The sequence below is a fragment of the Nocardioides jensenii JCM 1364 = NBRC 14755 genome (genome assembly GCF_001552535.1).
In the GTDB taxonomy this organism is placed as follows: domain Bacteria; phylum Actinomycetota; class Actinomycetes; order Propionibacteriales; family Nocardioidaceae; genus Nocardioides; species Nocardioides jensenii.
Genome location: NZ_BCRJ01000066.1, coordinates 1 through 54270, shown reverse-complemented (window position 1 = coordinate 54270; position 54270 = coordinate 1). Strand labels below are relative to the sequence as shown.

At 69.9% G+C, this 54270-nt stretch carries 61 protein-coding genes and 1 pseudogene (1 of these 62 only partly in view); 35 read left to right on the top strand and 27 right to left on the bottom strand.

What is annotated here, in order from left to right; all coding sequences use genetic code 11:
• Positions 1–345: the 3' portion of a GNAT family N-acetyltransferase gene (locus NJ4_RS14810; RefSeq protein ID WP_067436676.1), read on the top strand. 231 nt of this gene lie to the left of the window's left edge; only the last 345 of its 576 coding nucleotides appear in the window; the start codon falls outside the window, past its left edge; it ends in the stop codon at positions 343–345.
• 46 nt (positions 346–391) lie between these two features.
• Here NJ4_RS14810 and NJ4_RS14805 read toward each other — a convergent pair whose 3' ends face one another.
• Positions 392–793: a VOC family protein gene (locus tag NJ4_RS14805; protein WP_067436626.1), complete on the bottom strand. Its 402-nt coding sequence runs from the start codon at positions 791–793 to the stop codon at positions 392–394.
• Positions 794–876: 83 nt separating this feature from the next.
• Here NJ4_RS14805 and NJ4_RS14800 point away from each other — a divergent pair, with 83 nt between their 5' ends.
• Positions 877–1644, top strand: a complete 768-nt coding sequence (locus NJ4_RS14800) for a TetR/AcrR family transcriptional regulator (protein ID WP_067436623.1) — start codon at positions 877–879, stop codon at positions 1642–1644.
• A 10-nt stretch (positions 1645–1654) separates the two neighbouring features.
• Here NJ4_RS14800 and NJ4_RS14795 read toward each other — a convergent pair whose 3' ends face one another.
• Positions 1655–2272, bottom strand: a complete 618-nt coding sequence (locus tag NJ4_RS14795; protein WP_067436620.1) for a class I SAM-dependent methyltransferase — start codon at positions 2270–2272, stop codon at positions 1655–1657.
• Between the two features lie 204 nt (positions 2273–2476).
• Between NJ4_RS14795 and NJ4_RS14790 the strand changes: the two genes are divergently transcribed.
• A complete protein-coding gene (locus NJ4_RS14790) occupies positions 2477–3175 on the top strand; it encodes a nucleoside/nucleotide kinase family protein (RefSeq protein WP_245644580.1) in 699 nt (232 codons plus the stop codon).
• A 30-nt stretch (positions 3176–3205) separates the two neighbouring features.
• Positions 3206–3883 carry an HAD family hydrolase gene (locus NJ4_RS14785; RefSeq protein ID WP_067436617.1) on the top strand — a complete coding sequence of 226 codons (678 nt, stop codon included), beginning with the start codon at positions 3206–3208 and terminating at the stop codon, positions 3881–3883.
• A 15-nt stretch (positions 3884–3898) separates the two neighbouring features.
• On the opposite strand, the gene NJ4_RS14780 is transcribed toward NJ4_RS14785, so the two are convergent.
• The gene (locus NJ4_RS14780) at positions 3899–5353 is read right to left on the bottom strand and encodes an MFS transporter (protein ID WP_067436614.1); all 1455 of its coding nucleotides are present in this window, start codon (positions 5351–5353) and stop codon (positions 3899–3901) included.
• Between the two features lie 95 nt (positions 5354–5448).
• Here NJ4_RS14780 and NJ4_RS14775 point away from each other — a divergent pair, with 95 nt between their 5' ends.
• Positions 5449–6150 carry a TetR/AcrR family transcriptional regulator gene (locus NJ4_RS14775; protein ID WP_217996880.1) on the top strand — a complete coding sequence of 234 codons (702 nt, stop codon included), beginning with the start codon at positions 5449–5451 and terminating at the stop codon, positions 6148–6150.
• On the opposite strand, the gene NJ4_RS14770 is transcribed toward NJ4_RS14775, so the two are convergent.
• Both NJ4_RS14770 and NJ4_RS14765 read right to left on the bottom strand, forming a co-directional pair.
• Entirely contained in the window at positions 6113–6694 is a 582-nt protein-coding gene (locus tag NJ4_RS14770) for a VanZ family protein (RefSeq protein ID WP_217996879.1), read from the bottom strand. The two genes, NJ4_RS14775 and NJ4_RS14770, sit on opposite strands and share 38 nt — an antisense overlap.
• Entirely contained in the window at positions 6691–7359 is a 669-nt protein-coding gene (locus NJ4_RS14765) for a M15 family metallopeptidase (protein ID WP_067436608.1), read from the bottom strand. Before NJ4_RS14765 ends, NJ4_RS14770 begins: the two co-directional genes overlap by 4 nt.
• An 87-nt stretch (positions 7360–7446) precedes the next feature.
• Here NJ4_RS14765 and NJ4_RS14760 point away from each other — a divergent pair, with 87 nt between their 5' ends.
• The 5 genes from NJ4_RS14760 (at position 7447) to NJ4_RS14740 (ending at position 11803) form a co-directional block, all read left to right on the top strand.
• A complete protein-coding gene (locus NJ4_RS14760) occupies positions 7447–8145 on the top strand; it encodes a response regulator transcription factor (RefSeq protein ID WP_067436605.1) in 699 nt (232 codons plus the stop codon).
• Positions 8142–9245: a sensor histidine kinase gene (locus NJ4_RS14755; RefSeq protein ID WP_067436602.1), complete on the top strand. Its 1104-nt coding sequence runs from the start codon at positions 8142–8144 to the stop codon at positions 9243–9245. Before NJ4_RS14760 ends, NJ4_RS14755 begins: the two co-directional genes overlap by 4 nt.
• Before the next feature lie 143 nt (positions 9246–9388).
• Positions 9389–10177, top strand: coding sequence for a transporter substrate-binding domain-containing protein (locus tag NJ4_RS14750; RefSeq protein ID WP_067436662.1), 789 nt, complete (start codon positions 9389–9391; stop codon positions 10175–10177).
• A gap of 55 nt (positions 10178–10232) precedes the next feature.
• Complete coding sequence (locus NJ4_RS14745) at positions 10233–11027, top strand: amino acid ABC transporter permease (RefSeq protein ID WP_067436599.1); 795 nt, start codon at positions 10233–10235, stop codon at positions 11025–11027.
• Positions 11027–11803, top strand: coding sequence for an amino acid ABC transporter ATP-binding protein (locus NJ4_RS14740; protein ID WP_067436595.1), 777 nt, complete (start codon positions 11027–11029; stop codon positions 11801–11803). The genes NJ4_RS14745 and NJ4_RS14740 overlap by 1 nt, the downstream gene beginning before the upstream one ends.
• Positions 11804–11815: 12 nt before the next feature.
• Here NJ4_RS14740 and NJ4_RS14735 read toward each other — a convergent pair whose 3' ends face one another.
• The 4 genes from NJ4_RS14735 to NJ4_RS14720 all read right to left on the bottom strand — a co-directional run bounded on the left by NJ4_RS14735 (position 11816) and on the right by NJ4_RS14720 (position 16454).
• A complete protein-coding gene (locus NJ4_RS14735) occupies positions 11816–12292 on the bottom strand; it encodes a (2Fe-2S)-binding protein (protein ID WP_067436592.1) in 477 nt (158 codons plus the stop codon).
• A 10-nt stretch (positions 12293–12302) separates the two neighbouring features.
• The gene (locus tag NJ4_RS14730) at positions 12303–14627 is read right to left on the bottom strand and encodes a molybdopterin cofactor-binding domain-containing protein (RefSeq protein ID WP_245644579.1); all 2325 of its coding nucleotides are present in this window, start codon (positions 14625–14627) and stop codon (positions 12303–12305) included.
• Between the two features lie 236 nt (positions 14628–14863).
• Complete coding sequence (locus tag NJ4_RS14725) at positions 14864–16078, bottom strand: RNA polymerase sigma factor (protein ID WP_067436589.1); 1215 nt, start codon at positions 16076–16078, stop codon at positions 14864–14866.
• A 13-nt stretch (positions 16079–16091) separates the two neighbouring features.
• Positions 16092–16454, bottom strand: coding sequence for a YciI family protein (locus NJ4_RS14720; RefSeq protein WP_067436586.1), 363 nt, complete (start codon positions 16452–16454; stop codon positions 16092–16094).
• 211 nt (positions 16455–16665) lie between these two features.
• Here NJ4_RS14720 and NJ4_RS14715 point away from each other — a divergent pair, with 211 nt between their 5' ends.
• Positions 16666–17115: a DUF6069 family protein gene (locus NJ4_RS14715; RefSeq protein ID WP_217996878.1), complete on the top strand. Its 450-nt coding sequence runs from the start codon at positions 16666–16668 to the stop codon at positions 17113–17115.
• A 106-nt stretch (positions 17116–17221) separates the two neighbouring features.
• On the opposite strand, the gene NJ4_RS14710 is transcribed toward NJ4_RS14715, so the two are convergent.
• On the bottom strand, positions 17222–17716 hold the full coding sequence (locus NJ4_RS14710) for a GNAT family N-acetyltransferase (protein ID WP_067436652.1): 495 nt from the start codon (positions 17714–17716) through the stop codon (positions 17222–17224).
• Between the two features lie 98 nt (positions 17717–17814).
• Between NJ4_RS14710 and NJ4_RS14705 the strand changes: the two genes are divergently transcribed.
• Complete coding sequence (locus tag NJ4_RS14705; RefSeq protein ID WP_067436583.1) at positions 17815–18495, top strand: Type 1 glutamine amidotransferase-like domain-containing protein; 681 nt, start codon at positions 17815–17817, stop codon at positions 18493–18495.
• An 18-nt stretch (positions 18496–18513) separates the two neighbouring features.
• Here the strand turns inward: NJ4_RS14705 and NJ4_RS14700 are convergent, their stop codons facing one another.
• The 3 genes from NJ4_RS14700 to NJ4_RS14690 form a co-directional block, all read right to left on the bottom strand.
• Positions 18514–19134, bottom strand: a complete 621-nt coding sequence (locus tag NJ4_RS14700; protein ID WP_067436580.1) for a CG0192-related protein — start codon at positions 19132–19134, stop codon at positions 18514–18516.
• 30 nt (positions 19135–19164) lie between these two features.
• Positions 19165–19524, bottom strand: coding sequence for a DUF1330 domain-containing protein (locus tag NJ4_RS14695; protein ID WP_067436577.1), 360 nt, complete (start codon positions 19522–19524; stop codon positions 19165–19167).
• Between the two features lie 85 nt (positions 19525–19609).
• Entirely contained in the window at positions 19610–20971 is a 1362-nt protein-coding gene (locus NJ4_RS14690; protein WP_067436574.1) for an FAD-binding oxidoreductase, read from the bottom strand.
• 196 nt (positions 20972–21167) lie between these two features.
• Here NJ4_RS14690 and NJ4_RS14685 point away from each other — a divergent pair, with 196 nt between their 5' ends.
• The 3 genes from NJ4_RS14685 to NJ4_RS14675 all read left to right on the top strand — a co-directional run bounded on the left by NJ4_RS14685 (position 21168) and on the right by NJ4_RS14675 (position 23292).
• Entirely contained in the window at positions 21168–21932 is a 765-nt protein-coding gene (locus tag NJ4_RS14685; RefSeq protein ID WP_067436571.1) for a sensor histidine kinase, read from the top strand.
• Positions 21929–22591 carry a response regulator gene (locus NJ4_RS14680; RefSeq protein ID WP_067436568.1) on the top strand — a complete coding sequence of 221 codons (663 nt, stop codon included), beginning with the start codon at positions 21929–21931 and terminating at the stop codon, positions 22589–22591. The genes NJ4_RS14685 and NJ4_RS14680 overlap by 4 nt, the downstream gene beginning before the upstream one ends.
• 98 nt (positions 22592–22689) lie before the next feature.
• Positions 22690–23292 carry a hypothetical protein gene (locus NJ4_RS14675; protein WP_067436564.1) on the top strand — a complete coding sequence of 201 codons (603 nt, stop codon included), beginning with the start codon at positions 22690–22692 and terminating at the stop codon, positions 23290–23292.
• Positions 23293–23382: 90 nt separating this feature from the next.
• Here NJ4_RS14675 and NJ4_RS14670 read toward each other — a convergent pair whose 3' ends face one another.
• The 3 genes from NJ4_RS14670 to NJ4_RS14660 form a co-directional block, all read right to left on the bottom strand.
• Positions 23383–24057, bottom strand: a complete 675-nt coding sequence (locus NJ4_RS14670) for a 2'-5' RNA ligase family protein (RefSeq protein ID WP_067436561.1) — start codon at positions 24055–24057, stop codon at positions 23383–23385.
• A 70-nt stretch (positions 24058–24127) separates the two neighbouring features.
• On the bottom strand, positions 24128–24958 hold the full coding sequence (locus NJ4_RS14665; RefSeq protein ID WP_067436558.1) for an SMP-30/gluconolactonase/LRE family protein: 831 nt from the start codon (positions 24956–24958) through the stop codon (positions 24128–24130).
• 67 nt (positions 24959–25025) lie between these two features.
• Positions 25026–25433, bottom strand: coding sequence for a MerR family transcriptional regulator (locus NJ4_RS14660; RefSeq protein ID WP_217996877.1), 408 nt, complete (start codon positions 25431–25433; stop codon positions 25026–25028).
• A 91-nt stretch (positions 25434–25524) separates the two neighbouring features.
• Here NJ4_RS14660 and NJ4_RS14655 point away from each other — a divergent pair, with 91 nt between their 5' ends.
• Positions 25525–27018 (top strand): SulP family inorganic anion transporter, encoded by a 1494-nt coding sequence (locus tag NJ4_RS14655; RefSeq protein ID WP_067436555.1) that lies wholly within the window; start codon positions 25525–25527, stop codon positions 27016–27018.
• Between the two features lie 36 nt (positions 27019–27054).
• Here NJ4_RS14655 and NJ4_RS14650 read toward each other — a convergent pair whose 3' ends face one another.
• Together NJ4_RS14650 and NJ4_RS14645 are read right to left on the bottom strand one after the other, a co-directional pair.
• Positions 27055–27711, bottom strand: coding sequence for an aspartate/glutamate racemase family protein (locus tag NJ4_RS14650; protein WP_157551146.1), 657 nt, complete (start codon positions 27709–27711; stop codon positions 27055–27057).
• Complete coding sequence (locus NJ4_RS14645; protein ID WP_169799272.1) at positions 27708–28310, bottom strand: TetR/AcrR family transcriptional regulator; 603 nt, start codon at positions 28308–28310, stop codon at positions 27708–27710. The genes NJ4_RS14650 and NJ4_RS14645 overlap by 4 nt, the downstream gene beginning before the upstream one ends.
• 20 nt (positions 28311–28330) lie before the next feature.
• Here NJ4_RS14645 and NJ4_RS14640 point away from each other — a divergent pair, with 20 nt between their 5' ends.
• Positions 28331–29008 (top strand): nitroreductase/quinone reductase family protein, encoded by a 678-nt coding sequence (locus NJ4_RS14640; protein WP_217996876.1) that lies wholly within the window; start codon positions 28331–28333, stop codon positions 29006–29008.
• On the opposite strand, the gene NJ4_RS14635 is transcribed toward NJ4_RS14640, so the two are convergent.
• Together NJ4_RS14635 and NJ4_RS14630 are read right to left on the bottom strand one after the other, a co-directional pair.
• The gene (locus tag NJ4_RS14635; RefSeq protein ID WP_067436548.1) at positions 28983–29342 is read right to left on the bottom strand and encodes an MmcQ/YjbR family DNA-binding protein; all 360 of its coding nucleotides are present in this window, start codon (positions 29340–29342) and stop codon (positions 28983–28985) included. The genes NJ4_RS14640 and NJ4_RS14635 overlap by 26 nt on opposite strands.
• 14 nt (positions 29343–29356) lie before the next feature.
• Entirely contained in the window at positions 29357–30172 is an 816-nt protein-coding gene (locus NJ4_RS14630) for an SRPBCC family protein (RefSeq protein WP_082748661.1), read from the bottom strand.
• Positions 30173–30237: 65 nt separating this feature from the next.
• Here NJ4_RS14630 and NJ4_RS14625 point away from each other — a divergent pair, with 65 nt between their 5' ends.
• The gene (locus tag NJ4_RS14625; RefSeq protein ID WP_067436542.1) at positions 30238–30714 is read left to right on the top strand and encodes a GNAT family N-acetyltransferase; all 477 of its coding nucleotides are present in this window, start codon (positions 30238–30240) and stop codon (positions 30712–30714) included.
• A gap of 35 nt (positions 30715–30749) precedes the next feature.
• Here the strand turns inward: NJ4_RS14625 and NJ4_RS14620 are convergent, their stop codons facing one another.
• Positions 30750–31829, bottom strand: coding sequence for a WD40/YVTN/BNR-like repeat-containing protein (locus NJ4_RS14620; RefSeq protein WP_082748659.1), 1080 nt, complete (start codon positions 31827–31829; stop codon positions 30750–30752).
• A 96-nt stretch (positions 31830–31925) separates the two neighbouring features.
• Between NJ4_RS14620 and NJ4_RS14615 the strand changes: the two genes are divergently transcribed.
• From NJ4_RS14615 to NJ4_RS14600, 4 genes are all read left to right on the top strand, one after another.
• Positions 31926–32546: a dihydrofolate reductase family protein gene (locus NJ4_RS14615; RefSeq protein WP_217996875.1), complete on the top strand. Its 621-nt coding sequence runs from the start codon at positions 31926–31928 to the stop codon at positions 32544–32546.
• A 30-nt stretch (positions 32547–32576) separates the two neighbouring features.
• Positions 32577–33599: an AraC family transcriptional regulator gene (locus tag NJ4_RS14610; RefSeq protein ID WP_067436539.1), complete on the top strand. Its 1023-nt coding sequence runs from the start codon at positions 32577–32579 to the stop codon at positions 33597–33599.
• Between the two features lie 88 nt (positions 33600–33687).
• A complete protein-coding gene (locus NJ4_RS14605; RefSeq protein WP_067436536.1) occupies positions 33688–34824 on the top strand; it encodes a hypothetical protein in 1137 nt (378 codons plus the stop codon).
• Positions 34821–35648, top strand: a complete 828-nt coding sequence (locus tag NJ4_RS14600; protein WP_067436533.1) for an SDR family oxidoreductase — start codon at positions 34821–34823, stop codon at positions 35646–35648. Before NJ4_RS14605 ends, NJ4_RS14600 begins: the two co-directional genes overlap by 4 nt.
• Positions 35649–35661: 13 nt before the next feature.
• Here the strand turns inward: NJ4_RS14600 and NJ4_RS14595 are convergent, their stop codons facing one another.
• Positions 35662–36456: an alpha/beta fold hydrolase gene (locus NJ4_RS14595; protein WP_082748657.1), complete on the bottom strand. Its 795-nt coding sequence runs from the start codon at positions 36454–36456 to the stop codon at positions 35662–35664.
• A gap of 114 nt (positions 36457–36570) precedes the next feature.
• Between NJ4_RS14595 and NJ4_RS14590 the strand changes: the two genes are divergently transcribed.
• Together NJ4_RS14590 and NJ4_RS14585 are read left to right on the top strand one after the other, a co-directional pair.
• Positions 36571–36972 carry a nuclear transport factor 2 family protein gene (locus NJ4_RS14590; RefSeq protein ID WP_067436530.1) on the top strand — a complete coding sequence of 134 codons (402 nt, stop codon included), beginning with the start codon at positions 36571–36573 and terminating at the stop codon, positions 36970–36972.
• 7 nt (positions 36973–36979) lie between these two features.
• On the top strand, positions 36980–37711 hold the full coding sequence (locus NJ4_RS14585; protein ID WP_067436527.1) for a sulfite exporter TauE/SafE family protein: 732 nt from the start codon (positions 36980–36982) through the stop codon (positions 37709–37711).
• A gap of 176 nt (positions 37712–37887) precedes the next feature.
• Here NJ4_RS14585 and NJ4_RS14580 read toward each other — a convergent pair whose 3' ends face one another.
• A complete protein-coding gene (locus NJ4_RS14580; RefSeq protein WP_067436525.1) occupies positions 37888–39105 on the bottom strand; it encodes a MalY/PatB family protein in 1218 nt (405 codons plus the stop codon).
• A 17-nt stretch (positions 39106–39122) separates the two neighbouring features.
• Complete coding sequence (locus tag NJ4_RS14575) at positions 39123–40871, bottom strand: pyruvate dehydrogenase (RefSeq protein WP_067436522.1); 1749 nt, start codon at positions 40869–40871, stop codon at positions 39123–39125.
• 91 nt (positions 40872–40962) lie between these two features.
• Here NJ4_RS14575 and NJ4_RS27195 point away from each other — a divergent pair.
• The 4 genes and pseudogenes from NJ4_RS27195 to NJ4_RS14560 all read left to right on the top strand — a co-directional run.
• A pseudogene (locus NJ4_RS27195) lies at positions 40963–41079 on the top strand (NAD(P)-binding protein); the annotation flags it as partial.
• Between the two features lie 11 nt (positions 41080–41090).
• The gene (locus tag NJ4_RS14570; protein WP_217996874.1) at positions 41091–42413 is read left to right on the top strand and encodes a flavin-containing monooxygenase; all 1323 of its coding nucleotides are present in this window, start codon (positions 41091–41093) and stop codon (positions 42411–42413) included.
• A gap of 83 nt (positions 42414–42496) precedes the next feature.
• Positions 42497–43090, top strand: a complete 594-nt coding sequence (locus tag NJ4_RS14565; RefSeq protein WP_067436518.1) for a carboxymuconolactone decarboxylase family protein — start codon at positions 42497–42499, stop codon at positions 43088–43090.
• 10 nt (positions 43091–43100) lie between these two features.
• Positions 43101–43976, top strand: a complete 876-nt coding sequence (locus NJ4_RS14560; protein ID WP_067436515.1) for an RNA polymerase sigma-70 factor — start codon at positions 43101–43103, stop codon at positions 43974–43976.
• 21 nt (positions 43977–43997) lie between these two features.
• Here the strand turns inward: NJ4_RS14560 and NJ4_RS14555 are convergent, their stop codons facing one another.
• Entirely contained in the window at positions 43998–44510 is a 513-nt protein-coding gene (locus NJ4_RS14555; RefSeq protein WP_067436512.1) for a cupin domain-containing protein, read from the bottom strand.
• A 122-nt stretch (positions 44511–44632) separates the two neighbouring features.
• Here NJ4_RS14555 and NJ4_RS14550 point away from each other — a divergent pair, with 122 nt between their 5' ends.
• From NJ4_RS14550 to NJ4_RS14535, 4 genes are all read left to right on the top strand, one after another.
• Positions 44633–46288, top strand: coding sequence for an FAD-dependent oxidoreductase (locus NJ4_RS14550; RefSeq protein ID WP_067436509.1), 1656 nt, complete (start codon positions 44633–44635; stop codon positions 46286–46288).
• Positions 46285–47703, top strand: coding sequence for an ATP-binding protein (locus NJ4_RS14545; RefSeq protein WP_067436506.1), 1419 nt, complete (start codon positions 46285–46287; stop codon positions 47701–47703). The genes NJ4_RS14550 and NJ4_RS14545 overlap by 4 nt, the downstream gene beginning before the upstream one ends.
• A 77-nt stretch (positions 47704–47780) precedes the next feature.
• Positions 47781–49433 (top strand): long-chain fatty acid--CoA ligase, encoded by a 1653-nt coding sequence (locus NJ4_RS14540; protein WP_067436503.1) that lies wholly within the window; start codon positions 47781–47783, stop codon positions 49431–49433.
• A 50-nt stretch (positions 49434–49483) separates the two neighbouring features.
• Entirely contained in the window at positions 49484–50338 is an 855-nt protein-coding gene (locus tag NJ4_RS14535) for an alpha/beta fold hydrolase (RefSeq protein ID WP_067436500.1), read from the top strand.
• Between the two features lie 65 nt (positions 50339–50403).
• Here NJ4_RS14535 and NJ4_RS14530 read toward each other — a convergent pair whose 3' ends face one another.
• A complete protein-coding gene (locus tag NJ4_RS14530; RefSeq protein ID WP_067436497.1) occupies positions 50404–51051 on the bottom strand; it encodes a VOC family protein in 648 nt (215 codons plus the stop codon).
• A 170-nt stretch (positions 51052–51221) separates the two neighbouring features.
• Positions 51222–51917, bottom strand: a complete 696-nt coding sequence (locus NJ4_RS14525) for a GntR family transcriptional regulator (protein ID WP_067436494.1) — start codon at positions 51915–51917, stop codon at positions 51222–51224.
• Between the two features lie 134 nt (positions 51918–52051).
• Here NJ4_RS14525 and NJ4_RS14520 point away from each other — a divergent pair, with 134 nt between their 5' ends.
• The 3 genes from NJ4_RS14520 to NJ4_RS14510 all read left to right on the top strand — a co-directional run.
• On the top strand, positions 52052–53281 hold the full coding sequence (locus tag NJ4_RS14520) for an NRAMP family divalent metal transporter (RefSeq protein WP_067436491.1): 1230 nt from the start codon (positions 52052–52054) through the stop codon (positions 53279–53281).
• A 5-nt stretch (positions 53282–53286) separates the two neighbouring features.
• Positions 53287–54072 carry a LamB/YcsF family protein gene (locus tag NJ4_RS14515; RefSeq protein WP_067436635.1) on the top strand — a complete coding sequence of 262 codons (786 nt, stop codon included), beginning with the start codon at positions 53287–53289 and terminating at the stop codon, positions 54070–54072.
• The coding region (locus NJ4_RS14510) for a carboxyltransferase domain-containing protein (protein WP_157551145.1) at positions 54069–54270 on the top strand (202 nt) is incomplete at its 3' end. The genes NJ4_RS14515 and NJ4_RS14510, both read left to right, overlap by 4 nt.

The following is a 54270-nucleotide window of genomic DNA, read 5'->3' as shown; positions in this document are numbered from 1 at the left end:
AGCTTCGTCGGCTGGTGCAGCCTGAGCCGCTGGAACCCCGACCATCGCACCGCGTCGCTCGGCTACTGCCTCGATGCACCCGGGTGGGGCCACGGGTATGCGACCGAGGCAGCGCGTGCGGTGCTGAGCTGGGCCTTCGACACCCTGGACCTGAACCGCGTCCAGGCCGAGACCGACACCCGCAACGTGGCCTCGGCTCGCGTCCTGGAGAAGCTCGGCTTCGTGCGTGAAGGAACCTTGCGTGAGGACTGCGTCGTGAACGGAGACGTGTCCGACTCGTGGGTGTTCGGGTTGCTCAGCCGCGAGTGGCAGCCCTCAGTGGACGGGCCGAGGCCCGCCCACTGAGGCTCGCCCGGCGTACGACGACCGCGAGTGTCGCCGCACGGCGGGATCAGCCGGCGTACTGCGGGTCGGTGGGCTCGACCCACTGCACCAGCTGGTAGACCACCCCGTTGGGGTCGGTCATCTGGAAGTAGCGCTCGCCCCAGGGTTCGGTCTCGATCGGGGTGACGATCTCGACGCCCTGCTCCTGCAGCAGCGCGTAGTCGGCGTCGATGTCCTCGACGGTGAAGACCACGAGCAGGCCGTCGGCGCTGCCGGCGGCGGACGCCGGCTTGAACGTCGGCAGGCCGGTGCGCAGGTAGATCAGGCTGAAGCCTGCCTCGGGGTGGGCCAGTGCGCAGAACCCGTCGGCGGCCATCGCCTCCGTGAAGCCCAGGAACTTCTGGGCCCAGGCGGCGGATGCCTCGACGTCGGGAACGTTGAGCGAGATCGCGGTGTCAGTGAACTTCATGCAGTGGTCTCCTGGTCTCCGGGTATTTCTTTGTACGTTGTACAACGTACGTCGTACAACGTGAATGTGCAAGAATCATTCCCATGGCCGAGAACAGCACCGGAAGAGGCGAGCCGAGCCGCACCCTCGCGCTCCTCTGGGGAGAGCCGACCGAGACACCGAAGCGCAAGGGCCCGCCCCGCTCGGTGACCGTCGACCAGGTCGTCGGGGCAGCCCTCGGCCTCGCCGACGAGCACGGCCTCGCGGCGATCACGATGCGAGCCGTCGCCGAGCGTGTGGGCGTCTCGGCGATGTCGGTCTACACCTACGTCCCGGGCAAGCCCGAGCTGCTCGACCTGATGGTCGACGCCTGCTACGCCGGCATGACTCGCACGCCCTGGGGCAGGCGGGGCTGGCGCAGTCGGCTCGCCGCGATCGCCGACACGAACCGCGAACTGCTTGTCGCGCACCCCTGGCTCACCGAGGTCGCGGCCCTGAGCCGGCCACCGCTCGGGCCGGGCGTGATGGCCAAGTACGAGCACGAGCTCGCGGCCTTCGACAACACCGGGCTCTCCGACGTCGACATCGACGCCGCGCTGACCTACCTGCTCGGGTTCGTCCAGGCCCACTGCCGATCGGCCCACGACGCGGCCCGGGCCACCACGGACACGGCGATGAGCGACGCCGAGTGGTGGGCCGCCAACCAGGCGGTGCTGGCCCGTGCCTTCGACGCCGAGTCCTATCCTCGCGCGGTGCGCATCGGCTCTGCCGCAGGCGGGGCCCAAGGCAGCGCCTGGGCCGCCGACCGCGCCTGGGAGTTCGGCCTGGCGCGCACCCTCGACGGCCTCGCTGCCCTCATCGGCGAACAGTGACGCCGAGGCGTCATCCGGTCAGCGTGGCCACCAGGTGACCCACTCTCCGTGCGCCGGGATCCTGACGTGCGGCCGCTCGCTCGACCACGAATCCGTGTGGGGTGAGGAGCTCGCCCAGGGCTTCGGCCGACCAGTAGTACGCCGTGGTCACCGCATGGTCGAACGCCACCCCCGCGTCGACACCGGCCTCGGTGTCGAAGAAACCGAGCAGGAGCGAACCTCCCGGGGTGAGGACGCGGGCGAACTCGCGCATGATCGCCGGGACGCCTTCCGGTGCGGTGTGAATGATCGAGAACCACGACAGGATGCCGCCGACCGAACGTTTGGCGAGGGGGAGGGCGGCGAGGTCGCCCCGGGCGAAGGGGAGGCCCGGAAAGTGCTGTCGCGCCGACTTGATGAACGCGGCGGACGCGTCGACCCCGACCACCTCGCGTCGGCCGTCGCCAGCGAGCAGGTCACTCCAGTGCCCGGGGCCGCAGCCGGCGTCGAGGATGCGGCCGGCGACAAGGTCTCCCCACGCCTCGATGGTGGCCCGGTCTGTCAAGGCCGACTGCTCCACCGCCCCGAACCGCTCGATGTACTCGTCGGAACGTTCGTCGTACGCGGCGGCGACGTCAGCTCTGGGCACCGGTCAAGGCTACTGACCCCCGGGGGCCGTCCGCCCGACGACGCTCCCGTCGTACGACGACCGCGAGAGCCACGCCGACCACCCCGGCGATCGTGAACCCGAGGTCGGCCCGCCTACTTCGCAGCAGCGACCTCGCCGGTGCCGCGAAGATCAGTCTCCGGTGGCCGGCCCGGTAGCGTGGCCGACCATGACCGGAGACTGCCTGTGAACGGCTCGACCGATGCGCGTTCCTCCGTCCTCGAGTCCATCGCCGGCCACCTCGACGAGCTCCTCCGGGGGCATCCGTTGCGCGTGGGTGTCGACGGCGTCTGCGGCTCGGGCAAGAGCACCTTCACCCGCGAGCTGGTCACGCTGCTGGCCGCCAGGGACCGGCCGGTCGTGCTGGTCGACTCCGACGGCTTCCACCACGTGCGCGCGCACCGCTACCGACAGGGTCGCGACTCCGCCCGCGGCTACTACGAGGACGGCTACGACTTCGGTGCCCTCGCTGATCGGGTGCTGCGCCCCTTGGGCCCCGGCGGCTCGGGCGAGTACGCCGTCACGGTGCACGACCTGGCCACCGACCGGGTCATCGACGACCAGATCGCGACGGCACCCCCGGACGCCCTCGTGCTGTTCGACGCGACGTTCATCCAGCGCGACGACCTCCGCGACCTGTGGGACGTCGTCATCTATCTGCACACCGACGAAGACGTCGCGATCGCTCGTGGCGTCGCCCGCGACAGCGCTGCTCTGGGCGGCGAAGGGGCCGCCCGCTCGGCGTACGAGAGTCGCTACATGGCGGCCTGTCGGATCTATCTCGAGGAGCAACGCCCGAGGGAGCGCGCCACGATCGTCATCGACAACACCGACCCGAGGCGGCCCACGGTGGAGCGCCTTCCCCTGAATGGTCGACAGTCGTGACCGGCCGACAGTCGTGACCGGCGGACAGTCGTGACCGGCCGGACCGGTCGTCGGCGACCGTCGCTGGTCATCTTCGACTGCGACGGCGTGCTGGTCGACACGGAGCGCATCATCCAGGAGATCGACCTGCGGATGATCGCCGAGCTGGGTTGGCCGATCACCCTCGCGGAGATCCACGAGCACCACCTGGGCCGGTCGACCGAGGAGATGGTCGCCAGCGTGGAACGGCACATCGGTCGGCCGATCCCCTCGGACTGGATGGAAGATCGTCGTCGCGCCTATCGGGAGGCCTGCGCCGAGCGGCTCGCTCCGGTGCCCGGAATCGTCCCGGTCGTGGAGCAGCTCCTGGCCGCCGGGCAGCCGGTCTGCGTCGCTTCGTCCGGATCACACGCCGCGATCCGCTTCAGTCTCGGCCACACCGGTCTGCTGGACACGTTCGCCGGGAGGATCTTCAGCGCTCACGACGTCGGTAGGGGCAAGCCCGCCCCCGATCTGTTCCTGCACGCTGCGCGAACGATGGGCGCCGACCCGTCCGCGTGTGTGGTGGTCGAGGACAGCCCGGCCGGGGTGGCTGCTGCCCGTGCCGCCGGGATCCCGGTCGTGGCGTACGCCGAGCGCACGCCGGCGCACCTGCTCCGCGGAGCGGACGAGGTCATCACCGACATGGCCCACCTGCTCCCGTCATTTCGCCGAGTCGCCACCGGATAGTCGCGGGCGGCCCCGTCAGTGGTGCTCCTCGGTGGAGCGTGAGTCGGTCAGGGTGAGCGCTCCGCCCGCGGCGATCAGACCCACGGCCACCGCGAGGACGGCGTACGCGATCCGCTCGCCGTGGAAGAACGAGGCGACGAGGTCATCGCTCCACGTGCCGGCGGGCAGCTGGGTGGTGACCAGCACGGCGATCAGGGTGCCGATGACAGCAGTGCCCAGGCTCGTGCCGACTTCCTGGGCGGTGTCGTTGAGTGCGGCGCCGATCGACGTCCGGTTGCCGGGCATCGCGTCGATCAGGGCGACGGCACAGATCGTCATCACGGTGCGCAGCCCGACGGTCATCACGACCATGGCGACCGCGATCACGGCGTACCCGTGCTCGACACCCCAGGCCAGCCCGGCCAGGGAGCCGGCCAGGCAGGCGGCGCCGACCAGGCAGGCCACGCGATGGCCGAACCGCTGGGCGAGCCACTCCGACAGAGGAGTCGCAAGGATCATCGTGACGATCAGCGGCAGGTTCGCCAGACCTGCGCGGACCGGGCTCCATCCGTAGGCGTACTGGAAGTGGAGGATCAGCCCGAACATCACACCGGCCATCGCGATGGATGTTCCGATCTGTGCGATGGCCGCACCGCGGACGGTGCCGTTGGCGAAGAGTCGAAGGTCGAGCATCGGCTCCGGGGTGCCGCGCTCGTGCCGCACGAAGGCGACGGCGGCGGCGAGGGCGCCGATGATCGAGGCGAGCGTGACGCCGGAGAGCCACCCGTGCTCGACCCCGCTGGTCAGCGACCAGCAGCCGAGACCGATGGCAACGACGCTCAACACGGCACCCGGCAGGTCGAGAGCGTCGTCGGTGAGGTCCTCGGGTCGATCGGCCGGAACCCCCAGGCGTACGCCGATGCACGCGATCAGCGCGATCGGAGCGTTGACGATCAACAACCACTCCCAGCCGACATAGGCCAGTGCGGTGCCGCCGAGCAGCGGGCCGAGGATGAAGCCCGACATGCCGACGACGATCATCAGGGTCATCGCGCGCATGCGCAGCGCCTTGTCGTCGAAGAGCCGGAAGACCAACGAGTTGGTGATCGGCGCCATCGCCGCGGCGGCGATGCCGAGAGCGGCCCGCAGTGCGATCAGCTCACCGGCGGTGGTGACCGCGACGACGCAGAGGCTCAGCAGACCGAAGACGGTGAGGCCGACCAGGAGCACGCGGCGACGGCCGATTCGGTCGGCCATCGAACCTGCGGTGAGCAGCAGGCCGCCGAAGGTGAGGGAGTAGGCGCCGGTGACCCATTGCAGCGCGGTGGTGCCGCTGGCGAGGTCGCGGCCGATGGTGGGCAGCGCAATCGTCAGCAGGGTGTTGTCGACCATCTCCACGAAGAAGGCCAGACAGAGGGCGGTCAGCGGAATCCAGGCCGCGCGCAGGGACAGGTAGGTGTGCGGTGCGGGTGACAGGGCGGTGGTGGCCATGGTGAGCCTCCTCTCGAACGGCGTTCGACCATCGAACGTTGTACGATAAGATAGAACAGTGTTCGATTCCCCGCAACTCTGATTGGATGTGAGTCATGGCACGCACCCGATCAGCAGCTCCCGAGGGACGACGACGCGCCTCTCACTCGATGGAGGCCGTTCTCACCGAAGCCGTGGCGTTGCTCGACGAGTCCGGGCAGTCGGCCCTGACCTTCCGGGCGCTCGCCCAGCGCCTGGGCGGTGGGGTCGCCAGCATCTACTGGTACGTCGCGAACAAGGACGAGCTGCTCGACCGCGCCGCCGATCACGCCATCGGCGCGGTCCTGGACACCGTCGAGCGGCAGACGCGCACGGATGATCCCATCGACGACCTGCGCGTGATCGCGGTGACCCTGTTCGACGCGATCGTCGACCGGCCGTGGCTCGCGTCCTACTTCATGCGCAACACCGACGTCCAGACCCAGTCCCTGCATCTCTACGAGTTGCTCGGGCAGCAGACCCTTCGACTCGACCTCACCCCGCGACAGCGTTTCCACGCCGTCTCGGCGATCGTCGGTGTCGTCGTGGGGACCGCTGCCGACATGGGGCAGGAGACTCCGCAGGAGCTTCTCGAAGGTGACGTCGACCGCGATGAGTTCCTCGGTCGCTTCGCCGACACCTGGCGCGCGCTGGATCCCGAGGAGTTCCCCTTCGTGCACGAGATCGTCGACGAGTTCGCCGGTCACGACGACAAGGACCAGTTCCTCGCGGCGCTGGAGCTCACCCTCGCGGGGCTGAAGCTGCAGGCTGGCGCCTGACGTGCTCACCGGTCTCCGGGGCAGCCCACCACGGTCGCGAGACCAACGCGGCCACACCGGCGCCGGTGGCGTTGAGCAGTACGTCGTCCACCGACGAGACCCTGTCGAGCAACAGCACGAACTGCGTCACCTCGATCAGGAGCGAGCAGCCGGCCGCGAGCAGCAGCACCCGCGGGATCGATGCCAGGGCCGGGAACCGCAGGGGGACGAAGAAGCCCAGGGCGGCGAGGACCAGTAGGTTGCCGACGATCCCGAGACTCCCCATCGTGGCCAGGTCGCGGAGCGGGACCAGGCTGACCCGGCCGATCACCTCGCCTGCGCGGCTGCCCGGCATCAGCGTCATCCAGATCCACGGGAGGGTGCCGTAGACGATGCCGACGTCGGCGAGCGACGTGCACCAGGCCCCGGCCCGGGTGCTCTCGGTGGTACGTCGCCAGCGGGCCAGGGCCAGCACCGCCAGCGCGGCCAACGGCACTGCGACCACGGTGAGCAACGCGACGCCGGTGAACGTGCAGAAAAGGTCGTGCCAGCTGATCAGCCTCACTGCTGCATCCTCGGGTCCTGCGTCGGGTCGTCGTAGAGGTCCGGACACCCGTCATCGACGGCGTCGGGACGCAGCTCGAAGTGCCAGGGCTCGTTCCGGTAGATCTGGCACAGCCCGAAGTCCTCGCCGTGGTCGCCCAGCCACCCGGCGGAGTCGGGCGGGCCGAGGTCGATCGCGTCGCCCGACACGTGCGCGGAGGTCTCGGGAGTCGCCACCCAGCGTGCGGCCTCCGCCTCGGAGCCGTAGTCGGCGACCGCGTCCTGCAGCAGCTGCTCCTGGTAGGCGGCCGAGCGCCAACCGCTGTTGACGGTGAACTCGACCCCGTCGTCGTCGGCCTCGTCCGCGGCGGAGCGCAGCGCGGCGAGCAGTGCCGGATCGAGGTTCGCCACCGCCGGCACCCCGTCGTCGAAGACCGTGACACCGTCGGGCACATGACCGGCCTCGCCCAGCGAGATCCGGTCGGGACCGCCCGCGCGAGGGTCGTGACCGCCGAGGGAGGGTACGTCGGCCCGGATCCCGAAGATCCCGGGTGCGGAGTCGTGCTGGGAGTCACCGAACGGTGGCCGGGCGACGGCGAGCACCACCACCGCGACGACGGCAACGAGAGTCAGCAGGAGCGAGCGGACCAGCCGCTGCCCAGGTCGGACCGGAGTTCTGGATTTCATGACTCGAGTCAAGAGAGAGTCGCGTTGCCGGGTCGTATGCGGATTTCCATACGCCGGCGACATGCCGCGACTCGTAGCATCAGGCGTGTGCGTGTGCTGATCGTCGAGGACGAGCCCTACCTGGCCGAGGCCATCCGCGACGGACTGCGTCTGGAGGCGATCGCCGCCGACATCGCGGGGGACGGTGACACCGCGCTCGAGCTCCTGGGCGTCAACGCCTACGACATCGCCGTCCTGGACCGCGACGTCCCGGGCCCGTCCGGCGACGAGATCGCCCAGCACGTGGTCGCCTCCGGAAGCGGGATGCCGATCCTGATGCTCACCGCGGCCGACCGGCTCGACGACTTGGCCTCCGGGTTCGAGATCGGCGCCGACGACTACCTCACCAAGCCGTTCGAGCTCCGCGAGCTCGTGCTCCGGATCCGGGCACTCGACCGCCGTCGAGCCCACCACCGGCCGCCCGTGCACGAGATCGCCGGCCTGCGACTGGACCCGTTCCGCCGCGAGGTCTTCCGCGACGGGAGGTACGTCGCGCTCACCCGGAAGCAGTTCGCCGTGCTCGAGGTGCTGGTCGCCGCCGAGGGTGGAGTCGTCAGCGCCGAGGAGCTGCTGGAGCGGGCCTGGGACGAGAATGCCGACCCGTTCACGAACGCCGTGCGCATCACGGTCTCGGCGTTGCGCAAGCGACTCGGGGAGCCGTGGCTGATCGGCACGGTGCCGGGTGTCGGCTACCGCATCGAGGCAGCGACCGACCCGGGCGCCGCTGTCGGAGACCCGCGACGATGACGGAACGCGCGCCCGGGCTGAGCGTTCGCCTCAAGCTCACCCTCAGCTATGCCGGGTTCCTCATGGTCGCCGGCGGGCTGCTGCTGGCCACGGTGTGGGTCTTCCTCCTGCGCTACGTGCCCGAACGCGCGCGCTACGGCCCCGGCCCCGGGCCGTTCTCACCCACCAGGAACGACCTGCTGGAGGCCTTCGCTCCACGGGCGGCCCAGGCAATGGTCTTCCTGCTGGTCTTCGGTCTGGTCGGCGGATGGTTCCTCGCCGGGCGCATGCTCGCACCCCTGAGCCGCATCACCCGAGCCACCCGTCGGGCCGCGGAGGGGTCGCTCGCCCACCGGATCGAGCTGGAGGGCCGCAAGGACGAGTTCCGCGAGCTCTCCGACGCATTCGACGCCATGCTCGAGCGGCTGGAGGCGCACATCGCCGAGCAGCAGCGCTTCGCCGCGAACGCCTCCCACGAGCTGCGCACCCCGCTGGCCATCACCCAGACCCTGCTCGACGTCGCCCGCAGCGACCCCGACCGTGACCCCGACGAGCTCCTCGACCGGCTCCACATCGTCAACGCCCGGGCGATCGAGCTCACCGAGGCGCTGCTGCTGTTGAGTCGCACCGACCGACGCGCCTTCACCCGTGAGCCCGTCGACCTCTCGCTCCTCGCCGAGGAGACCACCGAGACCCTGTTGCCCCTGGCCGAGAGGCGGGGCATCACGCTCGAGACCACGGGGGTCCCGGCCTCCACGATCGGCTCCCACGCGCTGCTGCAACAGCTGACCACGAACCTCGTGCACAACGCGATCGTCCACAACCTGCCCGAGAACGGCACCGTGTGGGTCACGATCAGCGCTGAGCCCACGGTCGTCGTACTCTCCGTCGAGAACACCGGCCCGAAGCGGACGCCGCACCTGGTCTCCACCCTGGCCGAGCCGTTCCAGCGCGGCACCCAGCGCATCCGGTCCGACCACGCCGGCGTCGGACTGGGGCTGGCCATCGTCACGAGCATCACCGACGCCCACGACGGGACGCTCACCCTCGCTCCGCGCCCCGACGGTGGCCTGCGGGTCACGGTGCAGCTGCCCGCCCTAGCCGAGCCCCGGGCGTCCTGACGAGCGGTCGCGGCTCACGGGTTCGACGACCTGGCCAGTGAGAACGACCCGGGTGGCGCCGTGAGGCTCGTCGCCTCGTTGCAGTTGTGCAACTTCGCGTCTGTGACCTGCATCATCACGTCATCCGGTCTAGGGTGCTGCGCATGAACCTTCGCTCTGTCTCCGCTGTCCTGGCCGCCGGTGTGCTGGCCGTCTCCTTCTCCGGGTGCGCCAAGGAGAAGGACACCACGACCACTGACTCAGGGGTGAAGGTGGTCGAGAAGGGCACCTTGACCATCTGCACCCACCTGCCCTACGAGCCGTTCGAGTTCACCGAGAAGGGCGAGGTTGTCGGCTTCGACATCGACGTCCTCAAGGCGGTCGCCAAGGCCGAGGACCTGAAGACCAACGTCATCGACACCCCGTGGGAGACCATCGTGTCGGGCAAGGCGCTCGACAACGGTGACTGCGACGTCGCGACCGGTGCGATGACGATCACCGATGAGCGGGTCGCAGTCATGGACTTCTCCGACCCCTACTTCGAGGCCACTCAGGCGATGTTGACCAAGGCCGGCTCCAGCTACTCCAGTCTGGACGACCTCGCCGGCAAGCGGATCGGCGTCCAGGAGGGCACCACGGGCGAGACCTACGTCGAGGACAACCTGCCCAAGGACGCCAAGAAGGTCTCCTACGAGGACTCGGTGCTGATGATGCAGGCGGTCAAGAACGGCAAGGTCGACGCCGCCGTCAACGACAACGGCCTGGTGAACTACTTCGTGAAGCAGAACCCCGACGTCGAGGTCACCACCGAGTTCAAGACCGGCGAGAAGTACGGCTTCTCGGTGGCGAAGGGCGGCAACCCTGAGCTGCTCAAGGCGATCAACGCGGTCGTCGGTGACACGGCAACGATGGACGCGCTCCACGAGAAGTGGTTCGGCACGGCGGCGGAGTGATCGTGCCCCGTCCCGGCACCGACGACTCGCCCGCGCAACCTGACGGGAGCTCCCCATGGCAATGAGCAAGCGTCAGCGCGCGATCTATCTGCGCTACGCCCAATACGCACTGATCCTGATCGTGGTCGCGGCGATCGTGGTCGCGGCGGACTGGGCCAAGCTGCGGGACAGCTTCTTCAAGCCGGACCTGGTCAAGGAGCAGTTCCCCGACATCATCAAGATCGCGTTGAAGAACACGATCATCTACACCGCGTGCGCGTTCGCCTTCGGTCTGGTCGTGGGGCTCATCCTGGCCCTGATGCGGCTCTCGAGCATCGGACCGTGGCGGTGGCTGGCCACCGCGTTCATCGAGCTCTTCCGCGGTCTGCCCGCCCTGGTCGTCTTTCTCGCGTTGGGTCCCGGCTTCGCCACTGCCTTCCCCGACTACGAAATTCCGTTCGGCAACATCGGAACGGTGACGCTGGCCCTGGGCAGCGTGGGTGCGGCCTACATGGCCGAGACCATTCGAGCCGGCATCCAAGCGGTTCCGAAGGGCCAGATGGAAGCCGCCCGCACCCTGGGCATGTCGCACAACCGGGCGATGATCTCCGTGGTCGTCCCGCAGGCGTTCCGCATCATCCTTCCGCCACTGACCAACGAGCTGATCCTGCTCACCAAGGACTCCTCACTGATCTACATCCTCGGCCTGGCGCTCGACGAGTACGAGCTCACCAAGTGGGGCCGTGAGGGCATGAACGGTGCCGCGAACCTGACCCCGATCATCGTGGTCGGCTTCTGCTACCTGATCATCACGGTGCCCCTGTCGATCGTCGTACGCCGCATGGAAGCAAAGTCTGAGAGGGCCCGCTGATGACGACGCTGAGCAACAACGAGCCGATTGAGCCGAGCGACCGCACTGCGGCAGCCATCGACGTACAACAGCTGCACAAGTACTTCGGCAACAACGAGGTCCTCAAGGGCATCGACTTCCACGTCGCTCCGCGCGAGGTGGTGTGCGTGATCGGGCCGTCGGGCTCCGGCAAGTCGACGCTGCTGCGGTGCGTGAACCTGCTGGAGACGCCGACCAGCGGCAAGATCTTCGTCGAGGGCATCGAGGTCACCGACCCCGATGTCGACGTCGACCGTCTCCGCTCACGGATCGGGATGGTCTTCCAGCAGTTCAACCTGTTCCCGCACATGAGCGTGCTGCGCAACCTCACCATCGCCCAGACCAAGGTGCGCAAGCGGTCGAAGGACGAGTCGATCGAAGTAGCCCGCCGCAACCTCGAGAAGGTCGGCCTGGCGGAGAAGGAGGACGCCTTCCCGGCGCACCTGTCCGGCGGTCAGATGCAGCGAGTGGCGATCGCCCGGGCGCTGTCGATGGACCCTGAGCTGATGCTCTTCGACGAGCCCACCTCGGCGCTCGACCCGGAGCTGGTCGGCGACGTCCTGTCAGTCATGAAGGACCTCGCCTCCGATGGCATGACGATGATGGTGGTCACCCACGAGATGGGCTTCGCCCGTGAGGTCGGCGACAAGCTGGTCTTCATGGACGGCGGTGTGATCGTCGAGTCGGGTGACCCGGCCGAAGTGCTGGCCAACCCGCAGCACGATCGCACCCAGAGCTTCCTGTCCAAGGTGCTCTGACCGGCCGCTGGGTCACATCTGCGCCGCGCCGGCCCGGATCGCCTCGCGGATCCTCACGTAGGTCCCGCACCGGCAGATGTTGCGGATCCCATCGAGGTCGGCATCGGTGATGGAGCGACTCTCGCTGCGCACCTTCTTCACCAGCGCGACCGCAGCCATGATCTGGCCGGGCTGGCAGTAGCCGCACTGGGCGACGTCACGGTCGATCCAGGCTTCCTGCATCGGGTGCAGGTCCTTGCCCACAGTTGCCGGTAGCCCCTCGATGGTGGTGATCTCGTCGTCGTCGGCCAGTGCCCCGACCGGGACCGAGCACGGGTTGAAGGCCTTGCCGTTGACGTGGCTGGTGCAGGCCTTGCAGACGTTGATCCCGCAGCCGTACTTGGGCCCGGTGATGCCGAGGATGTCGCGCAGCACCCAGAGAAGGCGTACGTCGTCCTCGACGTCGACGGTGACGGTCTCGCCGTTCACCTTGAAGGTGTGGGTGGGCATGTCGGCATCCTCAGTAGGTGTGGGAGAGACCGTCGGTGGGTGACGCCGGCAAAGGCGGCTCGAACGACTTCGGGGTGAAGAAGAGCGGTGCACTGTGGTTGACCGGGAACTCCGCCGGCAGCGTCCTGGTCGCACGGGCGTACGCCGTCGCCACGGCTGCGGCGCTGGTGGCGACCGGGAACTCGCCGGCACCACCGGGTTCCTCGGTCGTCGAGGGCATCACGATGATCTCGAGCTGGGGTGGGGTGTTCCACTGGCGGGTGTAGGCGTAGTTGTCCCAGCTGGCCTCGAGGAAGTGGCCGTCCTCGAGGTGCATGCTCGAGGTGAGGGTCATCGCGACACCGTCCATGATCCCGCCCATCATCTGGGCCTCGAGCCCGCGAGGGTTGATCACCAGCCCGACGTCGATGGCGAACACGACCTTGGTCACCCGAGGCCCCGTGACCGCGTCGGGGACCTGCCGACCGAGCGTCTCAGGACGGCAGTCGATCTCGACCAGGCAGGCGCTGAAGCCGTGGTACTCCTCGTGAACCGCGATGCCCTGCGCCGTCCCGGCCGGCATTCGCCGCCCCCAGCTGCCCACCTGGGCAACCTTGTCGAGCACCGCCCGTCCGCGCGCGCGGCGGATGAACTTGCGGCGGAACTGGTAGGGGTCGGAGTTGACCAGCTCGGCGATCTTGTCGACGGTGAGCTCGCGCGCGGTGGCCGCATTCGGTGAGTAGATGCCACGCATCGAGCCCGTGTTGAAGCCGTGGTCGACCTCGTTGAGCAGGTTCGTCGTGACGCCGAAGTTGTAGTGCGTCCCCTGGGTCAGCACGTAGACCGTCTCGGAGAAGCCGAGGTCCACGACGGGGAGCTCGGCAGCCGCCGCGGTGAGGACGTCGCCGAAGCCGTGGGTGAAGTCGGTGGCCACGCTGGTGTGTCGCTGCTCCCAGGTGAGGACGCTGCCGCCCAGGACCGTTGCCCGGATCCGGGAGGTGGCCATGGGGTGGACCCGACCGACGCGGGCGTCGTCCACCCGGTGCCACATGAGCTTGACCGGCACGCCCATCTCCTTCGAGACCTCGGCGGCCTCGATCGCGGCGTCGGAGAAGGCCTTGCGACCGAAGGCCCCGCCTCCCAGCGTGACGTGCACGGTCACCGCATTCTCGGGAAGTCCCACCTTCGCGGCGATGTCCTTGCGGGCCACGAGCGGCACTTGCAGGCCCGACCACACCTCCGCCCGGTCACGGCGTACGTCGGCGATGGCGCAGTTGGTCTCCAACGCGGCGTTGCTCGCGAATCGGAACGTGAAGTCGGTCTCGACCGTCTGTGCCAGCGCCGGCACCTTGGGCACGAGCAGTGGGATCTCGGCCTTGCGCAGGTCGGCCAGCACGTCGGCGTCCGACTTGCGGCCGGCGGTGCCCTCGGTCCACTCCGCGCGCACCACACGGATGGCGTCGATGCACTGCCCGAAGGTGCGGGCACGGATGGCGATGCCGGTGCTGACCAACGCCACGTGCGTGACGCCGGGCATGGCCTTGACCTCGTCGTGGTTGAGCAAACGGATCGGCTTGCCGTTCAGGCGCGGTGCCCGGCAGACCATCGTCGGCAAGGCGCCGGGGACCTGCAGGTCCATGGCGAACTCCTTGGTGCCGGTGACGGAGGCATGGGCGTCGGTGCGTCCCTTCGGCTGGCCGACCATCGTGAGCTCCGACAGGGGCTTCAGGGGCGCGACCAGCGGGGTGTCCTCGTCGACGGCGGCATCCACGGCGAGGTCACCGTAGGCGATCCTCGAACCGTCGGGGAGGATCACGTGTCCGTCCGCGGTGCGCAGGGTCGAGGCGGAGTGCCCGGTGCGCCCGGCCGCGGTCTCGACGAGGCGCCTTCGCGCCGCAGCTGCCATCGTCCGGATCGGCCGGTACGTCGACATGGTGCTGTTGGAACCACCGGTGAACTGGTTCATCAGCAGCTCGGGGCGTGCGTCGGCGAGGGTGACGCTCACGTCCTGGATGGGCATGTCCAGCTCGTCGGCGATGAGCATTGCCGTCGACGTGGTGATGCCCTGGCCGTTCTCGGAGCGGTGGAGGGCGAAGTGCGCGACGCCGGCGGTGTCCAGCGTCAGGTGGATCAGGCTGGCGGTCGGGAGGACCGTGAGCATCTGGGCGTCACTCACGTCGAAGATGTCGGCGGGGCCGTCAGGGGTCGGCACGACCAGGCCGCCCCCGGTCGCCGCCGCCGGCGAGGCCGTGGCCACGTCGCCGAGAAGACGGGCCGTCACGGTGAGTGTCGGCGCGGCCAGCAGGAGGCCGACGAACCGCCGTCGCCCCAGTGCCGAGTCTGTCGGGTCAGGCACGTCGGAAGGGGTGCTCTCGGCCGAACCGGGTGTGCGCCGAAATGGCCTGCTCATGCCTGGTGCCTCTTCCGTGTCGGTGCTCATCGCGCCAGGACACGCCTCATCGGTGCCCGGAGCCTCCGTGTCGTTCCTCCCCATTGTCATCACAGGGACGGATGTCCTCGCGTCCTCACTCAGGAGGGGACCAGTCCTCCCATGGGGGTGACCGGAGCGAGATCATTCGCTGACCGGCCGGGTCAGACCAGCTCGCCGCGCTTCCTGCCCAGGTAGGCGCGCTCGGCCGAGTTCGCGGTGGCGGCGATGGCGTCGTCGTAGGCCGCCTTCGCCTCGGCTGTCCGACCGAGCCTGCGGAGCAGGTCGGCGCGGGTGGCGTGCCACGCGTGGTAGCCGGTCAGCGGCAGCCGGTCGACCAGGGCCAGTCCGACGCTCGGGCCGTCGAGCTCTGCGACCGCGACCGCGCGGTTGAGCGTGACGATCGGCGACGAGTCGAGGTGGGCCAACTGGTCGTAGAGCGCGACCACCTGTGACCAGTCGGTGTCGGCGGCACTGGGCGCGTCCGTGTGGACGGCGTTGATCGCGGCCAGCAGCTGGTAGCGACCGGGCCGGTTGATCGCCAGGCAGCCGCGGACCAGGTCGTGGCCCTCGGCGATCAGCGCGCGGTCCCAGCCGCCCCGGTCCTGCTCGCCGAGCGGGACGAGCTGCCCGTTGCGCACCCGCGCCTCGCGCCTGGCCTCGGTGAGCAGCATCAGCGCGAGCAGGCCGGTCACCTCGGGCTCCTCGGGAAGAAGATGGCGAAGGATGCGCGCCAGCCGGATCGCCTCGCCGGTGAGCTCGCCACGCACCGGGTCGCCGTCACCGCTGGCGAGGTAGCCCTCGTTGAAGACCAGGAACAGCGCCGTGAGCACGCCGCCGAGTCGTCCGGGAAGGTCGTCGGCCTCGGGCACCCGGTAGGGCACCTTGGCGGCCGCGATCTTCTTCTTCGCCCGGGTGATCCGCTGCCCCATGGTGGTCTCGGGCACCAGGAACGCCTGCGCGATCTCGGGCACCGTCAGGCCCCCGAGGAGGCGCAGGGTCAGGGCGATCCGTGCCTCGGGCGCCAGCGCCGGGTGACAGCAGGTGAAGATGAGCCTGAGCCGGTCGTCCTCGACGAGTCCGGTGGGCGTGTGGGGTGTGTCGTCGTGTTCCATGAAGGCCGCCTGGTGCTTCGTGTCGCGCAGCTTCTCGCGGCGGAGCCGGTCGATGGCCCGGTTGCTCGCGGTGGTCGTGAGCCACCCGCCGGGGTTGGGAGGTACGCCGGCAGTGGGCCACTTCTCCAACGCGGCGACGAGCGCCTCACTCGCCGCGTCCTCGGCGATGTCGATGTCGCCGAAGCGGCGGACGAGTGAGGCGATCAGCCGGCCGTACTCTTCGCGGAAGACCCGCTCGACGGCCGCCGTACCGGGCTGCGTCACTGATCGCGCCGGCTCAGGCCAGGCCGTCGAAGGGGCGGACCTCGACCTTGCCGCGACAGGCCTTGGAGGCCTCTGCCGCGAGCTTGAGAGCCACGTCGAGGTCGGGTGCCTCGATCACCCAGAAGCCGCCGATCAGCTCCTTGGTCTCCAGATAGGGCCCGTCGGTCATCACCGGCGTCTCGCCCTGGCCGTCGACGACCGTCGCGGTCGACGCCTCCTGGAGCCCGCCGGCGAAGACCCAGTAGCCCTCGACCTTCAGCTTGTCGTTGAACCGGCCTGTCTCGGCAAACGCCTCCTCCATGGCCTCCTTGGATCCGTAGTTGCCGAACTCCTCCATCTCGGCCGGACCGTGCACGGACATCAGGTATGCGGTCATGACATTTCTCCTCGGTTGCGGGCGGTCCCGATGACCGCCGTCGACTCCACCACGAACGGGATCCCACCGATACGACAAACCTGCCACAGGAATCTGCGAACGAGCCAGAGAAAAGTTTTTTCGCACGACCTGTCGTATTCGCCGAGACCCGTTCGTGGAGAGGGCATGAGCGGGTCGCACCGGGCGGCCCGCACAAGAAATGGAGTTCGACATGTCCACCACGCAGATTCCCACCACGCAGGCCACCGGCACCGACTTCTCCGCCCGCGGTACGGCGGCGCCGCGCCAGTCCGTCTGGATGCACGGTGTCGGCGCGTCCGTCGTGGCGTCGGCCGCCACGACCGCCCTCGCGGCGATCGCCTCGGCCGCCGGGGTGTCCTTCGCCAACGGCGGCGAGAGCATCCCGCTCCTGGGTTTCACCCAGCTGACGCTGATCTTCTCGCTGATCGGCGTCGGGATGGCCGGGGTCATGGCACGCACGGCGCGTCGCCCGCGCACCACCTTCGTGCGTACGGCGGTCGTCCTGACCGTGCTGTCGTTCGTCCCCGACCTCACCTTCGGCTTCGACGCCGGCTCGGCGGTCACCCTGATCGCGCTGCACGTCGTCGCGGCCGCCATCGTTGTGCCGACCCTCACCGCTCGGCTGGCGCGGACCCGCTGACTGCGCGCCTCGCGACGCCGAGCCGACCGGGCCGTGAAGACTCGGTCGGCCCGGCGCTGGCCAGCGGTCCTGGCTTCGGACCGCTGCCTCTGCGCGTGTGCCTGCGTCAGGTGTCCGTCGGGCCGATGTAGCAGAGCATCCGGTAGTCGACCCCATCCTCGACGTTGACGAATCCGTGACGCTCGTAGAAGCGGCGGGTGTCTAGGTCGACCTCGTCGACGTTGATGTGCATCTCGGGGGACCCGTGCTCGCGCACGAGCCGGCGCGCCGCGTCGAGGAGGGTCGTCCCGAGGCCACGGTGCCGCAGGCCCGGCACGACGTACAGCTCCTCGAGTTGGGAGACCGGGCCGTCGAACCAGATCGCCGGACGCAGGGTGAGCAGGGCGAAACCGTCGGCCCCACCGACGAGCAGGGCGATCACGTCGTCGCGGGCAAGGATCCGGCCGAACCGTGCGGCCAGCACGTCGGCCGGGTCGGTCGGCGACCCGAACTCGGTGTTGAAGTCCCACAACAGGCGCCCCAGCGTCCTGGCGTCGTCCGCCGTTGCCCGCCGTACGATGCGTGCGCCGTCGGCGGGTGGGGCGACGTCCCCAGGTGTCATGGTCACATGCTGTCAGAGGGTCGCGCCGGCGACGATGAGTTTCCGGAGGCCCGCGGGTCCACACTCGCAACGCTGCATCGCTTCGAACGGGAGTCGCCGTGAAACTTCTTCTCACCTCCGCCGGGGTCAGCAACCCGAGCATCCGGGCCGCGCTGGTCGACCTGCTCGGCAAGCCGATCGAGGAAGCGACCGCCCTGTGCATCCCGACCGCCGAGTACGGCCACCCGGCGGTGGGACCAGGGGAGGGCGCCTGGCGTTTCATCAGCGGCCGGTCCCCGCTGCACATGGTCGACCTGGGGTGGCAGTCGGTGGGCGTGCTGGAGCTCACCGCGCTGTCCAGCATCGACGTCGACCGGTGGGTGCCGCTGGTGCGCGGGACGGACGTGCTGCTGGTCGCCGGCGGTGACGCGCTCTACCTGAACCACTGGATGCGGGAGTCCGGGCTGGCCGACCTCGTGCCCGAGCTGGCCGAGACGGTCTGGGTCGGTCTGAGTGCGGGGAGCATGGTGATGGCGCCGCGCATCGGGGCCGACTTCGTCGAGTGGACGGCGCCCTCCGGCGACGACACCACGCTGGGCGTCGTCGACTTCTCGATCTTCCCGCACCTCGATCACCCGGACTTGCCGGAGAACTCGATGGTCGACGCCGAGAAATGGGCAGCCGACCTCGGCGGCACGGCCTACGCGATCGACGACGCGACGGCGATCACGGTGGACGACGGCAGGGTCGAGGTCGTCTCCGAAGGCACCTGGCGACGGTTCGACGCGCCACTCGGTTAGGGAGCGTCTCCTGGTCCGTCAGGAGACGGTCGCGAGGACCAGGTCGTCGCCGCCGGCAAAGCTGCCCGTGAGGCGGGCGTCCCCAGGAAGGTCGGCCCCGACCCGGCGCGCGATCGTCAGGCTCAGGTCGCCGGCACGGATCACGGTGCGGTCCGACGACTCCTCGGCCTCGGCCACCGCATCGGTCGGCACGACGGGAAGGTCGGTCGCGCCGTTGCCTCGCACGGTGGCGGTGGGCTCGCGTCGCTCCACCGATCCGTCGCTGCGGTGCACCTCGAGCTCGGCGCCCGTGCCCCCGGTGCGGATCGTGTCGACCACGACGGCGACGAAGACCGGGTCGACGCAGGCGTCATAGATCCACCGCGTGCCGAGCACCGAGTGCTCCATCGTGCCGAGGAGGTGGGCCTCGGCGCCGGGCAGGGCGGCACCGCGGTAGGTCAGCGGGACGAAGAGGGTGGAGCCGTCGGCCGAGCCGAACAGGAAGCACTCCATGCCGACCTCACCGGCCGGGTCGTCGAACCTGAACGTGCCGACCGGACCGCGCTCGGCAACACCGTCCCACCACGGACGGCTCTCGAGCCACGGCTCCACGAGCTGGTCCTTGGTCGGGTTGATCGTCGCCTGGTGGATGATCGCCATGTCACAGGAGCGTAGTCGTCCCCTGCCTGATCAGGCAGGGGTCGAGAGAGCCTGCAGCTCATCGCGCACGGCCCGTGCGGTGACCGTCGAGTCGTAGCCGTGCGGAACCCCCTCCACGAGGATGATGTCGCCGCCGATGTTGCGCGAGCGCAGTGGAGCTATCTCGCGGTAGGCAGCCGAGTCCCACCACGCGCGTGCCTGCTCGATGCTCGGGAAGCCGATCACCACGACATGGCCGGGCCAGGCGCCCTCCATCACCTCATGCTGCGCGCCGTGAACCAGGAAGCGGCCGCCGTACGGCTCGAACGTGCCGGGGATGCGTTCGATGTAGTCGGCCGTCTGGAGGTGGGGTGCGGCCTCGTGGAGGTGGGCGATCGCGTAGGCGGGCATGGGATTCTCCGATCTCGTGCGGGTCAGGGGGCCGGGCAACCACAAGTCTGGGGCGGGCGGTGCGCGGAGTCGATGACCTCCGAGGTCATGCTCGCCGCGGCCGGGGGAGACCGTCACCGGGGCGCACGTTGTGGTTGCGCGCGAACACGTTGCCGGGGTCGTAGGCGCGCTTGACCAGCGCTAGCCGGGTGTACGTCGCGGGCGGGTAGGCCGCGGCCACGTCGGAGGCCGACGCCGAGGACTGGAAGTTGGTGTAGCTGCCCATGCCGCGCGCAGCGACCGCGTGCCACGGGAGCAGTGCCTGCGCCACGTCGTCGTCGCTGGCGGTGCCGGGCAGCACCACCATGGCGATGATCATCGCCTCCGCGTCGCGATGGGCGAACGCCGTGGCCCCGCTCATCACCCGCGAGAACGCACCACCGAGGCTGCGCAGGGCGATCATCGCCGGCGACGAGCTGCGGTGCATGCGGTCGACCGCGTCGACCACCTCGTCGTTGATGGAACGCACGAGCGTGTTGCGACCCTCGATCCGGAGACCCGGTGGCGGCGCGGTGTCCTCGAGCAGGTCGGCGTACCGGCACTCGGCGATGCTGGCCCTGAGCACCGTACCCAGCTCGAGGAGCGGCTCGATCGCGGCATTGGCCTCGGCAACCCGGTCGCCGGCGCCGCCCTCGCCCGCGTAGCAGAGCATCACCATCGCCTCGGGGATCTCGCCGGGAGCGGCCGGCGGCAGCACCAGGGTGCTGGTCATCTCCTCCGGTGCCGACCGCATCGCGTCGCGCCAGCGCACCACCAGTTCGGCGGCGTCGTCGAGCTGGTAGGTCACTGTGCCGCGGTGCACGGTGGCGACCGGCTGGGCGACGAAGTCGAAGGAGACGACGACGCCGAAGTTGCCGCCGCCACCGCGCAGAGCCCAGAAGAGATGGGGGTTCTCGGTCTCCGAGGCGGTGAGCAGGCGACCGTCGGCGGTCACCACTCGCGCGGCGACCAGGTTGTCGACGGCCAGGCCGTAGCGGCGCACCATCCACCCGAAGCCGCCGCCCAGCGTGAGACCTCCGACGCCGACCCCGGCCGTGTCACCGGACGTGATCGCCCAGCCTCTGGGGTCGAGCGCGTCGGCCACCCGGCCCCAGGTGGCACCGCCGCCGATCCGCACGAGCCGCCGATCGACATCGAGGACCTCGATGCCGTCGAGGTGGCGCAGGTCGATGACCAGGCCGCCGGTGTTCGTGCCGTGCCCGAGCAGGCTGTGGCCGCCCGAGCGGACCGAGACGGTCAGGCCGCGGCGTACGGCGTGGGCCAGTGCGGCTGCGATCTCGTCCGCGTCGCGAGGCCGGGCCACCAGTGCCGGGGAGCCGGTGCCGAACAGCACCCGCACCGCGTCGTCGTACTCCTTGTCGCCGGGTGCCACGGTCTCGGTGTTGATCACGGTGTCCTGCAGGCTCATGCTCTGCTCCCTCGTTCGTCGGAATCGGTGACACCGATCGTTCGCGAATCCCGGCGCCACCGCGTCTGCCCAGGGGCGTCTCTTCCGACTACCCGCGGGACCGGTCGCGGGGGTCGCGACTACTCCGGTCGGAGTAGGCCAGCCCTACTCCCTTTGTCGGATGCGCCGGGCTGATCCGGCCCCTAGGCTCGACGACATGCGCACAGATCGTGGATGGGCGAGGTTCTACCGCACCGGCTGGATCGTCTCGGCGATGTTCGGGATGATGGCCGCCCATCAGTGGAAGGAACACGTCGCCGAGGTGGAGAAGCGCGCCGAGGAAGCCGAACGCACGCGCGAGGAAGAGGCCCTGCGTCGGGCCGTCGAGGAGCGTCTGCGCATTGCCCGCGAGCTGCACGACTCGTTGACCCACAGCATCTCGGTGATCAAGGTGCAGGCCGGAGTGGCGACCCACCTCGCGCGCAAGAACGGCGAGGAGCCGTCGCCGGCGCTGCTGGCGATCGAGGAGGCCAGCGGCGACGCCGTCCGCGAGCTGCGCTCCACCCTCGACGTGCTGCGTCGCGACGAGGACGGCGGTGGCGGACTCGAGCGGGTGCCGACTCTGGTCGAGCGGGCCAGGTCGTCCGGGCTGCCGACCTCCTACCGGATCAGAGGCGTGGTGCGCCGGGTGCCCTCGGAGGTCGAGCGGACCGCCTACCGGGTCGTCCAGGAGGCCCTGACCAACGCCACCCGTCACGCCGGGTCGGCCCACGTCGCCGTCGAGGTCACGTACGACGAACGCTGCCTGACTGTGCGGGTCGAGGACGACGGCGTCGGCTCCCGCAAACCGCCGGTGCCCGGCTACGGCCTGGTCGGCATGCGTGAACGCGTGACCGCCCTGGGTGGCCGACTGCGGGCCGAGCCGGGCCGGGAGCGCGGGTTCACCGTGCTCGCCGAGCTCCCGGCACCAACCGCCTCGTGATCCGGGTGGTGCTGGTCGACGACCAGCCGCTGATCCGCACGGGCATCCGTGCCCTGCTCGACGCCGAGGACGACATCACCGTGGTCGGCGAGACGGAGAACGGTCGACTCGGGGTCGCCCTGGCGCAGGAGCATCGTCCCGACATCGTGCTGATGGACGTGCAGATGCCGGAGATGGACGGCATCGAGGCCACCCGCCGGATCAGCGGTGACGACGACCTTGCCGGCGTGCACGTGGTGATGCTGACCAACTACGGGCTCGACGAATACGTCTTCAACGCACTGCGCGCGGGAGCGGCCGGCTTCGTGGTCAAGGACGCGGAGCCCGACGACCTGCTGCAGGCCCTGCGGGTGACCGTCCAGGGAGACGCGCTGCTCTCGCCCGCGGTCACCAGGCGACTGATCAGCGAGTTCGTGGCCCGGCCGGCCGATGTACTCTCCGGGGTCGACCTGGATCGCCTCACGAACCGGGAGCGCGAAGTGGTCGCGCTGGTGGCACACGGGTTGAGCAACGACGAGATCGCCGAGCGCATGGTGCTCAGCCCGATGACCGCCAAGACCCACGTCAGCCGCTCGATGACCAAGATCGGTGCCAGGGACCGTGCCCAGCTGGTGGTCTTCGCCTACGAGTCGGGTCTGGTCGCGCCGCGCACCAGCTGATCCCGAGGAGGGGGCGTTCGTCCGTGGCGCCCCGGTGTGGTTGAAAGGTCAAGAGCGGGGTAGAACCTCTCCAGACCACACATCCCGAAAGGTGCTCCATGAACCTCAAGAGCTTCTCCGCCGCTGCTGCAACCGGCGTGCTCACCATCGGCCTCGTCCTCGGCGCTCCCACCTCGGCGCAGGCCGCCGTGACTGCTCGGGACGTCCCGAGCAAGGCCAACATCATCAAGTCGTTCCCGGAGCTCAGGGGCGCCGCGTTCGCAAGCGATGCGACGAGGAAGGTGGGCATCCCCGCCAGCCGCTGCGGCACCAACACGGTGCAGACCGTGCGATCGGCCCGCTCCATTGCCGGAGTCGGCACCAGCGGCAAGGTCACGGTCATCTCGGGAGTGGTCGAGTTCAAGACCCTTGCCCAGGCCAAGAGCGCCTTCAAGAAGTACAAGGCCTACGTCACCCGTTGCCAGACCTTCACGGTCAGCGGCGTGCGCGTGAGGCTGACGAGGGACGCTGCTCCCCGCATCGGCCAGGAGCGCCTGGCGATGACGGTGGTCAGCACCGTCGCCGGTACGAGGGGCTATGCCTCGTCCGTCATCATCAGGCACGGAAAGCGCATGGCGACGGTCGCGGCCAGTGACAACGGCAGGATCGCGAAGGCGCGGCTCAACGGCCTGGCCAAGGTTGCCGCCATCAAGATGAGGTGATTCACCGATGGGGTCCGCCGGTTCGGCGGGCCCCATTGTCGTGCCCGGACCTGCTGCCCGGAAGAGGCGACCGCCCGGCCAGTTCTCCGGTCAGCCGGCGTCTCCGGCCAGGAACCTGCGGCGAAGGCGTCGGTGCTGCGGTCCCGCCCGGTGCTGTGGCTCTGCTCCGCGTGACAGCGCCGGTCTGAGGAGCTGCTCGGGCATCGGCTCGAGGCGCACGGCCGAGACCGTGGCCCGGATCGGGAGGTCCTCGACGGATCCGACCGCAGACGTGACGGTGCCCGGGGTGTCGGCGTCCATGGCCAGCGTGCAGTGCGGCAGCCAGGTTCCGGGCCGGTAGTAGGGCCAGTTGCCGTGCACCCGCGCGTGGTCCTGGTCCAGGACCGCATGGACATCGCGGTGCAGGGTCACCAGATCGACCGTGGGGCTGACCGCGAGGAAGGCGGGCGCCTTGTCACTGACGAAGAAGCCGACCGCGGTCAGGTCCACGGCGAGGCCCCGCGCACGGGCGAGGACGGGTTCGAGGACCGACTCCACGTGGCCCAGGTCGGGGGCCCGGGCGATGGCGAGTGTGACGTGCGGGCGGTACTCCGGCCCATGTGACCACCGCACCGGCCTGGTGCCGTGGTCGTCGAGGGCGTCCCAGATGCGATGGACCCGCTGCTCAGCGGGGTCGTCGAGGTGGAGGAGGACGGCGAAGTGCTCAGCCGCCTGTGCGGATCGCTGGGTGGGGATCCGCACGTCCATCGTGCCGTTGTGCGCCACGAGGGAACACAATGGCACGTCCGCCGCGTTCCGGCCAGCGTCAACGCCCGACTCGTTCCGAGCGTGGTCGTCACGGGAAGCCGGCACCGCCGCGTCGGACGGGGAAGGCGCCGAGGACGCCACTGGGCGGCGCATCGTCGGGACCGCCGAAGTCCTGGCCCACGACGAACAGTGTCGGCCCTCCCGCGCGGCTGAGCGTGCACGAGAACGCGCCGCGGGCGAAGTCGACCGTGTCGAGGACCTCGCCGCCTTCACGCACCCGGCGGCAGTGCGCGTTGCCGACGTCGGCGTACCAGACCGCGCCGGTCTCATCGAGGCAGATGCCGTCGGGGTGGTCGCCGGGGGTCTCCGCCCAGACCCGCCGTCCGGACAGGGTCCCGCCCTCCCCGATGTCGTACGCCGTCAGCTGCTCGGCGTGCGACTCGGCCACGACCAGCGTGCTGCCGTCGACCGTGACCGCCATCCCGTTGGGGAAGTGGAGGTCGTCGGCCACCTCGGTGACCCGGCCGTCCCCGGTCACCAGCACCACGATGCCCGGGCGCGGTTCGCCACCGGGGAAGTCGTAGCCGATGTTGTTGACGTAGGCGTTGCCACGCCCGTCGACGACGATGTCGTTGTAGGGCGTGGAGGCGAGGTCGGCCAGGTCGGCGTACGTCGTCAGGGAGCCGTCGGCCTCGCGCCGCAACAGGGCCCGGTCCGCCGACGAGACCAGCAGCAGGGCTCCGTCCGGGAGGAAGTCGAAGCACAACGGGAACGACTCGACCTCGGCCTCGACCCGTTCGTCGCTGCCGTCGGGCTGCACGGAGGTGACGCGTCCCCGGGCCCAGTCGGAGACCCACACCCGCCCGTCCCTCCAACGGGGTGACTCCCCGAACACGATGCCTTCGACGATGGTCTCCATGGCTGCCTCCTGGTCTGGGTTGCAGTGCAGACCTGAGGACCTTCCCGGAATCATCGTGGGTCGACTGTCAGGACAGCTGCTGCCCCAGCAGGTCGATGAACTCGTCGGCCATGGCGAGGTGCCGCTCGAGCTTCTCGCGGCGCTCTCCGGCGTCGGCAAGGATGTCCACCAGTCGCGCGCGGGCCGCGTCGTGCCGATCGGCCTCGGCGGGGTCGCGAACCGTCTCGAGGTCGCGCATGGCCGCGCTCATCTCTTCGAGGGTGAACCCGAGTGGCTTCATCCGCCGGATCACCAGGATCTTCTCGACGTCGGACTCCGTGTAGAGGCGGAAGCCGCCGTCCGTGCGCCCGGAGGGCCGCAGCAGGCCGACCTCGTCCCAGTGCCGCAGGCTGCGCAGGGACAGCTCGGTGCGCGCGGCGACCTCGCCGATGTGCATCACGGCCGTGCCGCCCGCCGCAGTCGGTTCCTTGGTCACTCGTGGTCCTCCCACGTCGTCGCGAATGCCAACCCTTACGTTACGTGAGGTTAGGGTGTCGTGCTGCCAGCCTGCCACGAACGGAGCCCCCGTGAGCACCACCCTGCCCCACGCGACCGAGCCGACGGTGCGTGCCGCCCTGCGTTCACCGCGGCTGCTGCGCACCGAGGTGCTGGCCGGTCTGGTGGTGGCCCTCGCGCTGATCCCCGAGGCGATCTCGTTCTCGATCATCGCCGGTGTCGACCCACGGGTGGGACTCTTCGCCTCGTTCACGATGGCGGTGGCGATCTCGTTCCTGGGTGGCCGGCCCGCCATGATCTCGGCCGCCACCGGTGCGGTCGCCCTGGTCATCGCACCGGTGATGCGCGACCACGGCTACGACTACCTCATCGCGACCGTGCTCCTCGGCGGCCTGGTCCAGGTCGCGCTCGCGCTGGCCGGGGTGGCCAAGCTGATGCGGTTCATCCCGCGCTCGGTGATGGTCGGCTTCGTCAATGCGTTGGCCATCCTCATCTTCGAGGCCCAGATCGACCACATGATCGACGTGCCGTGGGCGGTGTATCCGATGATCGCCGTCGGCATCGCGGTGATCGTCGGCCTCCCGCGATTCAGCACGGTCATCCCGGCGCCGCTGATCGCCATCGTGGCGCTGACCGCCTTCACAGTCATGGGCGCCGTCAACGTGCCGAATGTCGGCGACCAGGGTGAGCTGCCCGACAGCCTGCCGACCTGGTTCCTGCCCGACGTCCCGCTCACCCTCGACACGCTGCAGGTGATCGCGCCGTACGCCCTGGCCATGGCTGTGGTCGGCCTCCTCGAGTCGCTGCTGACCGCGAAGCTCGTCGACGACATCACCGACACCCACTCCGACAAGACCCGCGAAGCCTGGGGACAGGGCGCCGCGAACGTGGTCACGGGCTTCTTCGGCGGCATGGGCGGCTGCGCCATGATCGGCCAGACGATGATCAACGTGAAGGTCTCCGGTGCCCGCACCCGCATCTCGACCTTCCTGGCCGGCACGTTCCTGCTGGTGCTCGTGGTCGGGTTCGGCGACGTGGTCGCGCTGATCCCGATGGCGGCCCTGGTCGCGGTCATGGTGATGGTGTCGGTGGGCACCTTCGACTGGCACAGCATCCGGCCGGCGACACTGCGCCGGATGCCCAGGTCCGAGACCAGCGTGATGGTGGCGACCGTGGTGGTCACGGTCGCGACGCACAACCTCGCGATCGGGGTCGTGGTGGGCGTGCTGGTCGCGATGACCCTGTTCGCCCGTCGGGTCGCGCACCTCACCGAGACCCACCGCGAGCTCGTCGAGGACGAGCGCGGTGTCACTGCGGTCTACCGGGTCACCGGCGAGCTGTTCTTCGCCTCGAGCAACGACCTCTACACCCAGTTTGAGTACGCCGACGATCCGCACCGCGTCGTGATCGACCTGTCCGGCTCGCACGTCTGGGACGCCTCGACGGTGGCCGCCCTCGACGCGATCACGACCAAGTACGCCCGCAAGGGGAAGACGGTCGAGATCACCGGGCTCAACGCCAACAGTGCCGAACGCCACGGACGGCTGTCGGGCGAGCTGCCCTGACGTCGGCTGACTCCGATGCCGAGGCTGCGCCACGGATCACCGGGCAGGCCCGGACTGCCTCCTGACGAGCTCCGCAACGGCGTGCCGTACGGCGGCGGCAGGGCTGGACAGCACCGGCACGGCGAGATCGGCGAGGCCGGGCTCCGCCGCGGCCATGCTGGCCTGCGCGAGAACGATGACGTCGGTCCGGTGCGCCAGCTCGCGTGCCGCGTCGACGATCAGCCGCAGGTAGGTCTCGGTGTTGCCGGCCTCGAACGCCGACCATGCGCCGTCGACGAGCGCCAGCTCGATCGAGGGAGACGTGCCCGCGGCTGACGCCTCCTCCTCGAGCAATGATCTGGTCGGTTCCAGGGTGGACTCGACGGCCGCGATCACGCCGACCCGGGGACCGCACGCCACCGCCGTACGCGCCATCGGTCGGTCCACGCGAGTCACCGGCACGTCGTCCGAGAAGCGTTCGGCGAGGTCGCCGATGGTGGAGCAGGTGCACACGATGACCCGGGCTCCGGCGTCCCGCAGCTGATGCACTCTTGCCGACACGTCGGCCGCGACCGAGTCCACTCCGTCGCGACGCGCCCGCTCCAGCAGTGACTCGTCGACGAGGTGCGTGGTCTCGGTGTCTGCCGAAGCCTGACGGGTGAGTCTGTCGAAGGTCTCGACGTGCACCGGCGACGTGTGCAGGAACCCGATCACGAACGGCCAGCCTCGCCGGGCAGGAGCGAGCCCAGCATCAGGGACAGGGCCTCCGACTGCGCCCGCGCGCCGAGCCAGCCCCCCGAGCTGACCGCGTGGAGGGCGAGTCCGTCGACGAGGGCGAGAGCAACGTGGGCTGCCCGTCTGCACTGCGTGGCTGAGGCGCCCTCGCCCCAGCCGAGCTTGAACGCCTCGGTCAGCTCCCGGTGGATCTCGGTGAGCACGGTGCGTTGGATCACCGCGAGGTCAGGCGAGTTCGCGGCGGCTGCGGAGAAGGCGACCTGGATCCGCGCCTCGACCTTGCGTTGTCCGTCGATGGGGAGCAGCTCCCGCAGGACCCGAGAGAGGTTGTCGCGGACGTCGTCCCCGAGGGGCACCGCCTCGATTCGACGCCGGATCCCCTGTGCCACCTCGGTGAACGCGGCCGCGAGCATCTGGTCCTTGGTCGGGAAGTAGTGCTGCACGGTGCCGATCGAGACCCCGGCGGCCGTGGCGACCTGGCGCACGCTGACCTGGTCGAAACCCTGCTCGGCGACGATCCCGAGCAGCGCGTCGATCAGCACCGCGCTTCTCGTCGTCCCCGTTGACTTCTTGACCATGAGTGGCATCATACAGTCGTATGAAACCATACGACTGTATTAACCTTCCTCGCGGACTGGTCGTCGGGACGGTCCTGGCCCTGGGACTCACCTGGGGCCTCCATGCACTGACCGGTGGAGGCCTTCTCTCGCCGGTGATCCAGAGCGTCGTCTACCTGGCCCTGCTGGTGATCACTGCCCGCAGCCGACGGGCCAAGGTGCTGATCGTGCGCACCGTCCAGCGGTGGACGGTCAATCCGCTGATGCGCCTGTGCCTCGCCATCGGCATCAACCCGCTCGGGCTGGCCATCCTCGAGACGACCGGGCGTACGTCGGGCAGGTTGCGGCGGGTGCCCGTCGGCAACGGCCGCCAGGGCCACGACTTCTGGATCATCGCCGAGCACGGGTCGCGGGCCGGCTACGTCCGCAACATCTCGCAGGACCCTCGGGTCCGTGTTCGGTTGCGGGTCGGCTGGCGCTACCGATGGGTGCCCGGAATCGCGACGATCCTGCCGGACGACGACCCGCTGGCCAGGCAGCGCCGCGTCATCGCCTGGCACCCCCTGCGCGCCTACAACGCGATGAACGTGCGGGTGCTGGGCGCCGACCTGCTCACCGTGCACGTGCGGCTGTTCCTGGACGGTGCCCCCGGACCGGAGCCCCAGACGTCGCCCCAGTCGCCGCCGGAACGGGTCAGCCTGGCCCGTTCGGATGGGTGAGGTCATAGGCGCGAGCGACCTTCTGGGGCACGACCATGCGCCATGCGTCGACGACGAGCTCGCGGGCCTCGGTCGGGTCGAGCTCGGCGAGGTGGGCGTGCACCCAGTTGAAGCGCAGGTCCGACTCGGAGGGCAGGGAGAACTTGTGCGGCTCACCGCCGACCAGTCCGTCCCGCTCCTCCTTGGGGAACGCGAAGCCCATCACGGTCTCGTCGAGCGAGAAGCCGACATAGACGATCTGCTTGACCCGGAACTTGAGCCGTCCGCGCACGTGGACCGGGTAGGAGCGCTCCAGCTCGGTGCCCAGTGCCCGCACATCCTCGATCACTGCCATGCTCGACTCCTCGGTCAGACGTGATCGGCGATCTGCCGCAGCAGGCGTCGTACGCCGAGCGCGTGGCCGCGGGAGCCGATCACCGCAGAGCGATACGCGAACCCGTGCGGGCCGGGGAAGTCGGCGTACGTGACGGCGCAGAGCTCCGTGCCGTTCGTCGTGGCGTTGACGCGGAAGTCGAGCGCATAGGTCGAGAAGCGGTGCCCACCCTGGAGGCTGAGCAGTCGCGACGGCACCCGCTCGGCGACCGCGAATCCCGACGCGGGCTCGAGCCCCAGCACTGTGGAGAGCAGGCCGCGCCGCGGTCCGTGCAGTCGCACGGCAAAGTCTTCGACCGCGGACCACACCGCCTCCGGTGTGGCGTCGATGTTGAGCCGGTGCTCATCGACGTACGCCGGTCGGTCCAGGCCCTCGGCGCCACGGCGGAAACCGTCGTTCTCGGTCGCGATCGCCGTGCGCAGCGTCGGCCCCAACAGCACGGCGAGCACTCCGGCGCCGGTCCCGGAGAGTTCGACGGTGAGCAGGTTGCGGCAGCCGCCCTCGACGGGTTCGATCTGGTGTCCGCCGGTGACCACCACGCCGTTGCGCCGGGTCTCCCAGAAGAACCGGCGCAGTGGGTCGAGCTCGGTGACCGTCCACGTCGCAGGTGGGAGTCGGGGCTGCTTGATGCGGGCGGTCGAGCCGACGCCGAACGGTCCTGTCTCGAGCCGGGTCACCGACGTCATGGTCGGGGTCAGCCGTGGCCAACCCTCGACGTCTTCGGTCAGCGCCCAGACCCGCTCGGGTGGCGCGGCGATGAAGAGCTCGTCGTGGATCCCCACGCCTGACATCAAACCTCAGGCCGCCGAGCATGACCAGCGCATTTTCCCGGCAGCGCTGATGAAAGGCTGGCGAGATGACCGAACTCCAACTCGCCGACCGTCGGTTCACCATCGAGCGCGCCACGGCGTCCGACGTGCCGGGACTGGTGGCGCTGCTGGCCGACGACAGCATCGGAGCAGCGCGTGAGTCGCCGGACCTGGCGCCCTACCTGACCGCGTTCCGGGAGATCGACGCCGATCCGCACCAGTACCTCGCGGCGGTGCGCGACGAGAGCGGTGACCTGGTCGCGATGTTGCAGCTGACCGTGATCCCGGGGCTCGCCCGTGCCGGCGCCAAGCGCCTGCAGATCGAAGCCTTCCGGGTCTCCTCCAGCACGCGGGGGACAGGCCTGGGCACCGCGCTGATGGAGTGGGCCGCGGCCCATGGTGCGGCGCGCGGGGCGACTCTCGCGCAGCTGACCTCGGACAAGCAGCGTGTCGACGCGCACCGCTTCTACGAGCGCCTCGGCTACGCGGCGAGCCACGAGGGCTTCAAGCGTCCGCTGGGGTGACCAGCCTCCTCAACAGTCCGAACGGTGAGTAGCCGTCAGTGCAGTCGCAGGGTGGCCACGCGACCGTCGCCACCCGCCGCCCAGCAGGTACGACGAACGCAGTCGAGCGTGTGGAACCCGGTCTCGGAGAACTGCTCCCAGCTGTGGCCACCGTCGCGGCTGATGCTGCTGCCCATGACGTCACCTGACTCGCCGACCACGACCAACGTGTTGCGCCGGCCCTGGATCCAGGCGGCGTCCTCGCCGAGGTGGGCGAGATCGCCGGCGTTGCGCCAGGTGTCGCGAGACCTGACCGCGGTGGCGTCGACACCGTCGTCGGGCGCCGAGAAGTCACCACCGACGGCAATGCCCTCGTGCGACGTACGGAAGGCCAGGCCGAAGACTCCGGCCGCCTCGCCGGCCGGGATCGTGGAGTCCTCGGCGTCCCAGGTGCGCCCGAAGTCGCTGGAGTGGAAGACCCGCGAGATGCTGCCGCCGGAGCCGAACCAGGCGTCGCGGCCCTGGATCACCAGGCAGTCGCCGCTGGCGGAGAAGTTGAACTCGCCGGTCGAGTCGGGCATGCCGGCATCGGACATCACCTGCCACGACCGGCCGCCGTCGCTGGTGCCGATGATGCGGAACGTGCCGTCGACCGGGTCGCTGACCGCGAGCCCGCGCTTGCCGCCGGGATAGAAGTCCATGCAGTTGTAGAACGCGGCCTCGTCGGTGTTGTGGAACGTCTCCTGCCAGGTGTCGCCCCCGTCGGTGGTGCGGTAGATCCGGGAGGCCTCGCCCGGGCCGATCGCCAGCACCGACGCGGAGTGCGCGCTGCTGGCCTCGACGTCGCGGAAGCCCAGGCCCGCGGTGTCGGGCGGGCTGACGTCCTGCCAGGAGTCGCCGCCGTCGGTGGTCCGCAGGATCTTGCCGGGACCGCCCTCGGTCAGACTGCTGCCGGCGATCCACGCGGTGCGGTCGTCGACCGCGTCGAGGCCGCGGAAGCTCTGGTCGGCGTCGGCCACCGACTCGCTCCACGACGGATCGGAGTCTCCGTGGTCGATCGGCGCCTGCGCCGAGGCCGGCGTACCGAACGGGAGTGCAGTCAGGACCAGGGCGGAGGTGCCGAGCAGGATGCGCATGCTTGGCACCCTGCCGCGCCGGTCGCCGCCTGTCCAGAGGCCGGGCGCAACGAATCACGGCCGGCGCGTTGCAGCGGGGAGTGCGGCGCAGGAGCGATGAATCCGCACCACATTCTCGGTCTGCCCTGGACCACCCCCAACTTCGTGGAGACCGACATGGCCGACTTGATGATCGACTACATCACCTCGCTTGACGGGTACGGCGGCGCCGAGGGCTGGCCCGGCTTCTGGGGCATGGAGAGCCCGGACTACCTTGCCTGGCTGGGAGAGCAGCCCGAGCACACCCACCTGATGGGCGCCACGACCTACCGACTGATGTCCGAGCTGACCGTCGAGGGTGAGCCCGACCCGATGGCCGATCTGCGCAAGATCGTCTTCTCCTCGACACTGACCGAGCCGCTGTTCTGGCCGAACACGACCCTGGTCTCCACCGACCCGGTCGAGACCGTCCGGCAGCTGAAGGCGACCGAGACGACGCCACTGGCGACCCTGGGCAGCCTCACCCTCGCCCGAGCGTTGCTGACCGCTGGCCTGGTGGACCGGTTCCGGGTCGTGGTCTTCCCGGTGATCACCGGGAAGACCGGCAACGAGCGCATCTACGACAACTACCCCGACGTCGCGCTCGACCTGGTCGAGAGCCGCACCTTCGACGGTGGGCAGCAGCTGCTCGACTACGTGCCGCGCCTGCTGGACGGGCCGCCCGTATCCGGCGACTGACTCGGCGGCCCCGGGTCCTAACCTGAGCACGTGGGACCCCTGATCCGCGCCGCCAGCCTGCGTGGCTTCGTGCCGCTCGCGACCGAGCTCGGGGGTGACGTCGACACGCTGCTCGGCCGTTACGGCATCGACCGCGCCGTCCTCAGCGATGACGACGGCCTGATCTCCATCACCGCCCACGACCGCATGCTCGACGCCGTCGCCGAGGAGCTCGCCTGCCCCGACCTGGGGTTGCGCCTCGCCGACCGTCAGGACCTCGGCATCCTCGGTCAGCTGGCGGTGGCCATCGAGGCGTCGCGGACCGCCGTCGAGGCCCTGGAGTGCGCGTCGCGGTTCATGTTCGTGCACAGTCCGGCGCTGAGCATCGGCATGGATGCCGACCCGTGGGGCGATCCGGACATCGTCGCGTTGACCTATCGCAAGGACCTGCGCGAGTCGCCGTACTCGCCGCAGGCGATGGAGCTCGGCCTGGGCGTCTTCCACCGCATCGCCACCAATCTGATCGGCGACGCCGCCGGGCTGCGCACCGTCGAGGTGCCCCACCAGCCGATCTCGCCGGTGAGTCGCTACCTCGAGTTCTTCGGCGCCGACGTGAAGTTCGGTCGGCCCACGGCAGCGTTGCGCGTGGAGTCCCGCCGGCTCGAGGAACACTTCGCCGGTGCCAACGAGAGCATCCGCCGACTGGCCATGGACCACCTCGCCGATCAGTACGCCGACCCGGCGCGGCTGGTGTCGGCGCAGGTGCGGGGTGCCCTGGCCGGCAGCCTGCACACCACGACGCCGGCCATCGCGAACGTGGCCCGGTTGCTCGCGGTCCACCCGCGCACGCTGCAACGACAGTTGGCCGCCGAGGGCACGACCTTCGAGAGAGTTCTCGACGGCGTACGCCGGGATGCGGCCCAGCGTTACGTCACCACCACTGAGCTGCCTCTGGGTCAGGTGGCGGCGATGGTCGGGTTCGCCGAGCAGTCCGCGCTCAGCCATGCGGTGCGGCGGTGGTTCGGCGTGAGCCCTCGCGAGCTGCGGCGTACGGCGCGGGCTTCGCGCGCCTGAACTTGTCGCGTTGGGACAAGTTTTCCGGCGCTGACCGCTGCACGCTGGTGCGCGCAACGACCCAGCGACGCAGGAAGACGGCCATGCCATGACCAAGACCGCACCGGAACAGAGCACCGATCTCGGCACGCTCGGCATCCGCACCATCCCCGAGTTCGACGGCGTCCACGATGTGTGGCCCCGCGGCGAACGACTCCGTGCTGTCCGCGAGGCGGCCACGGCGTACAAGCAGCGGTTCAAGGCGCAGGGAACGGTCCGCGCGGTGAAGTCGGTCGACATCGCCGCCGCGCCCTACCCCGTCAACTACGCCTTCCACGACGCGGTGTCCGTGCCGACCCTGCCGCTGATCTCGATGATCAACCGGATGGTCGTCGTGCAGTACGACGACTGGAACGGCACGCCGCGCACCCTCGTCTTCGAGCCGACGATGCCGGAGGGGTCGGCGGAGGCGCCGTTCTACAGCAACCTGCAGGCGCTGATGGACAAGGTGCCCGGCGCCAAGCTCATCGAGAAGCTGATGCTCAAGTACTACAACGAGCCCGACCAGGTCCTGGCCAAACTCGGCCTGACGCCCGCCGACATCGACTTCGCCACGTTCGACCACCTGCACGTGCAGGACCCTCGGATGATCCTCGGATCGACCGAGGTCATCGACGGCGAGAGCGCCCCACGCCAGCCGCTCTTCGGCGACGCGAAGATGCTGGTCCACTCCCGCGAGCTGGCCACGCTGCAGTCGCTGCACCCGATGCAGTGGGCGTGGTACGTCGACGGCGGGCTCGGAGGCGTCGACCCGGACAAGTTCGTCACCTTCGACGGTGACATCGAGCTCGGCCCCGGCATCGCCCTGCTGTGGACGCCCGGGCACACCGACGGCAACCACTCGCTGGTGATCAACACCGACGACGGCGTGTGGGTGTCCTCGGAGAACGGCATCTCCCTCGACAACTGGCAGCCCGAGCTGTCGAAGATCCCCGGTGTGCGGCGCTATCACGAGCAGTTCGGCCGCGAGATCTGCCCGAACGCCAACACCCTCGAGGACTCGCTCGACCAGTACGACTCGATGATCAAGGAGAAGACCCTGGCCGACCCGTGCAAGGACGACCCGCGCTGGCTGCAGATCCTGCCGTCGACGGAGCTGGCTCCGTGGAAGCGGTTCTGGCCGGTGGTCCCGACCTACGTGCACGGCGGCATCGAGTACGGCGTGATCATCGGCGGTCAGCAGTGAACGCGACCTCCCGAGGCGGTGGCGTCGTCACCGGGGCCGGCCGCGGGCTCGGCAAGGAGATCGCCCGGCTGCTCGTCGCGCGCGGGCACCGGGTGTTGGTCACTGACGTCGATGAGGCGACGGCTCGCGCCACCGCCGACGAGCTCGGCCACGGTGCCTTCGCGATGGCTGTCGACGTGCGTGACCACGCCCAGGTCGAGGCCGCCCGGGACGCGATCGTCGAGCGCGCCGGCGGCCTCGAGGTGTGGGTCAACAACGCCGGCGTGCTGGTCACCGGCCCGGCCTGGGAACAGGACGCGGCCGCCCGCAACCTGATGCTCGAGGTCAACGCGATCGGCACCATCAACGGCACGGTCGCGGCGATCGGCGCCATGCGCGGCCAGGGTGGCGGTCACGTGGTCAACATCGCCTCGCTGGCCGGCATCACGGCGGTCACCGGTGAGGCCGTCTATGCCGCGTCGAAGCACGCCGTCATGGGCTTCAGCCTGAGCACGGCCGCCGACCTCAAGGCGGTCGGCGTCAAGGACATCCGCATTTCGTGTGTCTGCCCCGACGGCATCTGGACCCCGATGCTGCACGACAAACTCGACGACCCGGGCTCTGCGCTGTCCTTCTCGGGCAAGCTGCTCCAGCCCGAGGAGGTCGTCGATGCGATTCGCCGGGTGCTCGACAAGCCCAAGCTCGTCTCGATCGTGCCGAAGTGGCGTGGGCTGGTCGCCCGCGCCGGCGACTTCCTCCCCGAGTTCGGCCTGGCGGCCGTGCCGCTGGTGGTCGCCCAGGGGCGACGGGTCCAGAAGAAGATGCTGGCCGCGCAGAAGAACTGATCAGAGGGGCTGATCAGAACGTGGCGGCCGCGTCGTCCCGGTCGCCGTCGGGACTGACGTTCCCGGGTGCGCCCCACCACGACACGATGCGGTCGACCACCTGGCCGCCACCGCGCGCCCACGCGATGTGGTCGTTGCTGGTGCCGGGGCGTACGTCGTCATGTTCGTAGAGCCAGCGCGTGACCGCGGCGGTGTCGAACAGTCGTCGTGCGAAGGCGTCGATCGAGCCGGCCGGGGCCATCTTGTCGTCCTCGAGCGTCACGATCAGTGACGGTGTGGCGACCCGATCCTTCGAGGGGTACGGCGTCCGTCCGGTGAGCACCATCCACGCCCACTCGCGCATCAGCGTGCGTGCGCCGGGAGCGCCGAATGCCGGTTTGGGCAGGTGGCCGAAGACCGTGGTGAGCAGTGGCACGATCAGCCCGCCCATCAGCACCAGGTGCGGGCCGGCGTACGGGTGGTGGCGGTGATGCGGCAGGGAGGCACCGACCGTGACGACGCCGTCCGCCGGCGGACAGGTCAGCTCGTGACCGACCACGAGCTGGCCGCCCAGACTGTGACCGAGCAGGAGCACCGGCCGGTCGGAGTCTTCGGCGCGCGCCGCCGCCACCGCCTCGGCGATCACCTCGATCTCATCGGCGTAGGACCAGTCGTGGTCGCGCGAGGCCGGGCGGTCGTTGGCCTCGAAACCGCGGCGGGGCAGGGCGCGGGCCGACCAGCCGCGGGCCTCGAACTCCTGGACCAGCGGGCGGTAGTAGCCCGAGCCGATGGCCATCGCGGGCGCGATCAGCACCAGTGGTGCACTCACCTGACTGCCTCCTCGGGTCCTCGGACGTACGACGACCGAGTATCGCCCGGCGCGGCAGTCGAGTGACGAGAACGTGGTGGATCACACGCATCGCCGCACGGCTAGTGTCGCGACATGGCCACCGCGACCGAGGAATCCGCACGCCGCTTCATCGCCACTCTCGAGGCCCGGGACTGGGACGCGTGGACTTCGCTGATGACCACGGATGTCGTCTACGACATGCCGCAGACCGGTGAACGTCTGCACGGACGCGATGCCTACCTCGAGTTCAACCGGACCTACCCCGGCGAGTGGCACCTCGACCCGCGCAGGGTGATCGCCGACGGCGACCATGCGGTGGTGTGGTTCGCGTGGACCCTGCGGGGCGAAGACGGCGAGGACGGGAGCGGCGACGCCCAGGCCTTCTTCGACTTCGACGGGCAAGGCCTGATCACCCACGTGACTGACTTCTGGCCCGAGCCCTACGACCCGCCGACGCGGCCCGCGGGGCTGGCCTTCGTCTCCATGGACGACTGATCGAGGCGTGATCGCGGTTCTGGGGCTGCTCGGCCTCGTCATCGGTGCGCTCGTCGGCATGGTCGGGGTCGGCGGCGTCCTGTTGCCACCCGGGCTGGTGATGCTGGGTGACCTGTCGGTGCACGAGGCGACCGCCACCAGCACCTGGGTCTTCATCTTCACAGGTGTCGTCGGCACGATCACCTACGCCAGCAGGCGCGCCATCCCGTGGGACATGCTCTGGCCCCTGGCCCTCGGCGTGGTCCCGGCCGCACTGGCCGGCGCCCTGCTCAGCTCAGTGCTGCCGGGTGCCCTGCTGTTGGTCGGACTGGCCGTGCTCACCCTCGCGGTGGGCTTCCACCAGCTGCTGCCCGGCACCCGGCATCTCGACGTCGGCGAGCTGGGCGCGGCGTCCCTCCTCCTCATCGGAGCCGGAGTCGGTCTCGGGTCTAGTCTCACCGGCACCGGCGGGCCGGTGATCCTCGTGCCGGTGCTGCTCCTGCTCGGTGTCGAGCCGTTGAAGGCGATCGCTGTCAGTCAGGCGATCCAGCTGCCGGTGGTGCTCACCGGCTCGATCGGCTTCCTCCAGGCCGGGCTGGTCGACGTACGTCTCGGCACCCTGCTCGGGCTCATCGCCGGGCTGGGTGCCGTGGCCGGCGCGATCCTCGCGACGAGGTTCCACGCCGACGGCCTGCGCAAGGTGGTCGCCTGGGCCTGCCTCGCCGCCGGGGTGCTGACGCTGGTTCGCCTGGTCGGTTAGTGGTTCTCCCGACCGGGGTCGGACCTCAGCCTCGGTAGACCCCGTCAGGGCCGGCCATGTCTCGGTACTCATACATGTCGAGGTTGGCGAGTTCGAGATTGACCACGACCCCGCGCAGCACTCCCGGTTCTTCTCCAGGTCGGTGGCGTCTTCGCCGAAGCCACCGCGGCCGAGCGTTAGCGGTCCAGCGCGGCCGCCATCCGGCGCACCGCTTCACGGAGATTGGCCTGCGAGGTGGCGTAGTTGATGCGGACGAACCCGTTGCCTCCGCTGCCGAACACGTGACCCGAGCTCAACGCCACGCGTGCCTTCTCGAGGAAGAACTGCGCGGGGCCGGACAGGTCGCTGACCACGCCGATCGACTGGTCGGCGCCGTCCTCGTGCAGGCCGAGGGATCGGCAGTCCAGCCAGGCGAGGTACGTCGCCTCCGGCAGCTTCAGCTCCGTCTCGGGCAGGGCCTCGGCCACCAGATCGGCCAGCAGGGTGCGGTTGGCGTCGAGGCCGGCCAGCAGGGCATCGAGCCAGGCGCCACCCTCCTCGAACGCGGCCACGTGGGCCATCTCCCCGAAGTGGCTGGGGCCGTGGCTGACCTCCTCGGGCAGCCGGGCCAGGTCGTCGACGGCCCCAGGCCCGGCCACGAGCAGGGCGGCCTTCAGGCCGGCCAGGTTCCAGCCCTTCGAGGCGGAGAACAACGCGAAGCCGTCCTCGGCGCCGGTGACGCTGAGGAACGGCACGAACTCGGCGCCGGGCAGCACCAGCGGAGCATGGATCTCGTCGGAGACCACGCGTACGCCGTACCTGCGCGCGAGCGCCACAACCGCCTCCAGCTCGGCGCGGGTGTGGACGACACCGGTGGGGTTGTGCGGGTTGCACAGCAACAGCACCGGCCGGGCGGAGGAGTCGAGAGCCGTGGTGAACGCGGCCTCGAGCGAGGTGAGGTCGAGTCGCCGGTCATCGCCGAGCGGCGCCTCGACGATGCGGCGGTCGGCGCTCGTGACGAACGCGTAGAACGGCGGGTAGACCGGGGAGCACACCACGACCGCGTCGCCGGGGTCACTGATCAGGCGCAACGCCTCGACGATGCCCAGCATCACGTCGGGCACGATCGCCGAGTTCTCCGGAGTGACGCCGTCCCAGCCCCAGCGCTGCGCGGCGAACGCCGCAACGGCACGGGGGTAGTCGCGTCCGCTCGGGTAGCCGGTGTCGCCGGAGTCGATGGCCGCCCGCAGTCGGTCGGCCACCGGCGGCGCGAGCGGCACGTCCATCTCGGCGACCCACAGGGGGAGCACGTCGTCGGGATGGGCGACCCACTTCGTGCTCGTGCGGGTGCGCAGCTGCTCGAGGCTCAGCTGCTCGAGCGGGTTGTCGCGGTTCGTGCCGTGCGTGCTGGTCATGCTCCCGACCGTAGCGGTCAGCGGCGAGGGACGTTGCGCATGTTGCTGCGGGCCATGCTGACCGCCTCGCCGGCGCCCTTGTTGAGCACGACCTTCGACATGGCGGTGGCGAAGCCGAAGACCTGCTCACTGGTGATCTTCGGTGGCAGCGAGAGCGCCTGCGGGTCGGTGATCACCTCCACGAGCGCCGGCCCGTCGTGTGCGAACGCGTCGCGGTAGGCCTGCTCGAGGTCGGTCGGCTTGATGACCCGTTGGGCGTGGAAGCCCATCGCCTCCGCGACCGCGGCATAGTTCGTGTCGGGCACGTCGACCCCGAAGTCGGGCAGGCCGTCGACCAGCATCTCCAGCTTCACCATGCCGAGGGTGGAGTTGTTGAACAGCACGACCTTGACCGGGATCTTCAGGGCTGCGGCGGTGATCAGCTCGCCGAGCAGCATGGACAGGCCGCCGTCGCCGGAGACCGAGATGACCTGTCGGTCGGGGTGGCTGACCTGGGCGCCGATCGCGTGGGGGAGCGCGTTCGCCATCGAGCCGTGCAGGTAGGAGCCGATCAGGCGGCGGGTGCCGAGCGGCCGGATGTAGCGGGCGGTCCACACGTTGCACATGCCGGTGTCGGCGGTGAGGATCGCGTCGTCGTCGGCGACGTCGTCGAGCACGGAGGCGGCGTACTCGGGGTGGATGGGGACCAGCTTCTCGACCTTGCGGGTGTAGGCCCCGACGGCCTTGTTCATCAGCTTGTCGTGCTTCTTGAGCATCCGGTCCAGGAACCGGGAGCTCTTCTTCGGCTCCACCAGCGGCAGCAGCGCCGCGAGGGTGGGCAGGACGTCGCCGTGCACGGGGACGTCGACCTCGGTCCGGCGTCCGATGTGCTCCGCGGCCCGGTCGACCTGTGCCGTGCGCGTGTCGGGCAGGAACTGGTCGTAGGGGAAGTCGGTGCCGAGCAGCACCAGCAGGTCCGCGTCCTCGATGCCCTCGGCGGCGGCACCGTAGCCGAGCAGCCCGGTCATCCCGATGTCGAAGGGGTTGTCGTACTGGATGAAGTCCTTGCCGCGCAGCGAGTGCCCGATCGGGGCGTTGATCCTGGCGGCCAGCTCGATCACCTCGTCGTGAGCGCCCTGCACTCCGGCGCCGGCGAAGATCGCCACCTTGTCGGCCCCGTTGATCGCCTCGGCCAGCCGCTGCAGGCTGGCCGGGGAGGGTGACAGCGAGCCCGACTCGACCGGCAGGCACGACGGTGTCGGCGCGGTCGCATCCAGATCGGCGATGTCACCCGGCAGCGTGACCACCGCGACGCCCCGCTTGGCGACCGCGTGCTGGATCGCGTCACGGACGACGCGGGGCGCCTGGTCGGTGCTGCTGACCAGCTCGGAGTAGACCGAGCACTCGGTGAAGAGCCGGTCGGGGTGGGTCTCCTGGAAGTATCCGCTGCCGATCTGGCGGCTCGGGATGTGGGAGGCCAGGGCGAGCACAGGTGCGCCGGACCGGTTCGCGTCGTACAGACCGTTGATCAGGTGCAGGTTGCCCGGACCGCAGGAGCCGGCGCACACGGCCAGCCTGCCGGTGAGCTGGGCCTCCGCCGACGCCGCGAAGGCGGCCGCCTCCTCGTGCCGCACGTGCACCCAGTCGATGCCTCCCTTGGCCGACCCGCCGCTGCGGCGCACGGCGTCGACGATCGGGTTGAGACTGTCGCCCACGATCCCGTAGATGCGTTGCACTCCGGCGGACTGCAGTTGTTCGACGAACTGGCTGGCGAGCTCCTGGGCCACGGGTGATCCTCTCGTCGGGGGTCTGGTCTGACGAGTATGCGCCGAAGGACGACCACTGGCGACAGGTCGGTGGGCGTGCCACGATCAACGAATGCCTGCGAACCCGTCCATCGCCATCATCGGGACCGGCTTCGGTGGTCTCGCCGCTGCCATCGAGCTGAAGAGGCGCGGCTTCGACGACCTCGTCATCCTCGAGAAGGCCGGCGAGGTAGGGGGCGTGTGGCGCGAGAACACCTACCCGGGCGCGGCCTGCGACGTCCCCTCGCCCTTCTACTCCTACTCGTTCGGCCGAACCCACGCTGGCCGCACCGCTTCTCCCGGCAGCCGGCGATCCTGGACTACATCCGTGGCGTCGTCGACACGTACGACCTGCGGCGCCACCTGCGGCTCGACACCGAGGTGCTCGGAGCGTCGTACGACGACCGCACCGGCCGGTGGACCGTGGAGCTCAACGACGCGGAGCCGATCGAGGTCGACGTGCTGGTGCCGGCGGTGGGTCAGCTGTCCAGGCCGGCGTACGCCGACATCCCCGGGCGCGACTCGTTCGCCGGGCAGAGCTTCCACTCCGCGGAGTGGGAGCACGACGTCGACCTGGCCGGCAAGCGGGTGGCGGTGATCGGCACCGGGGCCAGCGCGGTCCAGTTCGTGCCCCACGTGCGGGAGGAGGCCGCGCACCTGACCCTGTTCCAGCGCAGTGCGCCGTACGTCATCCCGCGCTTCGACCGCGAGTTCTCCCCGACCCACCACAAGGTCTTCGAGAAGGTGCCGGCGACCGAGCTGGCCGAACGCGGCACCTGGTACGGCGTGGTCGAGGGGCTCTCCGTCGCGTGGGTCTACTCCAAACCGCTCGCCCGCGTCCTGAAACAGGTGTCCAGGTTCCACATGCGTCGCCAGACCAAGGCCAAGCCCGGTCTCTTCGAGAAGGTCTGGCCCGACTACCCGATCGGCTGCAAGCGGATCCTGTTCGCCAACGACTACCTGCCGGCGCTGGCGCAGCCGAACGTCGACGTGGTCACCGACGCGATCACCGCGATCACGCCCACCGGCGTGACCACGGCCGACGGCACCGAGCACGAGGTCGACGTCCTGATCTGGGGCACCGGCTTCAAGGCCACCGAGTTCCTCGCGCCGATGACGATCACCGGCCCGGGTGGCCGCCGCCTCGCCGACGAGTGGGCGACCGGGGCCCACGCCTACTACGGGATGACCGTGCCCGGGTTCCCCAACCTACTGATGATGTACGGCCCCAACACGAACACCGGCGGCGGCTCGATCATCTACTTCCTCGAAGCCCAGGCGGCCCACCTCGGCGACTACGTCACCCGCCTCGCCGAGACGGGTGCGCCGTTGCAGGTGCGCGCCGCCGTCGAGCAGGCCTACGACGACCGCGTGCAGAAGGAGCTGCGCGGCAGCGTGTGGAGCCAGTGCGCGTCGTGGTACCGCCAGGCCGATGGTCGGATCACCACGAACTGGCCCTGGTTGGGCGTGCAGTACCACCGGCAGGCGAGGTTCGACGCCGACGACTACGAGTCCGTTCTCTGACTGGGTGCAGTGATCGGGCTCGACTGTCACAGATTCGCGGCGGCCGGCGTCTTGATGTCGAACCCCGACGACAGGAGAGCACGATGACCAGCACGACCCGCATCCCCGGCAAGCCCCTCGACGGCGTCTACGGCGGGATCCTCAAGTTCGCGATGAAGAAGAAGATGGGCCGCGTCCCCGAGGGCGCCGAGGTGATGTGGCACCACCCGGCGGTCTTCAAGGACACCATGAAGTTCGGCGCCAAGGTGGAGAAGTGGGACGAGCTCGACCGCACCCTGTCCTCGTTCGCCACGATGGCCGCCGCGGCCGAGATCGGCTGCAGCTTCTGCCTCGACTTCCAGTACTTCCTGGCCCATGACCTGGGACTCGACGAATCGAAGGCACGTGAGGTGCCGCGCTGGAGGGAGTCCGACGCGTTCACCCCGGTCGAGCGCCGGGTGATGGAGTACGCCGCCGCGATGTGCCAGCTGCCGGTGGCCGTGACCGACGAGCTGGCGGCCGCCCTGCTCGAGGACCTGGGCGCGGCCGGGCTGCTCGAGCTGACCTCGAGGGTCGGCATGGCGAACCTGACCGCGCGCGGCAACGTGGCCCTGGGCATCAGGTCCGCCGAGTTCGCCGAGGCGTGTGGGTTGGCACCCCTGGCCGCACCGTCGGTGCCCGTGGTCTCACCGGCATGAGTGATCGGGCATGAGCGCGGACCCGTTCGTCACCCACCGTGGGCTGCTCTTCACGGTCGCCTACGAGATGCTCGGCTCGGCGGCCGACGCCGAGGACGTCGTCCAGGAGGCGTGGCTGAAGTGGAGTCGCGTCGACCAGTCCGAGGTCCGCGACCCGCGAGCCTTCCTGGTGCGGGTGGTCACCCGTGCGGCGCTCGACCAGCTGCGGACGGCGTCCCGGCGCCGCGAGGAGTACGTCGGCCAATGGCTTCCCGAGCCGTTGTTGACCAGCCCCGACATCGCCGAGGACGTCGAGCTGGCCGACAGCCTCTCGATGGCGATGCTGCTGGTGCTCGAGACGCTGACTCCCACCCAGCGCGCGGTGTTCGTGCTGCACGACGTGTTCGACTTCGGCTACGGGGAGCTGGCCGAGGCGGTGGGCAAGTCCGAGGCCGCCGTACGCCAGATCGCCAGCCGGGCAAGGGCGCACGTCGCGGAGCGCAAGCCCCGAGGCATGGTGTCGCGGGCCGACACCGAGAGTGCCCTGGCCGCCTTCCAGCGGGCCGTGTCCACCGGAGACGTGGAGGGCCTGCTCGACATCCTCGCCCCGGACGTCGTCGTCCTCGGTGACGGCGGCGGCATCAAGCAGGCCGTGCCGAACGCGGTGCGTGGGGCCGAGAGGGTGGGCCGCCTGCTCCGGGCCGGCCTCGCCACCCTGGCCGCCGCGGCGACCAGGACCGAGACCGTGCTGGTCAACGGTTGGCCGGCCCTGGTCGTGTGGATCGACGGCGAGCTCGACAGTGTCGTCTCGCTGCGCGTCGAGGAGGGACTGGTCAGTGGGATCTATGCGCTGCGCAACCCGGAGAAGCTCTCCCGGATCCTCGAGGAGGTCGAGCTCAGTCGCTGATCGGGTGGTCCGTTCGGAGGATCAGTCGGGCCCGCCCGGAAAGGGCGGGGGACCGGTGATCGAGCAGCCGAGCGGCTCGAGGACCGCCTGCATCCGGGCGGCGCCCTCGGACGGGATCGGACCCGGCACCGGCAGCGTGCCGTCGAAGGGCTGGGCCACCAGCGTGCCCGTGTCACGGAAGAAGGACTCGAAGCCGGCGGGCGTGATCACGTTGTAGAAGTGCGCGGTGTCCGAGGCGACCCGGAACGCATGGGCGCGACCGGCCGGCAGATGGATCACGGTGCCGGCCTCGACCAGCGTCGTCGTGCCCTCGCACCACGCCTCCAGTGCGCCGTCGACCACGATGAAGGTCTCCGCCTCGCGGGCGTGGAGGTGCTGCGGGGTCATTGCGCCCCAGGCAGCCCTCTCCTCCACCAGGGCGAAGGCACCGCCCGTCTCGGGACCGCCCAGCACGATCCGGCAGAGCATGTCGACGTGGTTGTAGACGGCGGCGGCGTCGTGCGGTGCGCTGGCCACTGCGCGAAGCGAGGTCATGTGTCGAGCCTCTCGCTGATGACGCCTCGTGCCCATCCCCAGATTCGGGTAGGTCGGGTGATCAGCCCACCCCGCCGTCGTCGGCGCGGATACCGTCGACGACGTCCCTGGAGGGTGCTTCGATGGCGAAACCGGCAATCCTGGCTGTGGACGACGACCCGGGAGTCTCACGGGCCATCGCCCGCGACCTGCGCTCCCGGTACGGCGGCGCCTACAGCATCATCCGGGCCACGTCGGGTGCCGAGGCCCTGACCGCGATGACCGAGCTGGCGCTGCGCGACCGTCAGGTGGCGCTGGTCGCCTCCGACCAGCGGATGCCGCAGATGACCGGCATCGAGCTGCTCGAGCAGGTGCGGCTGCTCACGCCCGACACGAAGCTGCTCCTGCTGACGGCGTACGCCGACACGGAGGTGGCGATCAAGGCGATCAACGACATCGGCCTCGACTACTACCTGCTCAAACCGTGGGACCCGCCGGCCGAGCACCTCTATCCGGTGATCGACGACCTGCTCGACGACTGGAGCAGCGGGCACCCCGACGACACCGCGACCGTGCGGGTGGTCGGCCACCGGTGGTCCGACCGGAGCCACGAGCTCAAGACCTTCCTCGCCCGCAACCACGTGCCCTACCGGTGGCTCGACGTCGAGGCCGACGACGAGGCCCGGAGACTGCTCGGCCTCGCCGGCGGAGAAGCCGCCGACCTGCCTCTGGTGCTGGTGCCCGACCACGACACCCTGCGTACGCCGACGACGCTCGACTTGGCCGAGGCGCTCGGTCTGCGTACGCGTGCCGAGCAACCGCTCTACGACCTGTGCATTGTCGGGGGCGGCCCGGCCGGGCTGGCGGCCGCGGTCTACGCGGCCTCGGAGGGGCTGAGCACCGTCGTCGTCGAACGGGACGCCCCCGGTGGACAGGCCGGGCAGAGCGCCGCGATCGAGAACTATCTCGGTTTCCCGAAGGGGCTGACCGGTGCCGACCTGACTCATCGGGCGGTGGCCCAGGCGTCCCGGTTCGGTGCCGAGATGGTGCTCGCGCGCGACGTGGTGGGCTTCGAGAGCCGTGGCCCGGTCCGGGCGGTGCGGTTCGACAGTGGTGAGATCGAGGCGCGGGCGGTGCTGGTCGCGACCGGGGTCTCCTACCGGCGGCTGGCGGCCGAGGGGCTCGACGCGCTCGGCCTGCACGGCGCCCGCTACGGCGCGACCGCGAGCGAGGCCGTCGAGTGCGCCGGCGAGGACGTGTACGTCGTGGGGGCGGCGAACTCCGCCGGACAGGCGGTGCTGAACCTGGCCCGCTATGCCAAACGGGTGGTGCTGGTCGTGCGCGGGGACGCCCTGGAGCACACGATGTCGCAGTATCTGGTCGGCCGGATCCGCACCACGGAGAACATCGAGGTGCTGGTGGAGACCGAGGTGGTGGCGGCCCGCGGCGACGGCCACCTCGAGGCGATCACCCTGGCCGACCGGGCCGGCGGGACCACGACCGAGGTGCCGACGTCCTGGCTCTTCGTCTTCATCGGCGCGGTTCCGCACACCACGTGGCTCGGGGACGACGTGGCGCGTGACGACAAGGGATTCGTGCTGACCGGGCAGGAGCTGCTGGCCTCACCCCACGCCGAACGGTGGTCGTTGCCACGGCCGCCGTACGCCCTGGAGACGAGCGTGCCCGGAGTCTTCGCCGCGGGTGACGTGCGACTGGACTCGATGAAGCGGGTCGCCTCCGCCGTGGGTGAGGGCGCCATGTCGGTCTACCTCGTGCACCGCTACCTGGCCACGACATGAGCTTCGACGCCGTGCGGGCCATCGCACTCTTCGACGGGTTGGCTGACCAGCAGCTCCGTGACCTGCTCGCCGCCGGGGACGAGGTCGACTTCGGGGTCGGTGAGGAGCTGTTCCGTGAGGCCCGGCCGGCCGCCCACTGGTGGGTGCTGCTCGCGGGGTCGCTCGTCCTGACCCGTCACGTCGGACACGAGGAGACCGTGATGGGCAGGATGGCGACCCCCGGGCAGTGGGCCGGCGGGTTCCAGGCCTGGGACGAGCACGGCATCTACACGGCCACGGGGCGTGGAGACACGGCGGGCCGGCTGCTGCGGGTGCCGGCCGCGGGGCTCCGTGGGCTCGCCGACACGTGGTTCCCGTTCGGGGTGCACATGATCAGCGGGCTGATGAACACGGTGCGCAGCATCGAGTCGCGCACGCGTCAGCGGGAGGCGCTGGTCGCGCTCGGCACCCTGGCCGCCGGGCTGGCCCACGAGATCAACAACCCCGCCTCCGCCGCGACTCGTGCCGTGGACGCACTCGCGGAGACCTGCGAGGAGCTGCTGTCGTCGCTGACCAGCCTTGCGCAGGGCCCGATCACCGCGGGCCAGTTCGTGGAGCTGGACGCGCTGCGGCGTGAGATCGAGCCGCCGCCGGCGGTCGCCGATCCGCTGGCGGTCGCGGACCGCGAGGACGCGCTCTCCGACTGGCTGGCCGCGCACGGGGTCGAGCGGGAGTGGGAGGTCGCCTCCCACCTCGCCGCGGCCGGCGTCGACGTGGCGTGGTGCGACCGGGTGGCCACGGTGCTCGACGGCGGCCCGCTGGCCGCCGGGCTCGGATGGGTGGCCAGCTCGCTGTCCACCACGGCCCTGCTCTCGGAGGTGAAGGAGTCGACCCGGCGCATCTCCGACCTGGTGGCAGCGGTGCGGACCTACTCCCAGCTCGACCGGGCCTCGGTGCAAAGGGTGGACCTCACCGAGGGTCTGGAGAGCACCGTGGTCATGCTGGGCCACAAGCTCGGCGGCGTCACCGTGGTGCGTGACTACGGTGACGACGTACCGGAGATCGAGGCAACCGCGGCGGAGCTGAACCAGGTGTGGACGAACCTGATCGACAACGCGGTCGACGCGATGCGCGGGGCCGGCACCCTGCAGGTGTCCACGCGTGTCGACGGCGAGTCGGTCGTCGTCGAGGTCGCGGACTCCGGTGAGGGGATGAGCGCCGACGTGCAGGCGCACGCGTTCGAGCCGTTCTTCACCACCAAGGACGTCGGGCAGGGGACGGGGCTGGGGCTGGACCTCTCGCGGCGGATCGTCGTGGAGCGGCACGGGGGCGACATCGCCGTCGAGTCGGAGCCGGGACACACCGTGTTCCGGGTGCGGCTGCCGCTGCGACCACCGGCGAGTGACGCTCGGACGACGGGACCGTTGTCGGACTGAGAGCTCCCACCGACGAACGAGAAAGTTCCTCCCCGGAAGTGATGCGGATTACGCGCGCGCGTGGCCATGATGGGTCCATGTTGAGCACGATGCAGGACGAGCCCCTGTCACTTGCCACCGTTCTGCGTCATGCGATGACGCAGAAGGCCGACTCGGAGGTCTCCACCTGGACCGGGTCCGGCATGCGGCGGATGACCTTCGGCGAGCTGGGTCTGCAGGCCGGCCGGCTGGCCAACGCACTTCGTGGCCTCGGCGTCGGGCAGACCGACCGCGTGGGCACCTTCATGTGGAACAACAACGAGCATCTCGTTGCCTACAACGCGATTCCGGCGATGGGCTCGGTGCTGCACGCCCTCAACATCCGACTTTTCCCCGAGCAGCTCACCTTCGTGGCCAACCATGCCGAGGACAAGGTCGTCATCGTCGACGGCTCCCTGCTGCCGCTCTTCGGCCCACTGCTGCCGGGCCTGACCTCGGTCAAGCACGTGATCGTGGCCAACGGCGACGCGAGCGCCCTGGAGGCGCCGGCCGGTGTCGAGGTCCACCCGTACGACGAGTTGCTCGCGGCCCAGTCCGAGGAGTTCGACTTCCCGGTCGTCGACGAGCGGATGGCCGCGGCGATGTGCTACACCTCGGGCACCACGGGTGAGCCGAAGGGCGTGGCCTACTCCCACCGCTCGAGCGTGCTGCACTCCATGCAGGTGTGCACCGCCGACGGCATGTCGTTGTCCCAACGCGATGACGTGCTGACCATCGTGCCGATGTTCCACGCCAACGCCTGGGGCATTCCGTACGCCGCGCTCATGTGTGGAGCCTCGCTGCTGATGCCCGACCGGTTCCTCCAGCCCGAGCCGGTGCTCGAGATGATGGCGGTCGAGAAGCCCACCTTCGCAGCGGCGGTCCCCACGATCTGGACCGGGGTGCTCGGTCAGCTGTCGGCGAAGCCGCAGGACATCAGCCACCTGCGCCAGGTGATCGTCGGCGGCTCCGCGGTGCCCCCGGCGCTGATGAAGGCGTTCGACGAGCAGCACCACGTGCCGATCCTGCACGCCTGGGGGATGACGGAGACCTCACCCCTCGGCTCGGTGGCCCACCCGCCGGCGAAGGCGACCGACGAGGAGGCGTGGAGCTACCGGATCAGCCAGGGTCAGTTCGGCCCGGCGGTGCAGGCGAGGCTGATCGACGACGACGGCAACGTGGTCCCCAAGGACGGCAAGAGTCTCGGCGAGCTCGAGGTGAAGGGGCCGTGGATCGCCGGGTCCTACTACTCGCCCGACGGCCGGCCCGTGGAGCCGGAGAAGTTCCACGACGGCTGGCTGCGCACCGGCGACGTCGGCAAGATCACCGCCAACGGCTTCCTCACCCTGGTCGACCGCTCGAAGGACGTGATCAAGTCCGGCGGCGAGTGGATCTCGTCGGTCGATCTGGAGAACGCCGTGATGTCGCACCCGGACGTGCTTGAGGCGGCGGTCATCGGGGTGCCTGACCCGTCGTGGGACGAGCGGCCGTTGGTGGCGGTGGTGTTGAAGGAGGGCGCCAGCTCCGACGCCGAGGCGCTGCGTGCCTCGCTCTCCGACCGGTTCGCCAAGTGGCAGCTGCCCGAGCACTGGGCGTTCATCGCCGAGGTGCCCAAGACCAGCGTGGGCAAGTTCGACAAGAAGGTGATCCGCGCCCAGCACGCCGCCGGCGAGCTCGAGGTGGTCGAGCTGGAGGGCCCCCGGTCGCACTGAGGTCTCCGCCCATGTTCGTCTCCATCCCACCCAGGTAGAACGGATCAGACATGCCCTTCGAGAACGCCACCTTCACCTCACCGGTCGACGGCACCACGCTGGCGACGTACGCCTGGGACGCCGTGGCGCAACCGCGTGCCGTCGTCCAGCTGGCCCACGGGGTCGCCGAGCACTCGGCCCGCTACGACCGGCTGGCCACGGCGTTGAACGCCGCCGGCTACCTCGTGCGCGCGCTCGACCACCGGGGCCACGGCAGGTCGATCACCGAGGTCCCGGGTGACTTCGGTGCCGCGGGGTTCGAGGGCCTGATCACCGATCTGGCGGCGTACGGCGCCCAGCTGCGCGCGGACCACGCCGACCTGCCGTTGTTCCTGGTCGCCCACTCGATGGGTTCGTTCGCGGCCCAGGCCGTGATCCTCGAGCACAGCACGCAGTACGCCGGCGTGGTGCTGACCGGTTCGTCCGCGCTCGACGTGCTCGCGGCCGGCCTGGCCCAGTCCGAGGGACCGATCGGGCTGGAGGCGTTCAACGCCGCGTTCGAGGATCGCACCGGCTACGAGTGGCTCTCCCGCGACGAGGCCGAGGTCGACGCCTATGTGGCCGACCCCCTGTCCGGGTTCGACCTGCCCGAGGAGACCATCCCGGCCCTGTTCGGCCCGGCCGAGCGGCTCGCCGACCCGTCAGCGGTGCGCAGTGACCTGCCGATCCTGGTCGCGTCCGGCAGCGCGGACCCGTTGGCCGGTGGCGGTGACCTGGTCCAGCTGCTCGGTCAGCGCTACCGCGACGCGGGGCTGACTGACGTGACCGTCCGGGTGTACGACGAGGCGCGCCACGAGATCTTCAACGAGACCAACCGCGACGAGGTCACCGCCGACGTGATCGGCTGGCTCGACCAGCACGCCTGACCTGGGAGGAGCGGCGGCGTGCGCCTCGGTGCGGGCCTGCCGCCACGCCGGATGGCACACGGAGCTCAGCCGAGATGGTCGTTGGGGGCATCGGCGGTCGAGGGCTCCCACGCGAAACCGTCGGGGTCGGTGAACGCGCCGGCCGAGGTGCCGATCGCGATGCGGTGCGATCCCTCGCCCACGGCGTCGACGCCGGCCACCTTGGCCAGTGCCTTGCGGCCGTTGAGCGCCAGCGTCACGCGGCCGGTGCCGGCCTCGAACTCGACGTACTTGCGGCCGAAACTCTTCGCGACCTTGAGGCCCTGCTGCTCGTAGAACCCCTTGCTCGCCAGCACGTCGTCGGCACCGATCAGCAGCACGACGGAGTCGATCTCGCGGGTGGCCGGGCCCGTGTTCTTCTTCGACGAGGAGGCGACCTGCCAGATCGTGCCGTCGGGCGCGCGGAGGACTCCGCCGTAGCCCCAGAACGACTTGGCGACCGGCTTGAGCACCGTGGCGCCGGCCTCGATCGCGGTCTCTGCCAGGGCGTCCACGTCGGCGGGCTGGGAGGTGATGAGGGACAGCGTGCAGCCGCGGAACCCGGAGGTTGCGGCGTCACCGGCGCGCAGTCGCAGCAGGCTGTCCGGGCCGGCGAGCCCGAAGGCGGCGTCGTAGAAGTCGGTGGCGGCGGCCGGGTCGGCCACCTCGAGGGTGATGGTGTCGATGGAGGTCATGACGGCAACGCTAGGCCCGCAACCGACGGCGTCGCTTCTCGATTCCTGACCGAGCTGTCGTGAGTTCGCTGACCCGTCGTGAGTTCGGGCTGACCCGTCGTGAATTCGGAGTGACCTGTCGTGAGTTCGGGCTGCCTGGACCCGGCGAACTGCCCGTTGGAATGGACAGCTCAGGCGAAGACGGTGACCAGCTGCGACTCGGCTGCGTCAAGGTAGGCGGCCAACGACTGGGCTGCCGCCTCGAACTCACCGGCTGCGACATGGGTCAGCAGTCGACGGTTGTCGTTGAGGTAGGGCTCGTGGAAGGTCTGCGGCGCGGCCATGACGTGGAAGACCAGACGCAGCTCGGCCAGCACGTGCCGCATCGCCTCGTCGACGCGAGGGCTCTGGGCGAAGAGGGCGATCGCCTGGTGGAAGGCCATGTTGGCGGTTCCGACGTCGACCCAGTTGCCGGCTGCCGCGGCTGACTCGCCGGCCTCGACGGCCCGGCGTACGGCGTCCACTGCGGTGCCGCGTGCGGACTCGTCGGTCGCGTGGGCATGACGTAGCGCGCCACACTCGAGGATGCGGCGGAACGCGTAGAGGTCGTGCACGTCGTCGGCCTCGAGCTTGCGGACGAAGACACCGCGGTTGAACTCGTGGACCAGCAGTCGCTCGTGGGCGAGCAGCCGGAACGCCTCGCGCAAGGTGTTGCGGGAGACCCCCAGCGCGGCCCCGATCTCCTCCTCGGAGAGGCGGGTTCCGGGGGCGAGCCGGCCTTCGGTGATGCGGGTGCGGAGCACGTCGGCGACCCGTCGAGCCGTGCTGGCTCGACCCAGTGCGGCGCGCTCGGCACCGAGTTCCTCGACCCACCCGTTCGTCGTCACGGGCACAGTCTAGTCAGATCCAGGTATTGACGAATTGTTCAACAATCCCTCATTCTGGTGTGACCCCCATCTCTACGAGCACAGCCCGAGGGCAGCGACCAGGTCAGACCCGACCCCGACAGCAAGGCGAGTTCATGGACAACGACACGACGACCACCAGGCCGCCGGGCGCCGCAGCGCACGCCGGGCGGGGAGCACTGCTCGGGGCCATGTTCCTGATGGCGACCAGTGCGATCGGCCCCGGCTTCATCACGCAGACCACCGTCTTCACCGAGCAGCTCGGCGCGGCGTTCGCGTTCGCGATCCTGCTCTCCATCGTCGTCGACATCGCGGTCCAGCTGAACGTGTGGCGCGTCATCGGCATCGCCGGCATGCACGCCCAGGACCTCGCCAACAAAGTGGTCCCCGGTGCCGGCTGGTTCCTGGCCGTCCTGGTGTTCCTCGGCGGCCTGATCTTCAACATCGGCAACATCGGCGGCACCGCGCTGGGCATGAACGCGATGTTCGGCCTCGACGTGAAGATCGGCGGCGCCATCTCGGCGATCATCGCGATCGGCATCTTCCTCAGCCGCCGCGCCGGCGTCGCCATGGACCGCATCGTCGTGGTGCTCGGCGTGCTGATGATCGGCATGGTGCTCTACGCCGCGATCGCCTCGGACCCGCCCGCCGGCGAGGCACTCAAGCAGACCGTGCTCCCCGGCAATGTCGACTTCCTGATCATCACCACGCTCATCGGCGGCACCGTCGGCGGCTACATCACGTACGCCGGCGCGCACCGCCTGGTCGACTCCGGGATCACCGGGACCGACAGCATCCGGATGATCAGCCGCGGATCGGTCACCGGCATCCTGGTCACCGGTGTCATGCGAGCGCTGCTCTTCCTGGCCATCCTTGGCGTCGTCTCCGGTGGCGTGGCACTGTCCGAGGCCAACCCGACGGCGTCCGCGTTCGAGCACGTGATGGGCGACGTCGGCGTCCGTGTCTTCGGGGTGATCCTGTGGGCGGCCAGCATCACCTCGGTGGTCGGAGCGTCCTACACGTCCGTGTCCTTCTTCTCGGGTGCCTTCAAGGGCTCGGGCAGGAACCGCAACTACGCCGTCGTCGCGTTCATCGCGGCGTGCGCGGTGGCGTTCCTCGCCCTCGGCAAGGCGCCGGTCACGCTCCTGGTTCTCGCCGGTGCCCTCAACGGCCTGATCCTGCCGGTCGGCCTGGCTGTCATCCTGTGGGTGGCCTTCCGGCGCTCCGGCGACCTGCTGGGTGGCTACCACTACCCGAGGTGGCTGCTGGCGGCCGGTGTGCTTGTCTGGATGCTGACGATCTACCTCGGCTGGGAGTCGCTGGGCGGGATCAAGGACCTGTGGTGACCGAGATGACCGACCTGACGATCGACCTCAACGCCGACCTCGGCGAGAGCTTCGGCCAGTGGACCCTCGGCGACGACGACGCACTGCTGGACCTGGTCACCAGCGCCAACGTGGCGTGCGGCTTCCACGCCGGCGACCCCTCGGTGCTGCGCCGGGTCTGCGGCCGGGCCGCGGAACGCGGCGTCGCCATCGGCGCCCAGGTGGGCTACCGGGATCTTGCCGGGTTCGGGCGGCGTTTCATCGACATGGAGCCGGCCGCGCTGACCGACGACGTGCTCTACCAGATCGGCGCCCTGGAGGCCTTCGCCCGCGTGGCCGGCAGCCGGGTCCGCTACGTCAAGCCGCACGGCGCGCTCTACAACGCGATCGTGCACCACGAGGAGCAGGCGGCTGCGGTCGTCGAGGCGGTCCGTCTCTATGACCCGACGCTCCCCGTGCTCGGGTTGCCGGGCTCGGCCTGGCTGCGGCTCGCGGAGGAGGCGGGGCTGGCCGTCGTCCGCGAGGCGTTCGCCGACCGCGCCTACAACCCGGACGGCACGCTGGTCTCCCGCCGCCTGCCCGGTGCCGTGCTGCACGACCCCAGCGAGGTGGCCAGCCGTAGCGTGCAGATGGTGACCGAGCACCAGGTCGAGGCCGTCGACGGCTCGACCGTCGGCGTCGACGCCGACTCCCTGTGCGTGCACGGCGACAACCCCGAGGCCGTCGTGATGGCGGCCAAGGTGCTGCGCCACCTTGAGCAGGCCGGTGTCGAGGTCCGGTCGTTCGTCGAGGTCGAGGCGACCGGGCGATGAAGCTGCTGCCGTGCGCCGATCAGGGCCTGCTGGTCGAGCTCGACGACCTCGACCAGGTCCTTGCGTTGTACGCCGAGCTGGTCGACGCGCCGCCCGAGGGCGTGGTCGACCTGGTCCCCGCGGCCCGCACCCTCCTGCTGCGCACGGACCCCACACGCACTGATCTGCGGCGCGTCGCGCGGGCCGTGGTCGAAGCCG

What these genes read in the sequence shown, in the direction of transcription:
- NJ4_RS14745 (WP_067436599.1), top strand. Translation starts at nt 10,233, where the DNA reads ATGGCAATGAGCAAGCGTCAGCGCGCGATCTATCTGCGCTACGCCCAA.
- NJ4_RS14715 (WP_217996878.1), top strand. Translation starts at nt 16,666, where the DNA reads ATGTCCACCACGCAGATTCCCACCACGCAGGCCACCGGCACCGACTTC.
- NJ4_RS14590 (WP_067436530.1), top strand. Translation starts at nt 36,571, where the DNA reads ATGGCCACCGCGACCGAGGAATCCGCACGCCGCTTCATCGCCACTCTC.
- NJ4_RS14635 (WP_067436548.1), bottom strand. Translation starts at nt 29,342, where the DNA reads ATGGCAGTGATCGAGGATGTGCGGGCACTGGGCACCGAGCTGGAGCGC.
- NJ4_RS14700 (WP_067436580.1), bottom strand. Translation starts at nt 19,134, where the DNA reads ATGGCGATCATCCACCAGGCGACGATCAACCCGACCAAGGACCAGCTC.
- NJ4_RS14630 (WP_082748661.1), bottom strand. Translation starts at nt 30,172, where the DNA reads ATGTCAGGCGTGGGGATCCACGACGAGCTCTTCATCGCCGCGCCACCC.
- NJ4_RS14540 (WP_067436503.1), top strand. Translation starts at nt 47,781, where the DNA reads ATGTTGAGCACGATGCAGGACGAGCCCCTGTCACTTGCCACCGTTCTG.
- NJ4_RS14775 (WP_217996880.1), top strand. Translation starts at nt 5,449, where the DNA reads ATGGCACGCACCCGATCAGCAGCTCCCGAGGGACGACGACGCGCCTCT.
- NJ4_RS14560 (WP_067436515.1), top strand. Translation starts at nt 43,101, where the DNA reads ATGAGCGCGGACCCGTTCGTCACCCACCGTGGGCTGCTCTTCACGGTC.
- NJ4_RS14515 (WP_067436635.1), top strand. Translation starts at nt 53,287, where the DNA reads ATGACCGACCTGACGATCGACCTCAACGCCGACCTCGGCGAGAGCTTC.
- NJ4_RS14805 (WP_067436626.1), bottom strand. Translation starts at nt 793, where the DNA reads ATGAAGTTCACTGACACCGCGATCTCGCTCAACGTTCCCGACGTCGAG.
- NJ4_RS14555 (WP_067436512.1), bottom strand. Translation starts at nt 44,510, where the DNA reads ATGACCTCGCTTCGCGCAGTGGCCAGCGCACCGCACGACGCCGCCGCC.
- NJ4_RS14750 (WP_067436662.1), top strand. Translation starts at nt 9,389, where the DNA reads ATGAACCTTCGCTCTGTCTCCGCTGTCCTGGCCGCCGGTGTGCTGGCC.
- NJ4_RS14605 (WP_067436536.1), top strand. Translation starts at nt 33,688, where the DNA reads ATGACCAAGACCGCACCGGAACAGAGCACCGATCTCGGCACGCTCGGC.
- NJ4_RS14685 (WP_067436571.1), top strand. Translation starts at nt 21,168, where the DNA reads ATGCGCACAGATCGTGGATGGGCGAGGTTCTACCGCACCGGCTGGATC.
- NJ4_RS14695 (WP_067436577.1), bottom strand. Translation starts at nt 19,524, where the DNA reads ATGCCCGCCTACGCGATCGCCCACCTCCACGAGGCCGCACCCCACCTC.
- NJ4_RS14580 (WP_067436525.1), bottom strand. Translation starts at nt 39,105, where the DNA reads ATGACCAGCACGCACGGCACGAACCGCGACAACCCGCTCGAGCAGCTG.
- NJ4_RS14740 (WP_067436595.1), top strand. Translation starts at nt 11,027, where the DNA reads ATGACGACGCTGAGCAACAACGAGCCGATTGAGCCGAGCGACCGCACT.
- NJ4_RS14620 (WP_082748659.1), bottom strand. Translation starts at nt 31,829, where the DNA reads ATGCGCATCCTGCTCGGCACCTCCGCCCTGGTCCTGACTGCACTCCCG.
- NJ4_RS14710 (WP_067436652.1), bottom strand. Translation starts at nt 17,716, where the DNA reads ATGACACCTGGGGACGTCGCCCCACCCGCCGACGGCGCACGCATCGTA.
- NJ4_RS14520 (WP_067436491.1), top strand. Translation starts at nt 52,052, where the DNA reads ATGGACAACGACACGACGACCACCAGGCCGCCGGGCGCCGCAGCGCAC.
- NJ4_RS14755 (WP_067436602.1), top strand. Translation starts at nt 8,142, where the DNA reads ATGACGGAACGCGCGCCCGGGCTGAGCGTTCGCCTCAAGCTCACCCTC.
- NJ4_RS14645 (WP_169799272.1), bottom strand. Translation starts at nt 28,310, where the DNA reads ATGGTCAAGAAGTCAACGGGGACGACGAGAAGCGCGGTGCTGATCGAC.
- NJ4_RS14690 (WP_067436574.1), bottom strand. Translation starts at nt 20,971, where the DNA reads ATGAGCCTGCAGGACACCGTGATCAACACCGAGACCGTGGCACCCGGC.
- NJ4_RS14675 (WP_067436564.1), top strand. Translation starts at nt 22,690, where the DNA reads ATGAACCTCAAGAGCTTCTCCGCCGCTGCTGCAACCGGCGTGCTCACC.
- NJ4_RS14640 (WP_217996876.1), top strand. Translation starts at nt 28,331, where the DNA reads ATGAAACCATACGACTGTATTAACCTTCCTCGCGGACTGGTCGTCGGG.
- NJ4_RS14530 (WP_067436497.1), bottom strand. Translation starts at nt 51,051, where the DNA reads ATGACCTCCATCGACACCATCACCCTCGAGGTGGCCGACCCGGCCGCC.
- NJ4_RS14720 (WP_067436586.1), bottom strand. Translation starts at nt 16,454, where the DNA reads ATGACCGCATACCTGATGTCCGTGCACGGTCCGGCCGAGATGGAGGAG.
- NJ4_RS14545 (WP_067436506.1), top strand. Translation starts at nt 46,285, where the DNA reads ATGAGCTTCGACGCCGTGCGGGCCATCGCACTCTTCGACGGGTTGGCT.
- NJ4_RS14780 (WP_067436614.1), bottom strand. Translation starts at nt 5,353, where the DNA reads ATGGCCACCACCGCCCTGTCACCCGCACCGCACACCTACCTGTCCCTG.
- NJ4_RS14535 (WP_067436500.1), top strand. Translation starts at nt 49,484, where the DNA reads ATGCCCTTCGAGAACGCCACCTTCACCTCACCGGTCGACGGCACCACG.
- NJ4_RS14665 (WP_067436558.1), bottom strand. Translation starts at nt 24,958, where the DNA reads ATGGAGACCATCGTCGAAGGCATCGTGTTCGGGGAGTCACCCCGTTGG.
- NJ4_RS14765 (WP_067436608.1), bottom strand. Translation starts at nt 7,359, where the DNA reads ATGAAATCCAGAACTCCGGTCCGACCTGGGCAGCGGCTGGTCCGCTCG.
- NJ4_RS14800 (WP_067436623.1), top strand. Translation starts at nt 877, where the DNA reads ATGGCCGAGAACAGCACCGGAAGAGGCGAGCCGAGCCGCACCCTCGCG.
- NJ4_RS14550 (WP_067436509.1), top strand. Translation starts at nt 44,633, where the DNA reads ATGGCGAAACCGGCAATCCTGGCTGTGGACGACGACCCGGGAGTCTCA.
- NJ4_RS14615 (WP_217996875.1), top strand. Translation starts at nt 31,926, where the DNA reads ATGAATCCGCACCACATTCTCGGTCTGCCCTGGACCACCCCCAACTTC.
- NJ4_RS14565 (WP_067436518.1), top strand. Translation starts at nt 42,497, where the DNA reads ATGACCAGCACGACCCGCATCCCCGGCAAGCCCCTCGACGGCGTCTAC.
- NJ4_RS14625 (WP_067436542.1), top strand. Translation starts at nt 30,238, where the DNA reads ATGACCGAACTCCAACTCGCCGACCGTCGGTTCACCATCGAGCGCGCC.
- NJ4_RS14735 (WP_067436592.1), bottom strand. Translation starts at nt 12,292, where the DNA reads ATGCCCACCCACACCTTCAAGGTGAACGGCGAGACCGTCACCGTCGAC.